Origin of the sequence: Pseudoduganella umbonata (assembly GCF_014192225.1) — a bacterium.
In the GTDB taxonomy this organism is placed as follows: domain Bacteria; phylum Pseudomonadota; class Gammaproteobacteria; order Burkholderiales; family Burkholderiaceae_D; genus Rugamonas; species Rugamonas umbonata.
On sequence record NZ_JACHXS010000001.1, the window covers coordinates 150,440 to 206,675 of the forward strand.

53 protein-coding genes and 1 tRNA gene (1 of these 54 only partly in view) are annotated in these 56,236 nt (G+C 66.8%); 34 read left to right on the forward strand and 20 right to left on the reverse strand.

Annotation, left to right across the window (positions count from 1 at the left end; genetic code table 11):
- Positions 1-17 precede the first annotated feature (17 nt).
- Positions 18-94: transfer RNA gene (locus FHS02_RS00625), tRNA-Arg, on the forward strand.
- Between the two features lie 152 nt (positions 95-246).
- On the opposite strand, the gene bla (FHS02_RS00630) is transcribed toward FHS02_RS00625, so the two are convergent.
- Positions 247-1,101: a class A beta-lactamase gene (gene bla / locus FHS02_RS00630; protein WP_137312325.1), complete on the reverse strand. Its 855-nt coding sequence runs from the start codon at positions 1,099-1,101 to the stop codon at positions 247-249.
- Positions 1,102-1,504: 403 nt separating this feature from the next.
- Here bla (FHS02_RS00630) and FHS02_RS31290 point away from each other — a divergent pair, with 403 nt between their 5' ends.
- Positions 1,505-2,863 carry a YihY/virulence factor BrkB family protein gene (locus tag FHS02_RS31290; RefSeq protein WP_229422488.1) on the forward strand — a complete coding sequence of 453 codons (1,359 nt, stop codon included), beginning with the start codon at positions 1,505-1,507 and terminating at the stop codon, positions 2,861-2,863.
- A gap of 97 nt (positions 2,864-2,960) precedes the next feature.
- On the opposite strand, the gene FHS02_RS00640 is transcribed toward FHS02_RS31290, so the two are convergent.
- The 3 genes from FHS02_RS00640 to FHS02_RS00650 form a co-directional block, all read right to left on the reverse strand.
- Positions 2,961-3,419 (reverse strand): hypothetical protein, encoded by a 459-nt coding sequence (locus FHS02_RS00640; protein WP_137312326.1) that lies wholly within the window; start codon positions 3,417-3,419, stop codon positions 2,961-2,963.
- Positions 3,420-3,656: 237 nt separating this feature from the next.
- Entirely contained in the window at positions 3,657-4,619 is a 963-nt protein-coding gene (locus FHS02_RS00645) for a D-2-hydroxyacid dehydrogenase (RefSeq protein WP_229422489.1), read from the reverse strand.
- Entirely contained in the window at positions 4,616-5,557 is a 942-nt protein-coding gene (locus FHS02_RS00650) for a LysR family transcriptional regulator (protein ID WP_217496887.1), read from the reverse strand. Before FHS02_RS00650 ends, FHS02_RS00645 begins: the two co-directional genes overlap by 4 nt.
- A 202-nt stretch (positions 5,558-5,759) precedes the next feature.
- Here FHS02_RS00650 and FHS02_RS00655 point away from each other — a divergent pair, with 202 nt between their 5' ends.
- The 8 genes from FHS02_RS00655 (at position 5,760) to bla (FHS02_RS00690) (ending at position 15,360) form a co-directional block, all read left to right on the forward strand.
- Entirely contained in the window at positions 5,760-5,969 is a 210-nt protein-coding gene (locus tag FHS02_RS00655) for a hypothetical protein (protein WP_137312328.1), read from the forward strand.
- The gene (locus FHS02_RS00660) at positions 5,966-6,835 is read left to right on the forward strand and encodes an alpha/beta hydrolase (RefSeq protein WP_137312329.1); all 870 of its coding nucleotides are present in this window, start codon (positions 5,966-5,968) and stop codon (positions 6,833-6,835) included. Before FHS02_RS00655 ends, FHS02_RS00660 begins: the two co-directional genes overlap by 4 nt.
- A 197-nt stretch (positions 6,836-7,032) precedes the next feature.
- Positions 7,033-8,241 (forward strand): efflux RND transporter periplasmic adaptor subunit, encoded by a 1,209-nt coding sequence (locus FHS02_RS00665; protein ID WP_137312330.1) that lies wholly within the window; start codon positions 7,033-7,035, stop codon positions 8,239-8,241.
- 31 nt (positions 8,242-8,272) lie between these two features.
- Entirely contained in the window at positions 8,273-11,464 is a 3,192-nt protein-coding gene (locus FHS02_RS00670; protein WP_137312331.1) for an efflux RND transporter permease subunit, read from the forward strand.
- A gap of 8 nt (positions 11,465-11,472) precedes the next feature.
- Complete coding sequence (locus FHS02_RS00675; protein WP_229422490.1) at positions 11,473-12,966, forward strand: efflux transporter outer membrane subunit; 1,494 nt, start codon at positions 11,473-11,475, stop codon at positions 12,964-12,966.
- Positions 12,967-13,253: 287 nt separating this feature from the next.
- Positions 13,254-13,910 (forward strand): purine nucleoside phosphorylase YfiH/LACC1 family protein, encoded by a 657-nt coding sequence (locus tag FHS02_RS00680; protein WP_175424685.1) that lies wholly within the window; start codon positions 13,254-13,256, stop codon positions 13,908-13,910.
- 263 nt (positions 13,911-14,173) lie between these two features.
- Positions 14,174-14,371, forward strand: coding sequence for a hypothetical protein (locus tag FHS02_RS00685; protein ID WP_175424686.1), 198 nt, complete (start codon positions 14,174-14,176; stop codon positions 14,369-14,371).
- Between the two features lie 137 nt (positions 14,372-14,508).
- Complete coding sequence (gene bla / locus FHS02_RS00690; RefSeq protein ID WP_175424687.1) at positions 14,509-15,360, forward strand: subclass B3 metallo-beta-lactamase; 852 nt, start codon at positions 14,509-14,511, stop codon at positions 15,358-15,360.
- A gap of 94 nt (positions 15,361-15,454) precedes the next feature.
- Here the strand turns inward: bla (FHS02_RS00690) and FHS02_RS00695 are convergent, their stop codons facing one another.
- On the reverse strand, positions 15,455-16,723 hold the full coding sequence (locus FHS02_RS00695; RefSeq protein WP_137312335.1) for an MFS family transporter: 1,269 nt from the start codon (positions 16,721-16,723) through the stop codon (positions 15,455-15,457).
- Positions 16,724-16,990: 267 nt separating this feature from the next.
- A complete protein-coding gene (locus FHS02_RS00700) occupies positions 16,991-17,389 on the reverse strand; it encodes a hypothetical protein (protein WP_229422491.1) in 399 nt (132 codons plus the stop codon).
- A 205-nt stretch (positions 17,390-17,594) separates the two neighbouring features.
- Between FHS02_RS00700 and ligD the strand changes: the two genes are divergently transcribed.
- Positions 17,595-20,393, forward strand: a complete 2,799-nt coding sequence (ligD, locus tag FHS02_RS00705; RefSeq protein WP_175424688.1) for a DNA ligase D — start codon at positions 17,595-17,597, stop codon at positions 20,391-20,393.
- Here ligD and FHS02_RS00710 read toward each other — a convergent pair.
- Positions 20,378-21,205, reverse strand: a complete 828-nt coding sequence (locus tag FHS02_RS00710) for an isocitrate lyase/PEP mutase family protein (protein ID WP_137312337.1) — start codon at positions 21,203-21,205, stop codon at positions 20,378-20,380. The genes ligD and FHS02_RS00710 overlap by 16 nt on opposite strands.
- A gap of 93 nt (positions 21,206-21,298) precedes the next feature.
- Between FHS02_RS00710 and FHS02_RS00715 the strand changes: the two genes are divergently transcribed.
- Positions 21,299-22,213: a LysR family transcriptional regulator gene (locus FHS02_RS00715; protein ID WP_137312338.1), complete on the forward strand. Its 915-nt coding sequence runs from the start codon at positions 21,299-21,301 to the stop codon at positions 22,211-22,213.
- Here FHS02_RS00715 and FHS02_RS00720 read toward each other — a convergent pair.
- Together FHS02_RS00720 and FHS02_RS00725 are read right to left on the reverse strand one after the other, a co-directional pair.
- Positions 22,197-23,639, reverse strand: a complete 1,443-nt coding sequence (locus FHS02_RS00720; protein ID WP_137312339.1) for an HD domain-containing phosphohydrolase — start codon at positions 23,637-23,639, stop codon at positions 22,197-22,199. The two genes, FHS02_RS00715 and FHS02_RS00720, sit on opposite strands and share 17 nt — an antisense overlap.
- Positions 23,640-23,689: 50 nt before the next feature.
- Complete coding sequence (locus FHS02_RS00725) at positions 23,690-24,151, reverse strand: carboxymuconolactone decarboxylase family protein (protein ID WP_175424689.1); 462 nt, start codon at positions 24,149-24,151, stop codon at positions 23,690-23,692.
- A gap of 363 nt (positions 24,152-24,514) precedes the next feature.
- On the opposite strand from FHS02_RS00725, the gene FHS02_RS00730 reads away from it, so the two are divergent.
- Complete coding sequence (locus FHS02_RS00730) at positions 24,515-25,201, forward strand: PA4824 family protein (RefSeq protein ID WP_503826884.1); 687 nt, start codon at positions 24,515-24,517, stop codon at positions 25,199-25,201.
- 120 nt (positions 25,202-25,321) lie between these two features.
- Here the strand turns inward: FHS02_RS00730 and ku are convergent, their stop codons facing one another.
- From ku to FHS02_RS00745, 3 genes are all read right to left on the reverse strand, one after another.
- A complete protein-coding gene (gene ku / locus FHS02_RS00735; RefSeq protein ID WP_137312341.1) occupies positions 25,322-26,398 on the reverse strand; it encodes a non-homologous end joining protein Ku in 1,077 nt (358 codons plus the stop codon).
- A gap of 10 nt (positions 26,399-26,408) precedes the next feature.
- A complete protein-coding gene (locus FHS02_RS00740; RefSeq protein ID WP_137312342.1) occupies positions 26,409-27,401 on the reverse strand; it encodes an SDR family oxidoreductase in 993 nt (330 codons plus the stop codon).
- A 325-nt stretch (positions 27,402-27,726) separates the two neighbouring features.
- Complete coding sequence (locus FHS02_RS00745) at positions 27,727-28,779, reverse strand: aldo/keto reductase (protein ID WP_137312343.1); 1,053 nt, start codon at positions 28,777-28,779, stop codon at positions 27,727-27,729.
- A gap of 95 nt (positions 28,780-28,874) precedes the next feature.
- Here FHS02_RS00745 and FHS02_RS00750 point away from each other — a divergent pair, with 95 nt between their 5' ends.
- From FHS02_RS00750 to FHS02_RS00805, 12 genes are all read left to right on the forward strand, one after another.
- On the forward strand, positions 28,875-29,450 hold the full coding sequence (locus FHS02_RS00750) for a TetR/AcrR family transcriptional regulator (protein ID WP_137312344.1): 576 nt from the start codon (positions 28,875-28,877) through the stop codon (positions 29,448-29,450).
- A gap of 100 nt (positions 29,451-29,550) precedes the next feature.
- The gene (locus FHS02_RS00755; protein ID WP_137312345.1) at positions 29,551-31,194 is read left to right on the forward strand and encodes a SulP family inorganic anion transporter; all 1,644 of its coding nucleotides are present in this window, start codon (positions 29,551-29,553) and stop codon (positions 31,192-31,194) included.
- Positions 31,191-32,972 carry a DUF885 domain-containing protein gene (locus tag FHS02_RS00760; protein WP_229422492.1) on the forward strand — a complete coding sequence of 594 codons (1,782 nt, stop codon included), beginning with the start codon at positions 31,191-31,193 and terminating at the stop codon, positions 32,970-32,972. The genes FHS02_RS00755 and FHS02_RS00760 overlap by 4 nt, the downstream gene beginning before the upstream one ends.
- A gap of 248 nt (positions 32,973-33,220) precedes the next feature.
- The gene (locus FHS02_RS00765; protein WP_137312346.1) at positions 33,221-33,451 is read left to right on the forward strand and encodes a hypothetical protein; all 231 of its coding nucleotides are present in this window, start codon (positions 33,221-33,223) and stop codon (positions 33,449-33,451) included.
- Positions 33,452-33,660: 209 nt separating this feature from the next.
- Positions 33,661-34,509 (forward strand): urease accessory protein UreD, encoded by an 849-nt coding sequence (locus FHS02_RS00770; RefSeq protein ID WP_371861473.1) that lies wholly within the window; start codon positions 33,661-33,663, stop codon positions 34,507-34,509.
- Positions 34,510-34,535: 26 nt separating this feature from the next.
- Positions 34,536-34,838: an urease subunit gamma gene (locus FHS02_RS00775; RefSeq protein ID WP_137312348.1), complete on the forward strand. Its 303-nt coding sequence runs from the start codon at positions 34,536-34,538 to the stop codon at positions 34,836-34,838.
- A gap of 8 nt (positions 34,839-34,846) precedes the next feature.
- Complete coding sequence (locus tag FHS02_RS00780; protein WP_137312349.1) at positions 34,847-35,185, forward strand: urease subunit beta; 339 nt, start codon at positions 34,847-34,849, stop codon at positions 35,183-35,185.
- Between the two features lie 16 nt (positions 35,186-35,201).
- A complete protein-coding gene (ureC, locus tag FHS02_RS00785; protein WP_137312350.1) occupies positions 35,202-36,902 on the forward strand; it encodes an urease subunit alpha in 1,701 nt (566 codons plus the stop codon).
- 14 nt (positions 36,903-36,916) lie between these two features.
- Positions 36,917-37,447, forward strand: a complete 531-nt coding sequence (gene ureE, locus FHS02_RS00790; protein ID WP_137312351.1) for an urease accessory protein UreE — start codon at positions 36,917-36,919, stop codon at positions 37,445-37,447.
- The gene (locus FHS02_RS00795) at positions 37,447-38,127 is read left to right on the forward strand and encodes an urease accessory protein UreF (protein ID WP_137317233.1); all 681 of its coding nucleotides are present in this window, start codon (positions 37,447-37,449) and stop codon (positions 38,125-38,127) included. The genes ureE and FHS02_RS00795 overlap by 1 nt, the downstream gene beginning before the upstream one ends.
- 30 nt (positions 38,128-38,157) lie before the next feature.
- Complete coding sequence (gene ureG, locus FHS02_RS00800) at positions 38,158-38,793, forward strand: urease accessory protein UreG (RefSeq protein WP_137312352.1); 636 nt, start codon at positions 38,158-38,160, stop codon at positions 38,791-38,793.
- Between the two features lie 16 nt (positions 38,794-38,809).
- Positions 38,810-39,469, forward strand: a complete 660-nt coding sequence (locus FHS02_RS00805; protein WP_137312353.1) for a HupE/UreJ family protein — start codon at positions 38,810-38,812, stop codon at positions 39,467-39,469.
- A 65-nt stretch (positions 39,470-39,534) separates the two neighbouring features.
- On the opposite strand, the gene FHS02_RS00810 is transcribed toward FHS02_RS00805, so the two are convergent.
- Positions 39,535-40,068, reverse strand: coding sequence for a 1-acyl-sn-glycerol-3-phosphate acyltransferase (locus FHS02_RS00810; protein WP_229422493.1), 534 nt, complete (start codon positions 40,066-40,068; stop codon positions 39,535-39,537).
- A gap of 411 nt (positions 40,069-40,479) precedes the next feature.
- On the opposite strand from FHS02_RS00810, the gene FHS02_RS00815 reads away from it, so the two are divergent.
- The 7 genes from FHS02_RS00815 to FHS02_RS00845 all read left to right on the forward strand — a co-directional run bounded on the left by FHS02_RS00815 (position 40,480) and on the right by FHS02_RS00845 (position 48,877).
- Complete coding sequence (locus FHS02_RS00815; RefSeq protein ID WP_137312355.1) at positions 40,480-41,826, forward strand: sigma-54 dependent transcriptional regulator; 1,347 nt, start codon at positions 40,480-40,482, stop codon at positions 41,824-41,826.
- Positions 41,827-42,227: 401 nt separating this feature from the next.
- Entirely contained in the window at positions 42,228-44,183 is a 1,956-nt protein-coding gene (locus FHS02_RS00820) for a hypothetical protein (RefSeq protein ID WP_137312356.1), read from the forward strand.
- Between the two features lie 237 nt (positions 44,184-44,420).
- Positions 44,421-45,035, forward strand: a complete 615-nt coding sequence (locus FHS02_RS31295; RefSeq protein ID WP_229422494.1) for a hypothetical protein — start codon at positions 44,421-44,423, stop codon at positions 45,033-45,035.
- A complete protein-coding gene (locus tag FHS02_RS00830; RefSeq protein WP_137312357.1) occupies positions 45,032-45,787 on the forward strand; it encodes a C39 family peptidase in 756 nt (251 codons plus the stop codon). The genes FHS02_RS31295 and FHS02_RS00830 overlap by 4 nt, the downstream gene beginning before the upstream one ends.
- A gap of 11 nt (positions 45,788-45,798) precedes the next feature.
- On the forward strand, positions 45,799-46,344 hold the full coding sequence (locus tag FHS02_RS00835; protein ID WP_137312358.1) for a hypothetical protein: 546 nt from the start codon (positions 45,799-45,801) through the stop codon (positions 46,342-46,344).
- A gap of 32 nt (positions 46,345-46,376) precedes the next feature.
- Entirely contained in the window at positions 46,377-47,831 is a 1,455-nt protein-coding gene (locus FHS02_RS00840; RefSeq protein WP_137312359.1) for an acetate kinase, read from the forward strand.
- Positions 47,832-47,914: 83 nt separating this feature from the next.
- Positions 47,915-48,877 carry an MBL fold metallo-hydrolase gene (locus tag FHS02_RS00845; RefSeq protein WP_137312360.1) on the forward strand — a complete coding sequence of 321 codons (963 nt, stop codon included), beginning with the start codon at positions 47,915-47,917 and terminating at the stop codon, positions 48,875-48,877.
- 15 nt (positions 48,878-48,892) lie between these two features.
- On the opposite strand, the gene FHS02_RS00850 is transcribed toward FHS02_RS00845, so the two are convergent.
- The 3 genes from FHS02_RS00850 to FHS02_RS00860 all read right to left on the reverse strand — a co-directional run bounded on the left by FHS02_RS00850 (position 48,893) and on the right by FHS02_RS00860 (position 51,398).
- A complete protein-coding gene (locus FHS02_RS00850) occupies positions 48,893-49,948 on the reverse strand; it encodes an alkene reductase (RefSeq protein WP_137312361.1) in 1,056 nt (351 codons plus the stop codon).
- Positions 49,949-50,017: 69 nt separating this feature from the next.
- Entirely contained in the window at positions 50,018-50,323 is a 306-nt protein-coding gene (locus FHS02_RS00855) for an ArsR/SmtB family transcription factor (RefSeq protein ID WP_137312362.1), read from the reverse strand.
- A gap of 121 nt (positions 50,324-50,444) precedes the next feature.
- Complete coding sequence (locus FHS02_RS00860) at positions 50,445-51,398, reverse strand: M14 family metallopeptidase (protein ID WP_137312363.1); 954 nt, start codon at positions 51,396-51,398, stop codon at positions 50,445-50,447.
- A gap of 70 nt (positions 51,399-51,468) precedes the next feature.
- Here FHS02_RS00860 and FHS02_RS00865 point away from each other — a divergent pair, with 70 nt between their 5' ends.
- Positions 51,469-52,617 carry an acyltransferase family protein gene (locus FHS02_RS00865; protein WP_137312364.1) on the forward strand — a complete coding sequence of 383 codons (1,149 nt, stop codon included), beginning with the start codon at positions 51,469-51,471 and terminating at the stop codon, positions 52,615-52,617.
- A gap of 62 nt (positions 52,618-52,679) precedes the next feature.
- Here the strand turns inward: FHS02_RS00865 and FHS02_RS00870 are convergent, their stop codons facing one another.
- The 3 genes from FHS02_RS00870 to FHS02_RS00880 are packed head-to-tail and all read right to left on the reverse strand — an operon-like array spanning position 52,680 to position 54,710.
- On the reverse strand, positions 52,680-53,144 hold the full coding sequence (locus tag FHS02_RS00870; protein WP_137312365.1) for a hypothetical protein: 465 nt from the start codon (positions 53,142-53,144) through the stop codon (positions 52,680-52,682).
- A gap of 32 nt (positions 53,145-53,176) precedes the next feature.
- Entirely contained in the window at positions 53,177-54,061 is an 885-nt protein-coding gene (locus FHS02_RS00875) for a pirin family protein (protein WP_137312366.1), read from the reverse strand.
- 52 nt (positions 54,062-54,113) lie between these two features.
- Positions 54,114-54,710 (reverse strand): FMN-dependent NADH-azoreductase, encoded by a 597-nt coding sequence (locus FHS02_RS00880; protein ID WP_137312367.1) that lies wholly within the window; start codon positions 54,708-54,710, stop codon positions 54,114-54,116.
- 135 nt (positions 54,711-54,845) lie between these two features.
- On the opposite strand from FHS02_RS00880, the gene FHS02_RS00885 reads away from it, so the two are divergent.
- The gene (locus FHS02_RS00885) at positions 54,846-55,751 is read left to right on the forward strand and encodes a LysR family transcriptional regulator (RefSeq protein ID WP_137312368.1); all 906 of its coding nucleotides are present in this window, start codon (positions 54,846-54,848) and stop codon (positions 55,749-55,751) included.
- Positions 55,752-55,958: 207 nt separating this feature from the next.
- On the opposite strand, the gene asd is transcribed toward FHS02_RS00885, so the two are convergent.
- Positions 55,959-56,236: the 3' portion of an archaetidylserine decarboxylase gene (gene asd, locus FHS02_RS00890; protein WP_137312369.1), read on the reverse strand. 571 nt of this gene lie beyond the right edge of the window; 278 of the gene's 849 nt are visible here — the last part of the coding sequence; the start codon falls outside the window, past its right edge; its stop codon occupies positions 55,959-55,961.

Sequence of the window (56,236 nt, forward strand, 5' to 3'; positions counted from 1 at the left end):
TTTTACCGAGAAGTTTTGCGGCTGTAGCTCAGCTGGATAGAGTACTTGGCTACGAACCAAGGGGTCGTGGGTTCGATTCCTGCCAGCCGCACCAGAATGTGTCGTAAAGAAAAAGGGACCGGAGCAATCCGGTCCCTTTTTTTCGTCGATTTGCGTCCGCTTCCCATCAAATCAGCGTTTGCTGCATCGGAAGAGTCTGTTCACCACTGCCGGGATGGTCCCGGCAGGGCGGTATGAATCAGCGCGTCAGGCGCCCGTACCCAATCCGAGGCGCGCACCGGCAACCACCACGTCTTCGCGCGAATCGGCATCCTTGTCCGGCTGGTGCGTGAACACCACGACGACCAGCGGTGCGCGGCCGGGCGGGAACACGATGCCGATATCGTTCGTGACGCCGTAGGCGCCGGTACCGGTCTTGTCGCCAACCTGCCAGTTTGCCGGCACGGCTGCGCGGATGCGCCGGTCGCCCGTGGTATTGCCCACCAGCCACTGCTTCAGGCGCTGGCGCTGCGGCGCCGGCAGCGCATCGCCCAACACCAGTTTCTGCAGCGTGCGCGCCATCGCCAGCGGCGTCGTCGTATCGCGCTCGTCGCCGGGGATCGCGGTATTGAGTTCGAGTTCCCAGCGGTCCAGCCGGAACGTCGTGTCGCCGATGCCGCGCATGAAGGCCGTCAGGCCGGCCGGTCCGCCCAGTTCCTTCATCAGCGTGTTCGCCGCGGCGTTGTCGCTGTACTGCACGGTGGCCGCGCACAGCTCCGCCACCGTCATGCCTGTATCCACATGCTTGCCGGTGACGGGAGAGTGGCCGACCAGGTCGGCTTTCGCATAGCGCAGCCGGCGTTCGGCAAAGCCGGGCTCGCGCGCATCGCGGGCCAGCGCCTGGGCCGCAAGGAGCGCCTTGAACGTGCTGCACATGGGGAAGCGTTCATCGAGGCGGTGCCCGCTGGCCGTGCCGGTGGCCGTATCGATGACCGCCACGCCGAGGCGGCCTTTCAGGTCGCGCTCGATGGCGGCGAAGCTGCCCGTGGCGTTCTTGGCAAAGGCGGGGGTGAAGGGCGCGGCGGCGGCCGCGAGCAGCAGGGTACGGCGGGTGATCGTCATGGTGTTCCCGTAGTGGATGGTTCGGGGACGATTGTAGGTGTCGTACCGGAACCGCACCATGGCCGGCGATCCCGCGGGGGCCGCATTTCATCCCAATTTTTCTTGCTGCTGCTTCGCCCGGCGTTACTGCAGCTTCGTCACGGGGCGATGACGATGCCCGGATCCAGGCTGACGGCTGCCGGGCGCACGTGAATGGCCGCTCGCTAAACAGTTTGAAGGTGAATCCGAACTCGAGTCGACGACGGTATCGCAATGATTCGCGCGTCCGGGGCAACTACGTTTAGTACCGCACAGAGCCCACTGCCTTTCTCTCTATAATCAATTGCCGTAATTGTAGGGCGTCAAGTCATTTTTTGCCGCCCACCAGGCTCTCCGGCATGGATACCTATCAGATGAGGAAAAGATGACCCATACCGCTGCAGGAATGCACGACGCCCAAACCGGCATCGCGACCACCGGGCGCCGGACGAATGAGGAATCCGGCACATTGAAATCCAGATCTTCGGACCTGCTCTCTTCCCGGTATGTGCTTGGCGGGGCAGCGCTGGGGCTCGCGGCGGCGGGCTATGCGCTCGTCAGGCGCAAGAAAGCCGCACCAGCCAAGAAAGCCGTACCAATCAAGAAAGCCGCACCAATCAAGAAGGCCCCACCAATCAAGAAAGCCGCACCACGTGATACGGCGCTGGAGCGCAGTGGGGACCATGGCGATATTCTGGCAGTGCTTGGTTCACTTGTTTCACTGGCGGCCTCTTTTGCGTCGGCTACCAGCAATACCAAGGTCAACGCGCCCGCCATCAAAAACGACACACAGGTTGTTCCGGTGCGTTCAGAGGACCACCTGCCTGATGTGAAGGATGCCGAGCCAGCCAAAACCACGACCCCGCGCCCGACGTTCGAACAAACCTCGGCAAGCTGGATTGGCCGGCAGTGGCAAATATGCCTGGCGGCGGGCAATGCATGGATCGATGATTATGCACCGAGCATGGGCGCGGCGCTTTCGTATTACATGCTGTTTTCCCTGGCACCCTTGCTGGTCATCGTCATCGCTATTGCCGGCATTGTATTTGGGCACGATGCGGCCCAAGGCGCAATTATCGCGCAGCTTGGAAGTATCATGGGGGAGGAAGGGGCGACTGCCGTGCAGGGCTTGCTGAATGCCGCACATGAATCGTCGACGGGGATCATTGCCAGCATTACTAGCGGTTTTCTGCTCCTGTTGGGTGCGACTGCGATTTTCAGCGAACTGCAAACTGATCTGGACCGCATCTGGCAGGTGCCGGAAAAAGATAAACCGTCGGGTATCTGGGGGTGGTTACGCAGCCGCGTTCTATCCTTTGGCCTGGTGCTGGGGCTTGCTTTCATGCTGATGATGTCGCTCGTCGTCAGCGCTGCGCTTGCAGCGTCCGGCGAATGGTTGAGCGGTGGTTCGGAAGCGGGAAGCGTTATCGCCAATATATTGAATTTCGCTGCCTCGCTAGGCATCTTCACCGTGCTGTTTGCGATGATTTACAAGATCATGCCAAGCGCGAAGATATCCTGGCACGACGTGTGGACGGGAGCCGCAGTAACTGCCTTGCTCTTCAACGTAGGCAAATCGCTGATTGCATTGTATCTGGCAAAATCCGACGTGGCCTCCGGTTTTGGTGCAGCCGGCTCCATTGTGATTCTCGTCGCGTGGTTCTACTATTCGGCCCAGATTTTCCTGTTTGGTGCTGAATACACGTGGGTGTATGCAAGCAGCAAAGTACGGAGCAAGGACTGATTTCCGAAGGACCGCTGTCGAAGTCCTTCGCTGCTTTCGGCTGCGCGGACCACGAAATACTGCAGACCCGCTCCGAACGCCCGGCTGATGCGGAGGATCAGTCGGCCTCTCGTTCCAGCCAATCGGCGACCAGCGCCGTGACGACGGCCTGCAGCACGTGTACCGCCCAGCGTTCGCCTGCCTTGCGCGGACCGGCCTGCACTTCGCCCTCCGTTATGCCGAGCACAGGCGCGATCCCGGCAATATTGACGGCGTACAGCGCGGTTCCATACAGCGTGCCCAGCGCCACGGGCGACAGGTTTGGCGCCCAGTCGCGCAGCGTTGGCAGGGCCGCCCCGAAGGCCGCCGATGCGCCCAGGTGGTTGGCGAATTCAACGACGCTGGTTCCGGCGTCGCCAATGACGTCGCGTGAGCCGGTCGTGCGGTCGATCCAGTCGACAGCGTCGCGGTCCAGCGTCTTGGTCAGTAGTCCGGTCTTGCGGCCCGCGACCATGAAAGCGGTCGTGACGACGCCGGCGACGAGGCCTCCCACTATGGCGGCTTGGTGCTTTTGCATGAGGATTCCTATCGAAAAGTGAGTAACGGAACGCCCGTCCGGGCGTCGTCCGGTTGCATCTTCACGATACGCGGGGTGCCGGGCGGGATCGGTGCGATGCTGCACCATGCCGAGCTGCGAGCCGCGATGGGACCTGATGCTTGGCCGCAGGATTCCTGGCGCGAGCGATACAGAAACGCAAGGATGTCAGCTGAGTGGTGTCATTCCCGATTGCCGGCGCATCGCACCCGATGCCGCTTACGCCACCCGGTTAACCGGCTCGCCCCGCACGAACGCCTCGATATTGCCGGTCAGCTGATCGGCCAGCCCCTGCATCGCCTCGTGGCTGGCCCACGCATTGTGCGGCGTGAGGATGAAGTTCGGCAGCCGCAATTGCAGCAGCGGATTGCCGGCCGCTGGCGGCTCTTGCGTCAGCACGTCGAAGCCGGCCCCGCCGATCACGCCGCGCGCCAGCGCATCGGCCAGCGCCGCTTCGTCGACCAGGCCGCCGCGCGCGGTATTGATCAACAGCGACGAAGGCTTCATGCGCGCCAGTTCGGCGGCGCCGATCAGGTTGCGCGTGGCATCGGTCAGCGGCGCGTGCAGCGACAGCACGTCGGATGTAGCGAGCAATTCCTCGAAGCCCACGTTGACCACGTCCGCATCCGGCACCGGGGTGCGCGTGTGCACGGCGATCTCCATGCCGAACGCGCGGCCGATCTGCGCCACTTTTCTTCCCAGCGCGCCGTAGCCGAACAGGCCGAGGCGGCTGCCGTGCAGGTCGCGGATTGGGTGATCGAACAGGCAGAAGCGGGGCGCCGCTTCCCATTTGCCCGCTTCCACGTCGGCCCGGTACGCCAGCAGGTTGCGGCGCAGCGCCAGGATCAGCGCGAACGTGTGTTCGGGTACCGCCGCATAGGCGTAGTCGCGGATGTTCGACACCACGATGCCCCGTTCGCGCGCGGCGGCCAGGTCGACGATGTCGGTACCGGTGGCCGCCACCGCGATCATCTTCAGGTTCGGCAACTGCGCCAGCGTGTCCGCGCGCAGCGGCACCTTGTTGGTGATGGCGATCGTCGCATCGGCCAGCCGCCCGGCGGCTTCGGCGGCACTACTGGCGGGGTACTCGGTCCATGCGTGATCGAACGCGGGGCGGCGCACATTGGCGATCACGCTGTCGCGGTCGAGGAAAACGATGGTATGGGGTGCGGTGGAACTCAAGCGGCCTCCGGTAAAGGGTGGGCCGGGCTGCGCAGGCGCATGCCCGGGTGATTGGCAAACAGTTCGGCGACCCATTCGACGAACACGCGCACCTTGGCGGACAAGTGGCGGTTCTGCGGGTAGACGATGTGGACCGGCAGCGGATCGGTAATCCAGTCGGGCAGCAGCTGCACCATGCGGCCGGCACGCACATGCTCCAGCAGCAGGTAATCGGTCATCTGGATCACGCCCAGTCCGGCCAGACCCGCCTGCACATAGGCGTTCGAGTCGTTCAGCGCGATCACGCCGGGCATCGGCACCTGGATACGCTCGCCATCCCTGGTGAAATCCCAGTCGTAGATCTTGCCGGTCTTGGCCGAGAAATAGTTCACGCAGCGGTGCCGCTCGAGATCGCGCGGATGCTGCGGCGCGCCGTACTTGGCCAGGTACGCCGGCGCGGCGCAGGTGACGAAGTGGATCACGCCGATGCGCCGCGCGATCAGCGTGGAGTCGCCCAGTGCGCCGCCGCGCACCGCGCAGTCGACGCCTTCCTCGATCAGGTCCACCGGCCGGTCGGAGCTGCCCAGTTCCAATTGGATGTCCGGATAGCGTTCGAAAAAGCCGGGCAGGGCGGGCACCAGGATTTCGCTGGCCAGGCCGGTCGGCGATTCCACCCGCAACCGGCCGCTGGGCGACAGGCGGGTGCGCGACAGCGACTCCTCGGCATCCTTCACGTCGGACAGGATGCGCAGGCAGCGCTCGTAATAGGCGGCGCCATCGGCCGTCACGCTGACCTGGCGCGTCGTCCGGTGCAGCAGTTTGACCGATAGTGACGTTTCCAGCTGCTGGATCAATGTCGACACGGTGGCCTTCGGCAGCTGCATCAGGTCGGCCGCGCGCGAAAAGCCGCCCGCATCGACAACCTGCACGAAGACTTCCATGGCCTGTAGTTTGTTCACTGCCCCTCCCGGCTTGTTACTTTATTCCAAGGCAATTATCGGAGTGCCGCCCCGTCACGAAGCTGTCATTGTTCGGATTCATGAACAATCAATTCGTCAATGCCGTATTTATCAGATTGTAGATCAAGCCTATGATTACTGCACTGCATCAAAGAAACACTTGCTTGGACAGCGCACTGGAAAGGTCAACGAAAGGCTCATCATGGAACTGCGGAACATTCTCATCATCGTGGCACTGGCGCTGTATGCGCTGGCCATGGCCGGCATCGTCAGCACGGACGCCTACTCGCAGGCGGCAGGCGCCGAAGCGCGCGGCGTGCACGCGCTGATGGCCGAGATGCGTTCCGGCGGCTCCGGCACGGCGATGCTGGCCGATGCGCCGCCTGAAGTTTCCCGCGGGGTGGCCCGGTGAACGGTGTCGAGGGCCTGGTGCCGCTGGCCGGCGACCTGGTGCTGCGCGACCTGGAAGTGGGCGGCGCGGAAGGGCCGTTGCCGGCGCGCCTGTACCTGGCCGGCGCGCCCGCCACGAAGCGCGATACGCTGGTCGTGTTCTTCCACGGCGGCGGCTTCGTTGGCGGTTCCATCGACGAGGCGGACGATTTCCTGTCCCGCATGGTCAGCGGCGACCGCGCCCAGGTTGCGCTGTCCGCCGGCTACACGCTGGCCTCCGTAAAACCGTTTCCGGCCGCGGTGGAGGATGCCCATGCGCTGCTGCTGTGGGCGAAGAAGAACAAATCGAAGCTGTCCTGGAACGGCCGGCGCCTGGTGGTGGCCGGCATCGAGGCCGGCGCCAACCTGGCTGCCGTGGTGGCGCTGATGTCGCGCGACCGTGGCGGGCCGCCGCTGGCCGGCCAGGTGCTGATCATGCCGATGCTCGATCCGGCGCTGTCCACCTGCTCGATGCGCGAAATGCCGGTGTGCCGCGACAAGGCGGCCATCGTCGACCGGGTGGCCGATACCTGCGCCGCCGGCTATCGCGGCTACCTGCCGAATGCCGCCGACCGCAGCCACCCCTATGCGTCGCCTTTGCAATCGTCGCGGCTGAAGAACCTGCCGCCGGCCCTGATCCTGTCCGCCGAGGACGATCCATTGCGCGACGAGGCTGAACAATACGGCGCAAAACTCATCCAATGCGGCATCACCACCACGGTGAAACGGCTGCCGCCGCCACCGCTCGAACAGCCGGGCGGGCGCAACGACTGTGCCTGTGTCTTTGCACTGACCGAGATTACCGCGTTCATCCGCGGCGCCGATGGGACGGAGACCCCACCAGCCTGAAGGATATATAAATAAAAACGTTTACTTATCGTCGGGCTGGCGATATAGTGAAACGATCCAATTCCAGTAACCAATAGTAACAACGCGCTGCGAAGAAACCCTTCCAGCCGTGGTGGGCCCGCTTTTGCTCCCGATTTCGGGAGTGGAGAATGGCAACGCAAAGTTATTAATATTTTTCATACAAAAAGGGGTTAAAAATGAAAAACACGAATAAATTGACAGCACTCGTGCGACCGATCGTCGGGGTATTGGCTGCTGCCGGCATCGCGATCACGCTGGCCGGCTGTGAAGACGCCACCGGCAAGACGGCGGACGCTCCTGCTGCCAGCGCTGCCGGCGGCCCGCCCATTTCCGCAGCACTGGTGATTGAAAAGCCGGTCGCGGAAACCCAGGAATTCTCCGGGCGCCTGGAAGCCATCGACCGGGTCGAGATCCGCTCGCGCGTCTCCGGCTTCATCACCGCGGTGAACTTCAAGCCGGGCGGCGAAGTCAAGAAGGGCGACGTGCTGTTCGTGATCGATCCCCGGCCATACCAGGCCGAAGCGGACCGTGCCGAAGCCGCCGCCGCATCGGCGCGTGCCCGCGCCGAACTGGCCCGGGTGGAACTGACCCGCGCCGAACGCCTGCTGGCCGACAAGGCTATCGCGCAGCGTGAATTCGACGAGCGCGCGGCAAGCCAGAAGGAACTGGAAGCCAGTGCCCGCGCCGCGCAGGCCCAGTCCGCGGCGGCGAAGCTGAACCTGTCGTACACCCGCGTCACGTCGCCGATCGACGGCCGCGTGTCGAAGGCCGAGATCACGCTGGGCAACCTGGTCGACGCTTCTGCCGTGCTGACCTCCGTCGTTTCGCTGGACAAGATCTACGCCAGCTTCGATGGCGACGAGGATACCTACCTGCGCGTGGGCGCCCAGAACCACAAGGGCGAACCGGTGCTGGTAAAAGTGGGCCTGGCCAACGAGGAAGGCTTTCCGCATGAAGGCAAGCTCGAATTCGTCGACAACCAGCTCGACACGCAGACCGGTTCCGTACGCATGCGCGCCACGTTCGACAACAAGGACCGCGCGCTGGTGCCTGGCCTGTTCGCCCGCGTGCAGCTGGGCGGCGGCAGCGCCATCCGCAATGCGGTGCTGATCAACGACCGCGCCGTGGGCACGGACCAGAACCGCAAGTTCGTCTTCGTGGTGGGCCCCGACAACAAGGCCGAGTACCGCGCCGTCAAGCTGGGTCCGACCGTCGATGGCCTGCGCGTCGTGAAAGAGGGCCTGAAGGTGAACGAGAAGATCGTCGTCAACGGCCTGCAGCGCGTTCGCCCCGGGGCACCCGTCACGCCGCAGATGGTGCCGATGGATGCCGAAGTGGCCAAGGCGCAGGACAACAAGAAGGATGCCAAGGTGGCCGCGCTGTAAGGCGCCGCCTGGCTAAAACCAAGGAACAACCATGAACTTCTCACGCTTTTTTGTCGATAAACCGATCTTCGCGGCCGTGCTGTCGATCCTCGTGTTCGTCGCGGGCCTGATCTCCATCTTCAAGCTGCCCATTTCCGAATATCCGGACGTGGTGCCGCCATCGGTCGTCGTGCGCGCCCAGTATCCGGGCGCGGATCCGAAGATCATCGCCGAAACGGTCGCCGCGCCGCTCGAGGAACAGATCAACGGCGTCGAAAACATGCTGTACATGTCGTCGCAGAATACCTCCGACGGCGCGCTGCAGCTGACGGTGACGTTCGCGATCGGCACCAACGTCGAGCAGGCCGAGACGGCCGTGCAGAACCGCGTGCAGCGTGCGCTGCCGCGCCTGCCGGAAGAGGTGCGCCAGATCGGCGTCACCACCGTGAAATCGTCGCCGAACCTGACGATGGTGGTCCACCTGAATTCGCCGGACGGCCGCTACGACGACCTGTACCTGCGCAATTACGCGGTCCTCAACATCAAGGACCAGCTGGCCCGCATCCATGGCATGGGCGAAGTCCAGCTGTTCGGTTCCGGCGACTACGCGATGCGCGTGTGGCTCGATCCGCAAAAGGTGGCGGCGCGCGGACTCACGTCCGGCGAAGTGGTCGATGCGATCCGCGAGCAGAACGTGCAGGTCGCGGCCGGTGTGATCGGCCAGGGTCCGTCCAAGGATGCCGACTTCCAGCTCACCGTCAAGACGCAGGGCCGCCTGTCGACGATCGAGGAATTCGGCGACATCGTCGTCAAGGCCGGCGCCGATGGCGCGGTCACGCGCCTGAAAGACCTGGCGCGCCTGGAAATGGGCTCGAACTCGTATGCGCTGCGCTCGCTGCTGAACAACAAGTCGGCGGTGGCGATTCCCATCTTCGAGGCGCCCAATGCCAACGCGCTGCAGCTGTCGACCGACGTGCGGGCGACGATGGAACGGCTGTCGAAGGATTTCCCGGAAGGCGTCGAATACAGCATCGTGTACGACCCGACCCAATTCGTGCGTGAATCGATCGATTCCGTGATCCACACGCTGATCGAAGCGGTGGTGCTGGTTGCCCTGGTGGTGATCATCTTCCTGCAGACCTGGCGCGCTTCGATCATCCCGCTGCTGGCCGTGCCGGTGTCGGTGGTGGGTACCTTTGCCGTGATGATGATGTTCGGCTTCTCGATCAACACGCTGTCGCTGTTCGGCCTCGTGCTGGCGATCGGTATCGTCGTCGACGATGCGATCGTGGTGGTGGAAAACGTCGAGCGCAACATCGAGAACGGCTTGAGCCCGCGCGACGCGACGATCCAGGCCATGAAGGAAGTGTCCGGCCCGATCATCGCCATTGCGCTGGTGCTGTGCGCCGTGTTCGTGCCGATCGCCTTCGTGTCCGGCCTGACGGGCCAGTTCTACCGCCAGTTCGCGCTGACCATCGCCATCTCGACTGTGATCTCGGCCTTCTCGTCGCTGACCCTGGCGCCGGCATTGTCCGCCGCGCTGCTGAAGGGCCACCACGAGCCGAAGGATGCGCTGACGCGCGGCATGGACAAGGTGTTCGGCGGCTTCTTCCGCGTGTTCAACAAGTTCTTCAACCGCTCGGCCCACAAGTACGAGAACGGCGTCAAGGGCGTGCTGCGTCACAAGGGTGCCTCGCTGGTCATGTACGCACTGCTGGGTGCCGCCGGCCTGTTCATGTTCAAGGCCGTGCCGCCGGGCTTCGTGCCGGCGCAGGACAAGCAGTACCTGATCGGCTTTGCGCAACTGCCCGATGCCGCTTCGCTGGACCGCACCGATGAAGTGATCCGCAAAATGTCGACCATCGCCGAAAGCATTCCCGGCGTGGAAAACTCGATCTCGTTCCCGGGGCTGTCGATCAACGGGTTCACCAATGCGCCGAACGCCGGCATCGTGTTCCTGGGCCTGGCGCCGTTCGACCAGCGCAAGGACAAGAGCAAGTCGGCCGAAGCGATTGCCGCCGAGATGAACAAGCGCATGGGCGCGGTGCAGGATGCCTTCGTGATGGTGCTGCCACCGCCGCCGGTCAACGGCCTGGGCACGACGGGCGGCTTCAAGCTGATGATCGAAGACCGCGGCAACCTGGGGTACGACGAACTGTACAAGGCGGTGCAGGCGGTGCAGGCCAAGGCCGGACAGGAACCGCGGCTGCAGGGCGTGTTCTCGGGCTACCAGATCAACGTGCCGCAGCTGTTCGCCGACGTGGACCGCGTGAAGGCGAAACAGCTGGGCGTGCCGCTGCAGACCATCTACCAGACCCTGCAGATCAACCTGGGCTCGCTGTACGTGAACGACTTCAACCAGTTCGGCCGTACCTACCAGGTGCGTGTGCAGGCCGATGCCCAGTTCCGTTCGCAGCCCGAGCAGATCGCGCAGCTGAAGGTGAAGAACGACAAGGGCGAGATGATTCCGCTGTCGTCGCTGATGCGCGTGAAGGACACGTATGGCCCCGACCGCGTGCAGCGCTACAACAACTACGTGGCGGCGGACCTGAACGGCGGCCCGGCACCCGGTATCTCGTCCGGCCAGGCGCAGGCGATCATGGACCAGATCCTGCGCGACACGCTGCCGAAGGGGATCACGTATGAATGGACCGACCTGACGTACCAGGACATCCTGGCCGGCAATACGATGATCTACGTGTTCCCGCTGTGCGTGCTGCTGGTGTTCCTGGTGCTGGCCGCGCAGTACGAAAGCTGGACGCTGCCGCTGGCCGTGATCCTGATCGTGCCGATGTCGATCCTGTGCGCGCTGATCGGCGTGAAGCTGACCGGTGGCGACAACAACATCTTTACCCAGATCGCGCTCTTTGTGCTGGTCGGTCTCGCGTCGAAGAACGCGATCCTGATCGTTGAATTTGCACGCGAGCTGGAAGATCACGGGCGCAGCGTCGTCGACGCCGCACTGGAGGCTTGCCGCCTGCGTCTGCGCCCCATCCTGATGACGTCGATCGCATTCATCATGGGCGTGCTGCCGCTGGTGTTCTCCAGTGGCGCGGGTGCCGAGATGCGCCATGCGATGGGCGTCGCCGTGTTTGCCGGCATGCTGGGCGTGACGTTCTTCGGCCTGTTCCTGACGCCGGTGTTCTACGTGCTGCTGCGCACGCTGGCCAAGCGCATGGAAAAGAAAAACGTGCCGGCGCACGACGAAGTGGCGCTGGTGAAAATGGAAGGGACCCACGGATGAACAAGCTCATGAACACGCTCACTGCGCGGGGTGTCGCACCCCTGGTTGCCGCGCTGGTGTTGACCGCCTGCGCCGCGCCTGAATTCAAGCAACCCGCCGTCGAGGTGCCGGCGGCCTTCAAGGAAACCCAGTCGGCCGCGCAGTCTGCCGATCCTGTAAAAGTGGCTGCCGACGGCACGCGCTGGAAAGAGGCGCAGCCGGCCGAACAGCAGCCGCGCGGCGAATGGTGGCTGGCGTTCAACGACCCGGCCCTGAACGAGCTGATGGCAGAGGCGATTCGCAATAACGCCAACCTGACCGTCGCCGCAGCGCGGGTGAAGCAGGCACGCGCCATCGCCGGCATCGCCGAAGCGGACCGCATTCCGCAGGTCGGCGTCGGCGTCGGTGCCAGCCGCTCGCAGCAGTCCCCGCAGGAAGCGGGCCTGCCGCAAGGCGCGCGGATGGCGCCGGGCACCAGCTACAACGCCCGGCTGACGGCCAGTTATGAAGTGGACCTGTTCGGCCGCGTGTCGTCGAACGTGGCGGCGGCACGCAACGACGCGGCGACGGTGGAAGCGAATTACCGCTCCGTGCTGCTGTCGCTGCAGGCCGACGTGGCCCAGACCTGGTTCCGCCTGCGGGCCACGGACGCCGAACTGGCGACCGTGGCGCAGACGGTCCGCCTGCGCGAGGAAAACGTCAAGGTCAACCAGCGGCGCTTCGACCTGGGCGACATCGGCGAATTCGACCTGTCGCGCGCAAAAACGGAACTGGCGACGTCGCGCGCCGAGGCGATCGGGCTGCAACGGCAGCGCACGAATGCCGAGCACTCGCTGGCGGTGCTGCTGGGGAAACCGGCGGCATCCTTCAGCGCCACCGAGAATCCGCTGACCGAAGGCGGCATGCTGCCGGCAATTCCGGGCGGCCTGCCATCGTCGCTGCTGGAGCGCCGGCCCGACATCGCCGCCGCCCAGCGCGCGATGGAGGCGTCGAACGCCCGCATCGGCGTGGCCCGTTCGGCGATGTTCCCGGCGCTGACGATCAGCGCCGACGGCGGCGGCGTGGGCCCGGCGTTCTCCGACGTATTCCGCTGGAGCAGCCGCTCCTGGCTGCTGGGCGCACTGCTGTCGATGCCCGTCATCGACGGCGGCCGCAACCGCGCCAACATCACGCGCAGCGAAGCGGTACTGGAAGAATCGGTGGGCACGTACCGGCAAACCGTCCTGAGCGCGTTCGCCGAGGTCGAGGACAACCTGGCCGGCTTGCGCATCCTGTCCGGCCAGACGGCGCAGATCGACGACGCCGTGGTCTCCGCCCGGCGCTCCGCCGACCTGGCGCAAAAGCTGTACGACGCCGGCCGCTCCAGCTACCTCGAGCTGCTGGACGCCCAGCGCAACCTGGCAATCGTCGAACGCACCGCCGTGCAGCTGCGCGGCGACCGGGCCATCACCACCGTCGCGCTGATCCGCGCCCTCGGCGGCGGCTGGGACGCCCCCGTCAACACCGCCCAGGCGCGCAACTGAGTAACCCCACGTAGTCCCTTGCGGCGGCTCCCCCCGGAGCCGCCGTTTTTTTTGGCGTCATAGCCCAGCTGGTCTCAAAACAACACCGGGGACAGTCCCCACAGGAGGGACAGTCCCCACAGGAGGGACAGTCCCCACAGGAGGGACAGTCCCCACAGGAGGGACAGTCCCCACGGGAGGGACAGTCCCCAGGTTTTTTACAACAATTTCGCAAAATCCCGGACTGCGCCCGAATTCCGGAAATATTTCTTCGCTATCATGCGGCGGTCGAAACCCGGGGGAAGCTCGTGATCACCAGCACATTACTCAGCAGTATTCCAGGCATTGTCCATGGTTTCGCTACCGACGCCCAACTCGTGCCGCACGTGCTGCAGCCGGTCTGGGAGCGGCGGCCGGACAAGAAGCAGGTGCACGGTACGCGTGCGGTGCGGATCGACAGCCAGCGCCATCGCGCGGGGGAGGCTGACGCGTTCCACACGCAGCGGCCGGGCATCCCTGTCTCGGTCATCACGGCCGATTGCGTGCCGCTGCTGCTGGCGCGGCGGGACGGCGGCCATGTGGCGGCCGTGCACGCGGGCTGGCGCGGGCTGTCCGACGGCATCATCCCGCATGTGCTGGCGGAGATTGGGGCAGGGGATGACTGGGTGGCGGCGGTCGGACCGACGATCTGCGCCAGCTGCTATGAAGTCAGCGAAGAGCTGGCGCAGCGCTTCGCCCGGCAGTTCCACGGCATTCCCGCAGCGGAGCTGCTGCCGCGCCACCGCCATCTGAACCTGCGGGTCATCGCAGACAGCCAGTTGCGGCAGGCTGGCGTGACGGAGATCGAGCACGTGGGTGGCTGCACCTGCTGCGCGCGCGACGGGGCAGGCACGCTGCTGTTCCGCAGCTATCGCCGGGGTGACCGCAACTCCCAGCAGCATGCGGGCCTGTTTATCAAAGAGTGACAACGCGAGCGATGACAGCGGTGCCGGCACGGCCATTGCCTTGGCATGTCGATCGCGTGCCTGCTGCGGCGCCTTCTCCAGACGCCGCGTTGCATGAATGATTCGCCAACCTGGCTGGTACTTGAAAAAGCCGATGTGCTCGTGCGACCATTCCTGCACAGGCAGCCGGTCCGTGGTGGCCTGGTCGACTTGCGCCGGCGGCGAGACTCCTGCCGCGCGCGGGATTCACCAACCGATAGGAGGATGCTTACATGATTCAGCAGATGAGATTCGCCGTCCCGGGCAGGCACGTCTGGTGGATCGTCGCCGGAGCGATGGGCGGCTGCACCGGCCTTGCGCTCGACTTGTCGGCCACGGGCGCACTGTCCGGCGAGGCCGCGAAATGGGGCTGCATCGGTGCGCTGTTCGGCGCCGCCGTCGGTGTTGCATCGCTATTGCGCAACGCGTTGAATCGACGGTAGGCTTGCCCGAAGGCGGCACGACGGCCGAAGCGATGTGCCGGCGATGGGATGAACGGTCCTTTCGACGGGGCCGCCGCCATGGCAATCGCACTGTCCGGTCCCTAGAATGGCGGCTCCATTCAACCCGACCGGAACACATGAAAAACACACTGATCGCCATCGCCTGCCTCGGCATCGCAGCCTTTGCGCACGGCGCCGACTGGGACGAGCCGCAAGAGCCGTTCGCCCTCTACGGCAATACGTACTACGTTGGCCCGAAAGGCGTCGCCGCGGTGCTGGTGACGTCGCCCGCCGGCCATATCCTGATCGATGCGGGCTCGCCGAAGTCGCCCGCCGCCATCGCCGCCAGCATCCGCAAGCTGGGCTTCAAGGTCGAAGACGTCAAGTACATCCTGACGTCGCACGAACATGGCGATCACGTGGGCGGCGCGGCTGCGCTGCAGGCGATGACGGGTGCCACGGTGATCGGCAGCGCGAAAAGCACGCCGGTGCTGGCGAGCGGCAAGCCGAATCCGGCCGATCCGCAATTCGGCAGCCTGTCCGACACGCTGCCCGTGGCGAAAACCCGCACGGTGCGCGATGGCGAAACGGTCACACTGGGACCGCTGTCAATCACGGCACACGCCACGCCCGGCCACACGCCGGGGGGCCTGTCGTGGACGTGGCAGTCGGCCGAGAATGGCCGCGCCGCGAACATGGTCTACGCGGACAGCCTGAACGCCTTCGGCCTGCACGGCTTCCGCTACGGCGGCGACGCGCGCTGGCCCGAAGCGCGCCAGCAGCTGGAAGCGTCGATCGCGAAGGTTGCCGCCTTCCCGTGCGACGTGCTGGTATCCAACCACCCCGACCTGGGCGGGTTATGGGAGCGCAAGGAGCAGGCCGCGCAGCGCGGCAGCGCGGCGTTCATCGATACCGGGGCATGCCGCAAGTATGCGGAACGGAGCCGGAAACGGCTGGCCAAGCAGCTGCAGGAAGAACAAAACCGGTGACAGACACCGGTTTTCGGGAAACATTTCCAGAAAACTGGTGTCTGTCACCGGTTTTTCTACCGGGTCCGCCAGCGATTCCGCAGCGCTGGTCGGCTCATGCCTTCAGGTAGCCATGCCGGCGCGAGTCGGGCATGATCCAGGAGGCGGCAAGGGCGATCGCGCAGATGATGGCCACGTACCAGAAGAACGCGCTTTCGTGGCCCTGCGACTTGAACAGCAGGGCGACGTATTCGGCGGTGCCGCCGAAGGCCGCGTTGCCGATCGCGTAGGACAGCCCGACGGCCAGCGCGCGGATCTCCGGCGGGAACATTTCGGCCTTGACGATGCCGCTGATCGACGTGTAGAAGCTCACGCCCACCAGCGCCGTCAGCACCAGGGCAAAGGCATGCGTCGGCGCCTGGACCTGGCCGATGGCCGTCATCAGCGGCACGGTGCCGACCATCGTCAGCACACCGAAGATGATCATCATCGTGCGCCGTCCGATGCGGTCCGACAGCGCGCCGAACAGCGGCTGGATCAGCATGAAGCAGAACAGCACGGCCGTCATCACCAGCGTCGCCGTCTCGGCATCCATGTGCGCGGTGTTGACGAGGTACTTCTGCATGTACGTCGTGTACGTGTAGAACGCCAGCGAACCGCCGGCCGTGTAGCCGAGCACCGTCAGCAGCGCGCGCGGATGTTCCAGCACGCCGCGGATCGTGCCGGCCTTTTCGCTCTTGCTCGCTTCGGTCGCGGTTTCCACCAGCGCGCGGCGCAGGAACAGCGCCACCAGCGCGGCCGCCGCGCCAATGAAGAAGGGGATGCGCCAGCCCCAGGCCCGCATCTCGTCGGGCGTCAGAAATTGCAGCAGTCCGACCAGCACCAGCGTGGCGAGCAACTGGCCGCCGATCAGCGTCACGTACTGGAACGACGCATAGAAACCCCGCTTGCCGGCCACGGCCACCTCGCTCATGTAGGTTGCGCTGGTGCCGTATTCGCCGCCCACCGACAGGCCCTGGATCAGCCGCGCCAGCAGCAGCAGGAACGGTGCCCAGAATCCGATGCTGGCATAGGTGGGCAGCAGGCCCACCATCAGCGAGCCAAAGCACATCAGCAGCACCGACGTCATCATCGACGTGCGCCGGCCCAGCCGGTCGGCAATCCGCCCGAACAGCCAGCCGCCGAGCGGCCGCATGAAGAAGCCCACGGCAAAGATGCCGGCCGTGTTGAGCAGCTGCGACGTGGGATCCCCTTTCGGGAAAAACGCCGCGGCGAAATACAGCGAGGTAAACGAGTACGCGTAAAAGTCGTACCACTCGACCAGGTTACCGGACGAGGCGCCGACGATGGAGAGGATGGGGCTGTGGATCTTGTGGTCGCTCATGATGAAGGCTGTTCCAAAAAACGGCTTTTATCATAGCGGCCCCGGCGGCGGGACGCGCGCCCGATTGGGATGGGCAACGGCCTGGCCGGAAGAGGTAAGGATCGGAAAAATCTCGCAGGAAACCCGCAGGCAATTTTGTGCGCCGATGTTGTGCGCCGATGCGGGCGCCAAAAAAAAGCCCGTGCGCAAGGCACGGGCAAGGGAGCCGTTGTTGTTCTGTGCTCTACATCGTTGATGCCGTTTTGTGCTCTGAGAGTAGCGACGGTTTTACTTTGTCTGCGGTGCGTGCGTCAGGTGCGCATGCGAATCTTCCTTGGCCTCGGCCTTCGCCTTGGCGGCCTTTTCAGTTGCCTTGGCCTTTTTTTCCTTGGCGTCCGCCTTGGCTTCGGCTACGTCCTTCTTCGCTTCAGCCTTTTCCTTGGCGAGCTTGGCATCGGCCTTGGCGGTTTCCCTGGCTTCCTTGGCATCCGCCTTGGCGACTTCCGTCTGTTCTTTCGCCGCTTCTTTCGCCGCTTCTTTCGCGTGTGCCGTTTCTGCATGCGCGGCTGCGGCCGGAGAGGTGGCAGGCGCGGTCGACTGGGCGAACGCGGCGCCGGCGAACAGGCCTGCAATCAGGGTGGCAGCTACTTTGGTGGCGATTGCATTTTTCATGATTGCTTTGTTCATGGCGAAGTCCTTGTCTGCTTGGTTGGTGATACTCGTCCTGGTACTCATCGGTATGACACGCCGCATCGGGTGTCACTGGGCAGAAAACGCCACCCGTCCGCACAACGTTGACCGGCTTTACATCTGTTACAAATCACGGTCTTCCGCGCTGCTTCTGTTACCTGACGAACGGATTCCCTTGCCTGCGCCGGCCTACAGTATGGCCATGACCGACGCCCTCAAACTCTACAAGGCCAAGCGCAACTTCGCGATCACTCCGGAACCCGCCGAAGGCGGACAGGAAGGGCAGGAAGCGCTGACGTTCGTGATCCAGAAGCACTGGGCATCACGGCTGCACTACGACTTCCGCCTCGAACTCGACGGCACGATGAAAAGCTGGGCCGTCCCCAAGGGCCCCAGCTACGACAGCCACGACAAGCGCATGGCCGTGCACGTGGAAGACCACCCGATCTCGTACAACGATTTCGAGGGCGTCATCCCGGAAAAACAGTACGGCGCCGGCAAGGTGATCATCTGGGACAAGGGTACCTGGCACCCGGTCGGCGATCCGCGCAAGGGCTACCGCGACGGCAACCTGAAGTTCGAGCTGCGCGGCCACAAGCTGCGTGGCCGCTGGGTGCTGGTACGCATGCGGCGTTCCGGCGAAAAGCAGGAGCCCTGGCTGCTGATCAAGGAAAACGACGAGTATGTACGGCCGGCCAGCGAATTCTCCGTCATCGACGAGATGCCCGACAGCGTGAAGGCGCTCGGCATGCCCACGGACGAGCAGCTGACGCCCGAAGCGGAAGAAGCGGAAAGCATCGCCGAGCAGCACCAGGGCAAGCCGGCGCGCAAGGCCGCGGCCAGGAAGGGGCCCGCGGCGAAATCGGCTGCAACGAAATCGGCGGCAGCGAAATCGGGCGCAACGAAAGCGGCGGCAACGAAAGCGGCGGCAACGAAGGCCACGGCAACGAAGGCCACGGCAACAACGCCGGCTGCCAGGAAGGCGCCGGCCAAAGGGAAGGGCAAGGCGACGGACACCGGCGACCCGCTCGCGAAGGTGCCGCTGCCGGCCACGCTGTCGCCCGAGCTGGCGACGCTGGTCGACAGTCCGCCGGGCGACCCTGAAAACTGGATCTTTGAACTGAAGTTCGATGGCTACCGGCTGCTGGCCCGCGTCGAGGGCAAGTCGATCGAACTGTGGACCCGCAACGGCAACGACTGGACCCATAAACTGGAACCGCTGCGCGCGGCGCTGGAAAAGCTGCAGCTGCCCGACGGCTGGTACGACGGCGAGATCGTCGTGCACGATGCGAACGGGCGCCCCAACTTCGGCCTGCTGCAACAGGCGTTCGACGGCGAGAAGACGAAAAAAATCGTGTACTTCGTCTTCGATGCGCCGTACCTGGACGGCCACGACCTGCGCGACGTGCCGCTGGCCCAGCGCCGCGAACTGCTGCGCACGGTGCTGGGCGACGACGAGACGGGCCAGGTGCGCTTCTCGGCCGAGCTGGCGGCGCCGCCGGAGGAAATCGTCGCCGCGGCGTGCCGGATGGGCCTTGAAGGCATCATCGGCAAGCGGCGCGACGCGCTGTACACGTCGCGCCGCTCGGGCGACTGGATCAAGCTGAAATGCGCGCAGCGCCAGGAATTCGTCATCGGCGGATACACCGATCCGAAAGGCTCGCGGGTCGGCATCGGCTCGCTGCTGCTGGGCTACTACGACGACGAGGGCAAGCTGCACTATGCCGGCAATGTCGGTGCCGGTTTCAACGACACGTCGCTGCGCGACATCATCGCCAGGCTGAAGAAGGTGGCCAGCGACACGAATCCGTTCGCGCCCACCAAGGCGATCGAAAAAAGGGCGCACTGGGTCAAGCCCACGCTCGTGGCCGAAGTGACGTTCGGCGAATGGACGGGCAGTGGCTCGATCCGCCATTCCGTGTTTCTCGGCCTGCGTACGGACAAGAAGGCGACCAGCATTCGCCGCGAGCGGGCCGCCCATGTGGAGGATGTGATGCAGACGCACACTGAAAGCAAGGCCGGCGCCGCCCGCAAGAGCGCCGCGGGATCGAAGGCGGATGCCAAGGCGGGATCCGTCGCCGGAACCGACGCCAAGGCGGTGGTGGACAGCAAGCTGCCCGCAACGCTGAAAGTCACCAACCCGGACCGGCTGATCGATCCGGTCAGCGGCATGACCAAGATCGGCCTGGTGCGCTACTACGCACTGGTGTCCGGACTGATGCTGGAACACCTGAAGGGCCGCCCGCTGGCGCTGGTGCGGGCCCCGGCCGGCGTCGGCGGCGAGCTGTTCTTCCAGAAGCATTCGGAAACCGGCAAGCTGCCCGGCGTGAAGCAGCTGCCGCAGGAACTGGACCCGGATCACCCGACGATGCTCGAGGTGGCCAGCGTGCAGGGCCTGCTGTCGTGCGCGCAATGGAACGTCGTCGAGTTCCATTCGCAGAACGCGTTCGCGAAGACCTATGAAAAGCCGAACCGGATGGTGTTCGACCTCGACCCCGGCCAGGGAGTGTCGTGGCAGCAGATCCAGGAAGCGGCGCAGCTGATGCGCGCCTTCCTCGAGCAACTGGGCTTGCCGTCGTTCCTGAAGACCAGCGGTGGCAAGGGCCTGCACGTGGTCGTGCCGTTGAAACCCCAGCATGGCTGGGATGCCGTGAAAGGCTTTTCCAGCTTCATCGTCGAGCACATGGCGCGCACGCTGCCGGACCGTTTCGCCTTCAAGAGCGGGCCGAAGAACCGGGTCGGCAAGATCTTCATCGATTACCTGCGCAACGGCCGCGGCGCCACCACGGCGGTCGCCTGGTCGGCCCGCGCGCGCCCCGGCATGGGCATCTCGGTGCCGGTCGCGTGGAACGAACTGGAACACCTGAAAGGCGGCGACCAGTGGACCGTGGCCACGGTGCACACCCGGCTCGATCACGGCAACGAGCCGTGGGCCGACTATGCCAAGAGCGCCGTCACGCTGACGAAGGCCATGAAGCAGATGGGCTACAAGCCCGGCTGACCGGCCGCCGGCAGCAAGCCGTTGATGGTGGCGTAGGCTTCCGCCTCGTCGACCAGCGCGGGTGAGCGGCCATGCGTCGTGAACTCCCGCACCAGCCGGGAAGCGTGCGCCCACAGCGCCTGCGGCAGCCATGACCCGGTGCTGACGCGTCGCACGCCCAGCGCGGCCAGCTCCGCCACCGGCGGCAGTCCGGGCCACGCAATCACGTTCAACAGCAGATCCGTCCCAGCGGCCAGTTCGGCGATGTCCGCCGGGTCGGTCACGGCCAGCGGGAACAGCCCGTTCGCACCCGCCTCGCGATACAGGTGCGCCCGCCGCAAGGTTTCGCCGACCTGCGCGCCGGCCGGCACGAGCTGTCGCGCGAACACGTCGCAGCGGATGTTGATGTACAGGTTCACCCCGGCGCGCCCGGCGGCGGCGCGGGCCGCGCCGATTTTCCGGCACAGCAGTTCGGGCGCCGCCGCGCCATCTTGCAGGTTGATGCCGACCGCGCCCGCATCGACAAAGCGCGCCACGGCGGCGCCCACGGCCGCCGGGTCGTCCGAGTAGCCGCTCTCGATGTCGACGGTGAGCGGCACGCCGGTCACGCGGCGGATGCGGCGCACGCACGCCACGTGTTCGTCCAGCGGCAGCACGTCCCCATCGCGGTAGCCGAGCGACCAGGCCACACCGGCGCTGGTGGTGGCGATGGCCGGGGCGCCAAGGCTGGCGATGAGCCGGGCACTGCCGGCATCCCACGCGTTGGTCAGGATCAGCGGTTGCGGCTGGCGATGCAGCGCGTGGAACGTGGCATCCATCGGCAGGGCATCCATCGGGTCTCCTTGGCAAAAAAAGCCTATTTTATGGATGGCTTCGCACGGCGATAATAGCGCCAGATCGCATTAATTCATTCCTGGGGAGACGCAATGCAACGGGTGCCGTTCAACCTCGTCGAGGCGTTCAGCGCCGTGGTGGAGCAGGGCGGCTTTGCCCGCGCGGCCGCCACCCTGAACATGACGCCGTCCTCGGTCAGCCGGCTGGTGAAGGCCCTCGAGCAGCAGCTCGGCGTGCGCCTGCTGAACCGCACCACGCGCGCCATGTCGCTGACCGAGGCAGGGCAGCGCTTCCATGCCGACAGTGCCGCCGCGCTGGCGCAATTGCACGGCGCCTGCGAACGCGCGGCGGAAGGCGCCGCCGAGCCGCAAGGCACGCTGCGCGTGAGTGCCCCGGTGGCGTTCGGGCGCACGCACCTGGTGCCGCACCTGGCGGCGTTCATGATGCGTTATCCGCAACTGCGGGTGGACCTGCTGATCACCGACCGGCTGGTGGACATCGTGGCCGAGCGCATCCACGTGGCGATCCGCATCGGCCGGCTGGACGATTCCACGCTGGTCGGCCGCAAGCTGCTGCCGAACCGGCGCATCCTGGCGGCTGCGCCGGCATACGTGGCGCGGCATGGCATGCCCGCCACCGTGGCGGAGCTGGAGCGGCATGAATGCCTGGTCTCCACCGCCAATCACGACGGCGAAGTGTGGAAGCTGCACGGCGACGAGGGCGAGCGGGCCGTGCGTCCGCGCGGGCGTGTGCGTTCGGACAACGGCGATGCCGTGCACCGGCTGGCCGTCGACGGCATGGGCATCTGCTTCCGGTCCGCCGTCAGCCTGGAGGAAGACCTGTGTGCCGGGCGCCTCGTGCAGGTGCTGCCCGCGTGGACCGGCAAGGAGAGCGGCGTGTATGCGATGGCGCCGTCGCGGCCGATGAGCCCGGCCGCACGGGCGCTGGCGGACTTCCTGGTCGAACGGTGGTCCGGCGCGGAAGCTGCCGTCAGCCAGGCTGGATGACGTTCTGGAATATCCCCAGCGCCAGCGCCTTCAGCATCGCGGCGGGCAGCGACGAGGATTCCAGTTTTTCGAGAATGCTGCCGACATGCGTGCGGACCGCGCCGGGGCTGATCCTCAGCGCGCGGGCGGCGTTCGCAGTGCCCGCGCCGCTGCCGATCCACCGCAGTACCTCCGCCTCGCGGTCCGACAGCGGCCCGGCGCAAGGCATGGCGGGATGCCTCGTGGCGGCGGCGGTCACCGCTTCGACGGCTTGCCGGTCGAAGCGGCCGGCCTGCGCCGCCAGCAGCGCGGTCGCTGCGGCCGGCTGGTACGGCGCGCGCCATGGCCGCGGCGAGCGCAGGGCGGTCCATGCTGCCGCGGCGGCCAGCAGCCGGTGCGCGGGCGACAGCGCTTCGGCCGTCACGCTGCGGAAGTAGCCGCTGCCGTCGAGGCGCTCATACGCATGCGCGGCCAGCAGGGCCTCGGCGGCAAGGCCCGGCACGTGGGTCGCCATGCGCGCGGTCCAGTACGGCGCGCGGCGTACCTGTTCCCGTTCGGCCTTGCGCAGCCGGCCGGGGTTGTTCCAGACCGGGTTGGGAATCGCCGCGCGGCCGGCGCCGTGGAGCAGGGCGGCGCGTTCCAGGCAACGCTGCTCCGTCGGCGGCAGGCCCGCCAGCGCGGCGGCATCGCGCGCGACGGCGGCCACGCGGCGCGCATGGCCGGCCAGCCATGGCAGCTTCAGCTCCATCACGTCCGCCACCAGCGCAAGCGGCACGTCGCCGCCGGCCGCAGGCGGTACCGCATCGTCGGGTGCATCGAGCGCATCGAGCCAGCTGCGCGCATGTGCTGACACCTGTTGCACGAGGTGTGCCGGGTACTTGCGGCCCGCCAGGCGCCCGATCACCCGCAATGCCGTGGGCAGGCCGTGCGCGCGTGCCAGCACCTCCAGGTCGCCGGCCAGCGCCACGTGGAAAACGGCGGCCGGAATCGCGTCGCCATGCAGCCGCGCCGGCAGGCCATTGCCGTTGGCGTGTTCGAACAGGTGCCGCAAGCCCGCCTCTTCGCCCGCGGGCAGGCCGAGCATGCGGGCGATATCGCCCGCCACCTCGCAATGCAGACGCGCGAGCGGCAGCGCGTTGGCGGCCGTCAGCCGGTGATTGGCCGGCAGCGTGCGGGCCAGCATGGCGTGGCGTCCGCCCACGTCGTCGCCCAGCAGCGCGGCGAAGCCGGCGGCGCTGGCGGTACTGCCGGACCAGCGCAGCAGCGCCACCACGCGCGCCGTTTCGCGGCTGCGGGTGCCGGCGCCTGCCGCTTCGGCCACGCGGCCGGCCAGCCGCGCCACGCGCGTCGAGTGTCCGGGCGGCTGGCCCATCGCCAGGTCGCCGGTCATGGCCAGCGCCGCCACGGCATCGGCCACGCCCACGGTGGCTGCTTCATAGTGCTTCATGGCCGGTACTGTAGCGGCGCCGGGCAACGCCGGCAAGGACGGCGCTGCGCTTACATGCCCGGCGGCGGGTTCACCGGGATCGGATTGCGCAGCGACAGGTTGATCACGTTCCAGCCGCGGATCACGGAAATCGCATAACCGAGTTCGGCGACCTGCGTTTCGGTGAAGTGCTCGCGCAGCTCGCCGTAGGCGGCGTCGGTGTCGTCGCGGTGCGGCAGGGCATTGACGGCGTCGGCCCAGCGCAGCGCGGCACGTTCGCGGGCATCGAAGAACGGCGACTCGCGCCACGCCGCCACGGTGTTCAAATGACGCGGATCGGCGCCCTGTCGTACTAGGTCGCGCCAGTGCATGTCGACGCAGACGCCGCAGCCGTTGACCTGCGAGACGCGCAGGTTGACCAGTTCGACGATGCGCTCGCCCAGCGAGCTGGCCCTGGCGGCCTGCGACAGGGCGATCATCGCCTGCAGGCCCTGCGGGGCGACGGAGAATAAGGGAATGCGTGCCTTGGACATGATGGTTTCCTTGGTTGTGGCGGCGCACAGTGCGTCGCCTTCCCTCGTTAGACGCGGTGGCACCGGCCGTTGTGACAGCACGATCGGCAATTTGTGAAAACGCCGAGTTGTTAACAAAAACTGTGGATAAGCTTGTTAATCAACGCTGGGCCCGGATGCTAAGTACCTGATATTTCGATGGAATCTTGAAGAGCCCGGATATCGGGCATTGTGCTTCCGTGGTTATATTTCCACAAGGAAAGCATCCGGCCGCGACGGCTGATAAAATTGCCGATCAGCACTATCACCGTGCAACCTTCGGCCCCCACCCCTGCCCGAATCGCGCGACCAGCCGGTCGCTGTCTTCTTCTTGTTGCCTGACCGATGCCAGAACAGAACCCTGCGCGATTCGCGCGGCTGTGTGCCGCCTTGTCCCTTTCCTTGTTGCCGTGGGCAGCGCATGCCGGACGGCCGCTCGTGACCGACGATGCTTCCGTGCTGGCCGCCGGCGATTGCCAGGTCGAGGCATCGGCCAGCCGCGGGCCAGGCCAGCGCTGGCTGGCGCCATCCTGCAACGTGGCGGAGAACTGGGAAGTGGCGACCGGCGCAGGCAACGTGCGCAGTGGCGGGGAATTCCGCCGCGCGATCGTGATCGGGGCAAAGACCGTATTCAGGCCGCTGTCGGAGGACGGCTTCGGCGTGGGCGCCGCAGTGTCGGAGCAGCGCATCTCCGGGCCTGAAAGGTCCATTGACCAGACCGTGAACCTGTTCGCCAGCGTGCCGCTGGCGCCGTGGGCGGTGGCGCACGTGAATGCCGGGGCAGTCCGGCACGGCATGTCGCACCAGCATGCTGGGACCTGGGCGGCGGCGCTTGAAACGACGCGAGGGCGCGGTGCCCTGACATTCGAGGCATTCGGGGAGCGTGGATCCAGCCGCGGCTGGCAGGCGGGGGCGCGCTGGACGCTGGTCGACGACGTGCTCGATCTCGATGCCGGCTATGGCGCGCTGCACGATAGCGATGGCCGCCGCCGCTTCGCGACGGTCGGCCTGACGTACGCGTACCAGCGCTGATCCGCGCGTCGTGCCGCGAGATTCGTGCCGCCAGATTCGTGCAGCCAGATTCTGGCTGCGAGTTTCAGGCGGCGAACATCACGCTGCAAACTTCACGCTGCGAACTTCAAGCTGCAAACTTCACGCTGCTTTTTTGCGGGTCGCGGCGGTGGATTTCGCCGCCGTCCTTTTCGGTGCCGCCGGTTTCGAAGCGGCCGCCTTGGCAGCCCCGGTCTTCGGCGCCGCCTCTATTGCCGCCGTCGTCTTCGCCGCGCGCGCCGTGCCGGAAGCACTGGCCGCCTTGCGTGGCGCCGCCTTCTTCGCCGGCTTCTTGTCTTCCTGCTCCGGCGCCGCATCCTCGTCGCCGGATTCGTCGTCCGCGTCGTCTACCTCTTCGGCCGCCGCCTTCTTCCCCTTGCCGGGCCGGTTGCCGAGCGATTGCTGCAGCAGCGCCACCAGGTCGATGACGTTGCTCGCAGGTTTCGCCTCGGTTTCCTTGGACGGCATCGTGATCGACTTGGTCTGCCCCGCCTTGACTTTTTTCTCGACCAGCGCCAGCACGTCTTCCTTGTAGGTGTCGTGGTACAGGCTGGGGTCCCATTCCTCGCTCATGCCTTCCACGAGCGACAGCGCCATCTTGAGTTCCTTGTCCGAGATACCGGCGCCCTTCAGGCCTTTTTCCGGCAGGTCGAGGCCTTCGGTATCGCGGATCTCGTCGGCATAGCGCAGCGTATTCATGATGATGCCGTCCTCGCTGGCCACCAGCGCGCACAGGTGCTGCTTGGTGCGGATCACCACCGTGGCGATGCCGATGCGCCCGGCGCGGCGCAGGGTCTCGCGCAGCAGCGCATACACCTTCGCCCCGCCGCGCCCCGGCGCCAGGTAGTACGGCGTTTCGTAGTAGGTCAGCGGCACGTCCTCGGCATTGACGAACGAGATGATGTCGATCGTCTGCGTGGCTTTCACGTTGGCCCGCTTGAGGTCCTCGTCGGACAGCACCACGTACTCGCCGGACGTGTACTCGTAGCCCTTGATGATGTTGTCCCAGGCGACTTCCTTGCCGTTGCCCTTGTTGTAGCGCTTGAAGCCGATCGGCGAGAAGTCGCGCTTGTCGAGCATGGTGAGATCCAGCTCGTTCTGCTTCACGGCCGAGTACAGGTCGACCGGGATGTGGACCAGGCCGAAGCTGATGGCGCCTTTCCAGAGCGAGCGGGCCATGGCGGCGCTCCTAGCCGACGCTGCCGGTGACCGGCAGCACGATGCCGCTGATGTAGCTGGCGGTGGCGGGCGATGCCAGGAACACGTAGGCCGGCGACAGTTCTTCCGGCTGGGCGGGCCGCTTCATGTCGGTGCTGGCGCCGAATTCCTTGATCTTGTCCGCCGTCTGGTCGGCCGGGTTCAGCGGCGTCCATACCGGGCCTGGCGCGACGGCGTTGACGCGGATGCCTTTCTCGATCAGGTTCGACGCCAGCGACATCGTGAACGCGTGGATCGCCCCCTTCGTCGACGAATAGTCGAGCAGCTTGGACGAGCCGCGCAGGCCGACCACCGAGCCCGTATTGATGATCGACGCGCCCTGCTTCAGGTGAGGGAGCGCCGCCTTGGCCATGTGGAAGTAGCCATAGATGTTGGTCTTCATCGTCAGGTCGAAGCGCTCTTCGGTGATGTCTTCCAGCGAGTCGGCATGCTCCTGGAAGGCGGCGTTGTTGACCAGGATATCGAGCTTGCCGAACGCTTTGACGGTCTCTTCCACGGCGCCGCGGCAGAACGCGAAATCGCGCACGTCGCCCGGAATCAGCAGCGCGCGCTTGCCTTCGGCCTCGATGTGGCGCTGCGTTTCCTCGGCGTCCTGCTGTTCGTCCGGCAGGTAGACCAGTGCCACGTCGGCGCCTTCGCGCGCGTACAGCACGGCCACCGCGCGGCCGATGCCCGAATCGCCGCCGGTGACGATCGCGCTCATGCCTTCCAGCTTGCCGCTGCCCTTGTAGCCGGGGGCCAGGAATTGCGGCTTCAGTTCCATCTCGGCTTCGATGCCGGGCTTGTCCAGGGTCTGGTCGGGCAGGGGATTGGTCGGGAACTCATGGGTGCCGGCCTGCACGCCTTGTTCTTCCTTCTGCTCGCTGCCGCCCTGCGCCTTCGCCGCATCCTTCTGGTCCTGCTGCTGCTGGATCTCGCGCTGCAGGTTGCCGACGTCCTGTGCCTTGTTTTCCGAATTGCTCATTTGACTGTTCTCCCAAAGATCGAGCGGACAGTATTGGCGTCCCCGGCGCCGGCCTCAGTGCGGTTGCGCACAGATGCGGGAACGCGCCTCCGGCGCGCCGGAGCAGCCAAAAGCAAAATCCGTCAAAACCGGTGACAGGCTCCAGTTTTCCGGAAACATTTCAAATTCAAAACCGGTGACAGGCACCAGTATTCCGGAAACATTTCAAATTAACTGGTGTCTGGAAGGAGAGATAGCTTGCAAGCTATCTCCGCTATGCAGGCGAGGAGCAAAGCTCCCCGAAACCCCTGCTGCGCCACCGGTTTTCTGGCGCCGGTTTTCGATGTCAGGCAACCGGCACCTTGCGCGGCAGCAGCAGTTCCGCCTGGCCGCCGGCGATGGCGCCGGCCGTCTGCGCGATCGTGTCGTACGGGGAACCGAGCTGGATGGCGCTGGCGGCGTCGAGGCGGGCCAGCTGGTCCGGCGACAGCTTCACGTTCAGCGCGCCCAGCGTGCCGTCGAGTTGCGCCAGCGTGCGCGGGCCGAGGATCGGCACCAGCGCCGTCGACGAGGCGGCGTCGCGGTGCAGCAGCCAGGCGATCGCCACCTGGGCGGGCGGCGCATCGACTTCGGCGGCGACGGCCAGCACGGCATCCAGCGTGGCGGTGGCGCGCTCCGAGTCTTCGCGGTGCACCAGCCGGCCGCCGAAGCCCTGCAGCCTGCCTTCCTCGTTGTTGCGGTACTTGCCTGTCAGCAGGCCGCCGCCGAGGGGTGACCACAGCGCGCCGCCCAGCCCGAGCCCTTCGATCATCGGCAGCAGTTCGCGGTCCGCGCTCCGTTCGGCCAGGCTGTATTCCATCTGTACGCCGACCAGCGGCGCCCAGCCGCGCAGTTCGGCGATCGCGTCCGCGCGGGCAATGCGCCAGGCGGGGAAGTTCGACAGGCCCGCATACAGGATCTTGCCGGCGCGGACCAAATCGTCGAAGGCGCGCAGCAGCTCTTCGACGGGCGTGTGGCTGTCGGCGAAGTGCGCCCAGTACAGGTCGATGCGGTCCGTCTTCAGCCGTTTCAGGCTGGCCTCGACCGACTGCACCATCGCCTTGCGGCTGTTGCCGGTGCCGCTGATGCCGCCGGGGCCGGACAGCGTGAACTTGGTGGCCAGCACGAAGTGATCGCGGTCGGCGGCGATGAAGTCGCCCGTCAGTTCTTCCGACTGGCCGCCCTGGTAGCCGTCCGCCGTGTCGATGAAGTTGCCGCCCGCTTCGACATAGCGGTCGAACACGGCCCTGGCCGCGTCGCGCTCGGCGCCATAGCCCCATCCGGTACCGAAGTTGCCGGTGCCCAGTGCCAGTTCCGATACGCGCAAGCCGCTGCGGCGGCCAAAGCTCTTGTATTGCATGGTGATTCTCCGGTTGGTTAAATGACGAACGTCATGTATGCGTTATATATTACGACCATCATGTATAATGTCAAGCACATTCCACGGAGGCGAACATGAAAGTATCGAGGGAACAGGCGGCGCAGAACCGGGAACGCATCGTCGAGACGGCGGCACGGGCGTTCCGCGAAAAAGGCTTCGACGGCATCGGCGTGGCCGACCTGATGAAGACGGCGGGCCTGACGCATGGCGGCTTCTATGGCCACTTCGCGTCGAAGGAGGCGCTGCTGGGCGAAGCGGTGGGGCGGGCGCTCGACGGCGCCGGCGACGGCTGGCAGGCGTCGATGGCGGCGCACCCGGACGATCCGCTGGGTGCGGTGGTGCGTTCCTATCTGTCGCCCAGGCACCGCGACAACCCCGGCGCCGGCTGCGCGATTTCCGCGCTGGGCGCCGACATTTCGCGGGCCGGGCCGGCCGTGCGCGACGCCGTGACGGAGCGCACGCGTGCCCAGCTCGACCTGCTGGCGCGCGCCGCGCCGGGCCAGACGGACGAGCAGCGGCGCAGCCATGCGATCGCGACGTATGCCGCGATGATCGGCGGCATGGTGCTGGCACGGGCCGTGTCGGATGCGGCGCTGTCTGACGAAATCCTGGCGGCGGTGGCCGGCGCGCTGGCATCGCCGCCGGCGTAAAGGGCGCGGGCCACGCGGCGCCAGGGCCCGGCCCCATGGTGGACACCAGCTCTGCCATGGTAGGCTTGCGCCTTCATACGTCATAACAGGTTTCATCGGCATGCTGGATTGGCTCAGACATTACCGCCGCGCGGCGCTGCCCGGCGATATCGGCGCGGGGATCGTCGTGGCCATGATGCTGGTGCCGCAGGGGATGGCGTATGCGCTGGTGGCCGGCCTGCCGCCGGTGGCCGGGCTGTACGCCAGCATCCTGCCGCCGCTCGTCTACGCGCTGTTCGGCAGCAGCATGACGCAGTCGGTCGGCCCGATGGCCATCGTGTCGCTGATGACCGGCGCGGCGATCGCACCGCTGGCGGGCGGCGCCCCCGGCCTGCACGGCGTATTGGCCGCGCAGCTGGCGCTGGTGGCGGGCGCCGTGCTGCTGCTGTGCGGCCTGCTGCGGCTGGGCTTTCTCGCCAATTTCTTCTCGCGGCCGGTGATGAGCGGCTTTACCGTCGGCTCGTCGCTGGTGATTGCCTGGGGCCAGGTGAAGCCGCTGCTGGGCGGGCCCCTGCAGCAGCCGCACGTGCCGAGCACGGTGCTGGGCCTGGCATCGCTGGCGTTGCTGCTGCTTGCGCGCAGCCACCTGGCCAGGCTGCTCAAGCGCCTCGGCATGGCCGGCACCGCGGCGGACGTGCTGTCGAAACTGGCGCCGATGGTGGTGGTGCTGGCCGCCACCGCGGCCGTTGCGGCCTACGGCGCCCATGGCATCCGCCTCACCGGACCGGTGCCTGCCGGCCTGCCGCAGCTGAACCTGGCCACCTCGCCGTCGCACTGGCGCGAGCTGCTGCAGCCGGGACTGCTGATCGGCTTCGTGGTCTTCCTGATGAGCATGAGCGCGGCGCAGACGCTGGCGCTGAAGCGGGGCGAGAAGCTGGTGTCGAACCGCGAGCTGGTCGGCCTGGGCGCCGCCAACGTGGCGGCCATGGCGTCCGGCGCGTTTCCCGTGACGGGCAGCCTGTCGCGCTCGGCCGTCAATTTCGCCGCCGGCGCCAATACGCCGCTGGCCAGCGTCATCTCGGCGGTGTTGCTGGCCGCCGCGCTGATGCTGCCCACCGGCTGGCTGGCACTGCTGCCGCTGCCGACGCTGGCCGCCACCATTATCGTCGCCGTGCTCGGCCTGCTGGAACTCGATACCTTGAAGACGGCCTGGCACTACGATCGCGGCGATGCGCTGGCCTGGCTGGTCACCTGCGTCGGCGTGCTGGCGCTGGGCGTGGAGGCGGGCGTCATCGTCGGTGTCGTGCTGTCGATGGGCACGCTGATCTGGCGCGCCAGCCGCCCCCACATCGCGGTGCTGGGGCGCATTCCCGGTACCGAGCACTTCCGCAATGTCGACCGCTACGCCGCCACCCGCTGCGAGGAGGTGCTGATCCTGCGCATCGATGCCAACCTGTTCTTCGGCAATGTCGAGGCGGTCAACGAAAGGATCGAGGACGAACTGCGCGCACACCCCGCCACCCGCCACCTGGTGCTGACGATGCTGGCCGTCAGCTCGATCGATACCACGGCGCTGTTCGCGCTGTCCGAACTCAATGCGGGCCTGCGCGCGCGCGGCATCGGCCTGCACCTGGCCGAAGTGAAGGGCCCGGTGATGGACCGCCTGCGCGCCAGCACGCTGCTCGACACCCTGAACGGCAAGCTGTTCCTCAGCACGGCCATGGCCAGCGAATACCTGAATTCACTTGACAAGGAAAAACGATGAAGAAGACCGGCCCGGCCCTTGCCGCCTGCCTGCTCGCCACCATGCTGACGACCTGCGCGGCGCTTGCCACACCGGCAGTCCCTGCAGCCCCGGCCACGCCAGGCGTCCAGGGCGGCGACGCCCGCCTGCGCGCCATCTATACGAGCGAATGGCAGTGGCGCCTCCAGCAGCGGCTGGAGAACGAGGAGGATGACACGAACGGCATCCGCGCCGACCTGCCGAAGGTCGACGAGGCAACCCAGCAGGCACGCCGGGCCCACTGGGAAGGCGTGCTGAAACAGCTCGATGGCGTGGCCGAGGACACCCTGTCGGCCGATGAACGCATCAACTATGCCGTCTACCGGGCGCAGGTCTCGGCACTGGCGGCCAATGTGCGCTTCCGGGAATACGAAAAACCGCTGAACGCGGATTCCTCGTTCTGGTTCAACATGACGTACGAGGCGCGCAAGCCGTTCCGCACGAAACAGGATTACGTCAACTACGTGGCCCAGCTGAACGACGTGCCGCGCTATTTCAACGAGCAGGTCGCCAACATGCGCGCCGGCCTGGCGCGCGGCTTCACGCCGCCGAAGGTCACGCTGGCCGGCCGCGACGCCACCATCGCCGGCGTCGCCGGTGCGAAGCCTGCCGACACGCCGTTCTACCTGCCGTTCAAGGAGATGCCGGCGACGATCCCGGCGGCCGAACAGGCCAGCCTGCGCGCCGCGGCCCTGAAGGCGATCGCCGACCGCGTGATTCCCGCGCATGCCGCATTGCTGAAGTTCATGCGCGACGACTACGTGCCGCGCGCCACCCCGACGCTGGCGGCCGAGAGCCTGCCGGACGGGAAGGCGTATTACCAGTCGAAGATCGTCGAGTACACCACCACGCAGTTGTCCGCCGACGAGATCCACCGCATCGGCCTGGCCGAGATGGCCAAGATCCGTGCCGAGATGGCCGACGTGATGAAGCAGGTGAATTTCACCGGCGGCCTGCCGGCCTTCCTGCAGTTCCTGCGCACCGATCCGCGCTTCTATGCGAAGACGCCGGAAGAGCTGCTGATGCGCGCCGCCTGGGTCGCCAAGAAGTTCGACGGCAATGCCGAACGCTACTTCGGCCGCCTGCCGCGCAGCCGCTTCGCCATCATTCCCGTGCCGCCGGACCAGGCGCCGTACTACACGTCCGGCCGCGGCGGTCCCGGCGTTTACCTCGTCAACACGTACGACCTGCCGTCGCGCGCCCTGTACAGCCTGCCGGCGCTGACGCTGCACGAATCCGCGCCCGGACACGCGTTCCAGATGCCGGTGGCGATGGAGCAGGCGGGCCGTCCGCCGTTCAGGAATGCTTACATCTCCGCCTACGGCGAGGGCTGGGCGCTGTACTCGGAACGGCTGGGCACTGAAATGGGCATCTACGACACGCCGTATGAAGTGTTCGGCATGCTCAGCTACCAGGCCTGGCGTGCGTCGCGGCTCGTCGTCGATACCGGCATCCACGCCAAAGGCTGGACGCGCGAGCAGGCGCTGCGCTACCTGATGGACAACACGGCGCTGTCGCAGCACGAGGTGGCGACGGAGGTGGACCGGTATATCTCGTGGCCGGGCCAGGCACTGTCGTATTACCTGGGCCAGATGGCGATCGTCGAGGCGCGGCGCAAGGCCGAGGCGGCGCTGGGCGAAAAGTTCGACATCCGCGCCTTCCACGATACGGTGCTGGAACTGGGCTCGGTGCCGCTGCCTGTGCTGAAGGCCAGGATCGACCGGTTCATCCGGGAGGGCGGCAAGGGGCCTTACGGGTGATGGCGCGGGCGCCGGTGGGCGGTATCGTCAGCAGATACCCGCGGCGCCTTGCCGGGGCCTCCCGGCGCAGTGGAGGATAGGCATTGGCTGAAACAGCGCGCACGGGAGCCTGCGCGAATCGGGCTTGCACCATGGCGTTGCATAATTGTTTTGTTAATGAATCTTTGTACGCAAGATTGCCGGAATGTCGTCATAATGGTGCAAACATTCTCAACAGCATTCTTTATAAACTTCACTGGAACTCCGCCATGCCGCTCTACCAGATCTGGTACAACGACGCCGACCAACCGCTGGTCGTCAACACGCCTTACCGCCTGCGCGACATCGAAATCGCCGGCGAGATCATTCGTAACGAGCAGCGCCAGAATCGCCAGAGCGCCGATCCGTCCGGCCTGACGGTGCGCGAACTGTTGCGCGTGAATGGCTTGCGCAACGTGCGCTATACGCTGGACGAAAGCGAGCCGGTCGAGCTGCGGTGAGAATTGCAGCTTGATTTGCACTACGGTGGTGCGCATGCTCCACCGTAGTGCATCGAGTGGCCGCCATGTCCCAAAAATGCTGGCACGAGACTTGCTCTAAGCACAGGGTTGTCATTTATTGATTGCTCATGCCCGACTGTCCGGATCGCCCGGCCCAGGATTCCCTGGCCTTTACGCCGCCCCTGGCCCCTGTGCCGGCCCACGCTCTTTTGCCGGCCCACGCTCTTTCGCCGGCGCACGCTGCCGTGCATCCCGCATGGCGGGCGCAGCTGACGCTGGCGTTTACCCGCGATAGCGATACCACCCGCCTGACCCGCCGCGAGCACAGCGGCCCGCTGCGCGTGCAGAAGCCGCTGTATCCGGAAGACCCGGCGATCTGCCATGCCATCGTGGTGCATCCTCCCGGCGGCGTGGTCGGCGGCGACGAACTGGCGGTCGATGCCCACCTGAACGCCGGCGCCCATGCGCTGCTGACGTCGCCCGGCGCCGCCAAGTGGTACCGCGCCAATGGCCGCGTCTCGCGCCAGCGCATCGCGCTGTCGGTCGATGCCGGCGCTGCGCTGGAATGGCTGCCGCAGGAAACCATCTTCTTCAACGATGCCCATGTCGAGCTCGACCACCATGTAACGCTGGCGGCCGACGCCAGCTATCTCGGCTGCGAGATCCTGTGCCTGGGGCGCCGCGCGTCCGGCGAAGCGTTTACAAAGGGCCGCATCAACCAGCGCACCTCGGTGCGCCGCGGCGGCCGGCTGCTGTGGTGGGAGCAAGGCACGCTGGCAGCCGATACGATCGCCAGCCCGCTCGGGCTGAATGGCCATACGGTGTCGGCGATGCTGCTTGCCGTCGGCAAGCCGGTGGCGGCCGACACGGTGGCCGCCTTGCGCGCGCTGGCCGACCACCCCTGTTATGGCGTGACGCAGATGAAACACGTGCTGTGCGTGCGCTGGCTCGGCCACGACAGCGAGGCCGCCCGCGAACTGATGCTGGCGGCCTGGCGCATCGTGCGCCCCGCGGTACTGGGCCGCGCCGCCATCGACTTGCGCAGCTGGCGCACCTGATTTGCGCATTCCCGAGAAAGAACCCCATGGACCTGACACCCCGCGAAAAAGACAAGCTGCTCATTTTTACCGCCGGCCTGCTGGCCGAACGCCGCCTGGCACGCGGCCTGAAACTCAATTACCCCGAAGCGGTGGCGCTGATCTCGGCAGCCATCATGGAAGGCGCGCGCGACGGCAAAACCGTCGCGCAGCTGATGTCCGAGGGCACACAAATACTGACCCGCGACCAGGTGATGGACGGCATCCCCGAAATGATTCCCGACATCCAGGTCGAAGCGACTTTCCCGGACGGCAGCAAGCTGGTGACCGTCCACAACCCGATACCGTGAGGTGAAACATGATCCCGGGCGAATACCAATTAGAGGACGGCGACCTGCCGATCAACGATGGCCGCGAAACCGTGACAATCGTCGTATCCAACGTGGGCGACCGCCCGATCCAGGTCGGCTCGCATTTCCACTTCTTCGAGGCGAACAATGCGCTGACGTTCGAGCGCTGGAAGGCCTACGGCAAGCGGCTCAACATCGCCGCCGGCACCGCCGTGCGCTTCGAGCCGGGCCAGCAGCGCACTGTCGAACTGGTGGCGGTGGAAGGTAACCGCGAGATATACGGCTTTGCCGGCCAGGTCATGGGCAAGCTGAAGGACAAGCCGGACGGCGAGCCTGAACCAACATAACTAAGAAGGAGATCAGATGGCAACAATTTCCCGCCGCGCGTACGCGGAGATGTACGGGCCCACCACGGGCGACCGCATCCGCCTCGCGGACACGGAGCTGTTCATCGAGATCGAGAAGGATTACGCCATCTATGGCGAGGAAGTGAAGTTTGGCGGCGGCAAGGTGATCCGCGACGGCATGGGCCAGTCGCAGCGCGTGCATGCCGACGTGATGGACACGGTGATCACGAATGCCGTGATCGTCGACCACTGGGGCATCGTGAAAGCCGACATCGGCCTGAAGAACGGCCGCATCGCCGGCATCGGCAAGGCCGGCAACCCGGACATCCAGCCGGGCGTGACGATGGCCATCGGCGCCGCCACCGAGATCATCGCCGGCGAAGGCATGATCGTCACGGCCGGCGGCATCGACAGCCACATCCACTTCATCTGCCCGCAGCAGATCGAGGAAGCGCTGATGAGCGGCGTGACGACGATGCTGGGCGGCGGCACCGGCCCGGCGGTCGGCACGGCGGCCACCACGTGCACGCCGGGGCCTTGGCACATCCATTCGATGCTGCAGGCGGCCGATGCGTTCCCGATGAACCTGGGCTTTCTCGGCAAGGGCAATGTCTCGCTGCCGCGTCCGCTCGAAGAGCAGGTCGAGGCGGGCGCCATCGGCATGAAGCTGCACGAGGACTGGGGCAGCACGCCGGCGGCGATCGACAACTGCCTGTCGGTGGCCGAGCGCATGGACGTGCAGGTGGCGCTCCACAGCGACACGCTGAACGAGGGCGGCTTCCTGGAGGAGACGCTGGCCGCGTTCAAGGACCGCACGATCCACACCTTCCACACGGAAGGCGCGGGCGGCGGCCATGCGCCGGACATCATCGCCGCCGTCGGCGAATCGAACGTGCTGCCGTCGTCGACCAATCCGACGCGGCCGTTCACCGTCAACACGCTGGACGAACACCTCGACATGCTGATGGTGTGCCATCACCTCGATCCGGCGATCGCGGAAGACGTGGCGTTCGCCGAATCGCGCATCCGGCGCGAGACCATCGCCGCCGAGGATATCCTGCACGACATCGGCGCGATCTCGATGATGTCGTCCGACTCGCAGGCCATGGGCCGGGTCGGCGAAGTGGTGCTGCGCACCTGGCAGACCGCGCACAAGATGAAGGTGCAGCGCGGCGCGCTGCCGGAGGATTCGTCGCGCAACGACAACTTCAGGGTCAAGCGCTACATCGCCAAGTACACGATCAACCCGGCCATCACGCATGGCGTGTCGCACGTGGTGGGCTCGCTGGAAGTGGGCAAGATCGCCGACATCGTGCTGTGGAAGCCGGCGTTCTTCGGCGTCAAGCCGTCGATGATCCTGAAGGGCGGCATGATCGCGGCGGCCCAGATGGGCGACCCGAACGCGTCGATCCCCACGCCGCAGCCGGTGCACTACCGGATGATGTTCGGCGCCTTCGGCGGCGGCCTGAAAAAATCGTTCACCTTCGTCTCGCAGGCCGGTTTCGATGCCGGTATCGGCGAGCGGCTGCAACTGAGCAAGACGCTGATCCCGGTGAAGAATACCCGCAACATCCGCAAGCGCGACATGATCCACAACGGCGCCACGCCGGTCATGGAAGTCGATCCCGAAACCTATGAAGTGCGCGCCGACGGGCGGCTGCTGGTGTGCGAACCGGCGGACATCCTGCCGATGGCGCAGCGCTATTTCCTTTTCTGAATCCTGCCGATCCCATGTTGACCCTGCATACCAAACTGACCCAGGCCGAGCGCGTCGATGCATCGCTCGTGCTGCCTTACGAACTGCGCGAGAAATGCCGCCTGCGCGCCGCGCTCGACACCGGCGAGGAAGTCGCCATCTTCACGGTGCGCGGCACGGTACTGCGCAATGGCGACCTGCTGACCGGCGAGGATGGCCGCGTCGTGAAGGTGGTGGCGGCCCATGAAGCCACCTACCGCGTGACCGCGCCCGATGCGCAGGCGCTGCTGCGCTGCGCATTCCACCTGGGGAACCGCCATACGCAGGCGCAGGTGGAAAGCGGCTACCTGCGCATCCGCGCGGACGCCGTGCTGCGCGAGATGCTGCATGGCCTGGGCGCCACGGTGATCGAGGAACAGGCGCCGTTCGAGCCGGAGTCGGGCGCGTACTCGGCTGGATTCGGTGGCGGCCACCACCACCACGAACACGGCCAGGGGCCGCTGGCGCCGATTCCGCTGCGCCAGAAGATCCACCGCCCGGGCGATCCGAAGGAGGCCGCGTCATGATCGCCGCCGCCCAGCTGCTGCACCTGCTGCAGTTCGCCAGCCCGCAACTGCCGATCGGCGCGTACAGCTATTCGCAGGGGCTGGAAGCGGCGCTGGAGCAGGGCATCGTCAAGGATGCCGCCAGCGCCCATGCGTGGATTGCGCGCCAGTTGCACGAAGTCGTCGCGCGCTGGGAAGCGCCGATGTGCTGGCGCCTGATGGAGGCGTTCACGCAGCGCGACGCGCTGCGCGTGGCGGAATTGACGGAACGGGCGATCGCTTCGCGCGATACGGCGGAATTTCGCGCCGAGACCGTGCAGATGGGGTATTCGCTGGCACGGCTGATCGAAGAGCTGGGCATTGCCGATGAAGGCGCGCTGGCGATGCTGAAGGAGGGCGGCGAAGTGCCGCTGGTGGCAGCCTATGCGTGCGCGGTGGCGGCACTGGGTATTCCGCACGAGGAGGCGCTGCTGGCGCTGCTGTTCTCGTGGGTGGAAAACCAGGTGCTGGTGTGCGTCAAGTCGGTGCCGCTGGGGCAGGTGGCCGGGCAACGCCTGCTGCTGTCGCTGCGCCCGGAAATCGAGGCCGCGGCGCTGTGCGCGCAATCGCTGGCCGAACACGAATTATCGAACTGGACCCCGGGGCTGTCGCTGCTGTCGATGCGCCATGAGGTGCAGTACAGCCGGGTCTATCGTTCCTGATACCCGGTCACGCATCTATTAGGAGAAGAAATGGTGGTTCAATCCAACCCGCTGCGCGTGGGCATCGGCGGGCCGGTCGGCTCGGGCAAGACCGCGCTGTGCGAAATGCTGTGCAAGGGCATGCGCGATTCGGTCGACATGGCCGTTATTACGAACGACATCTATACCCGCGAGGACATGGAAATCCTGCTGCGCGCCGAGGCGCTGCCGGCCGAGCGGCTGATGGGCGTGGAAACGGGCGGCTGCCCGCATACGGCCATTCGCGAGGATGCCTCGATCAACCTGGAAGCGATCGCGCGGATGCAGGCCGATTTCCCCGACCTGGAACTCATCCTGGTGGAATCGGGCGGGGACAACCTGGCCGCCACGTTCAGCCCCGAACTGTCGGACCTGACGATCTACGTGATCGACGTGGCCGGCGGCGAGAAGATCCCGCGCAAGGGCGGCCCCGGCATCACGCGCTCGGACCTCCTGATCATCAACAAGACCGACCTGGCACCGCACGTGGGCGCCAACCTGGACGTGATGGCGGCCGATGCGAAACGCATGCGCGGCACGCGCCCGTTCGTGTTCACCAACCTGCGCAGCGGCGATGGTGTGGAGAAGGTCATTCAGTTCATCCGCGAGCAGGGCCTGCTGGGGCAGGCACCGGCGTCCGTCAAGTAACTATCGAGGAAACCGCATGAAACAACGCTGCATCAAGAAGTTCGGCATCAAGAACTTCGGCATCAAAAACGCCGGCATCGGAAGGTTTGGCATCAAGAACGCCGGCATCGGGAAGTTGTTCGCCGGCGCCGTCCTGCTGGCCGCCAGCCTGCCTGCGCTGGCCCACCCCGGCCATGCCGAAATGGGTTTCGCCGACGGCCTGCTGCACCCGCTGACGGGCTTCGACCACCTGCTGGCGCTGCTCGCGGCCGGCATCTGGAGCGTGCGGCAGGGCCGCGACGAAGGCATTTTCCGGCGCTCCGGATCCGCCCACCCGCTGACGCTGCCGGCTGTCTTCGTGGCCATGATGGGCGCCGGCGCGGCGGCCGGCATGGCGGGACTGCAGATTCCCGGACTGGAAAGCGGCATCGCGCTGACCGTCATGCTGACCGGGGTGCTGGTCGCGGCCGCCGTCCGGTTGCCGGCCGTTGCGGGCGCCGCGCTGCTGGGCGGCTTTGCCGTCCTGCATGGCAACGCCCACGGGCTGGAATTGCCCCACGCTGTCAGCGCGGCCGGTTATCTCGGCATGAGCGCGCTGCTGCTGGGCGCGGGGCGCCTGGCCGGCAGGCTGCCGCTGGCCCGCCTTGCCGGTGGCGCGATCGCCGCCGCCGGCCTGGGCATGCTGGCACTGGGCTGATTGCCTCAAAAACAGGGTCCGCCCCGGATTTTGGTTTTTACAGCCGGAGCGGACGCTGGCTGTGATTATTTGCGGGGTTCCTTGCGCCGTTCGCCCAGCACGATCGGCGCGGCGTTCGCGGGGTGCTTGCCGCGGCATCCCGCATACGCGGCGCGGATCGCGGCCAGGTCCTGTTCCTGGTCGCCCGTCAGCCACAGGTGCCTGGTGAAATCCAGCGTCTTGTTCGGATAATCGAGGCACACCAGGACCAGGGGTACCCTGGCCTCCAGGGCCAGGTGGTAGAAGCCGCTCTTCCAGTTGGGCTGGTAGCCGCGCGTGCCTTCCGGCGTGATCACCAGCCAGTACCAGCTTTCGGCATGCATGCGCTCCGCCTGCGCGCGGATCATGCCCTGCGGCGCACTGCGATCGACAGGCTGGCCGCCCAGCCAGCGGAACCATTTGCCCAGTATCGGGATCTGGAACATCGAATCCTTCGCGAGCCAGCGAAACGGCAGGTCCATGGCCCATTTGCTGACCAGGCCGATCACAAAATCCCAGTTCGACGTGTGTGGATAGACCACCGCAATCCCGCGCGGCCCGGGCAGCGGGCGGAAAAGCATGCGCCATCCGAATAAATGCAGAACTCGCAAGGCACAGCGCTGTCTTAACGTTGGCAGGTGCGCCGGCTCCAGCTGATGCTCGTTCGCGACCCCGTGGCGCGATTGGTTGTGGTTCATGACATTTCCCGACGTTCGCACGCTTGCCGTCAGGGCCAGGCGCAGCGCATTTAGAACGAGTTATTACAGGCAGTTATCGATGGTTCCGCGCGCTTTCAAGCAAATGATCACTTGATCGAGCACTGCCCGGATTTTCACTTTGTGAAACAGCGGACGGCATTCTATCCGCGCCCAACCTGCGCGGCAAGGCATTGAACGCTTGTCTCGCCACCCGCCGGAAGCGCCTGCTATGGCCAGGCTCCCTTCAGGCATCCGGCCGGCATGCGATGTTGACAAGAAAAAGGTGATGAAAAAATGCTATTACGGCAATTGCTCTGCATTCCACCACCCGACGCGAACACCACGGCCGTGCTGGCCACTGCCGCCACCGGTTTCACCATCCGCCCGGCGCATGACCCGGCCGCCGCGCACATGCTGTTGCGTGCGCACCCGGTTCCGGTCGGTCTCGTCGTGCTCGATGGGGCTGCCGACACCGGAGCGCTCGACCGCCTGTTGCGCGAGCACAGCCGCACCCGGTGGATCGCGCTGTGCGCCGCCGCCGCGCTCGGCGACGCGGCCTGTCGAAAGCTGGTTGCCGACCACTGCCTGGATTTTCACACGATGCCGGTGGATGCGGTGCGGCTGCGGCAGACCCTGGGCCATGCGTACGGCATGGCGGGGCTGGACCCGCCGCCCGGCGAGGTGCCGCACGCGGCCGAACTGCACGCTTCGCGGCTCACCGGCAGCAGCGAGCCGATCTCGCGCCTGCGCCGGCAATTGCACAAGGTGGCGGCGGCCGATGCGCCCGTGTTGATCTGGGGCGAGAGCGGCACCGGCAAGGAACTGGCGGCCCGCGCCGTGCATGAAGGATCGGCACGGGCCGCCGGACCGTTCGTGCCCATCAACTGCGGCGCGATCCCGGCGAGCCTGGTGCAGTCCGAGCTGTTCGGCCACGAACGCGGCGCGTTCAGCGGCGCGGGCCGTGCACGTGCCGGCCTGATCGAATCGGCGGCCGGCGGCTCGGTATTCCTCGACGAGATCGGCGACCTGCCGCTCGACATGCAGGTCAACCTGCTGCGCTTCCTGCAGGAGAAGACGATCTACCGCCTGGGCGGGACGCGGCCGCTGCCCGTCGACGTGCGCGTCATCGCGGCCTCGCACGTCCGCCTCGACGACGCGGTGGCCCGCGGCACCTTCCGCGAAGACCTGTATTACCGGCTCAACGTGCTGACCCTGGAAATGCCTCCGCTGCGCGAGCGCCGCGAGGATGTACCGGCGCTGGCCGAAACTTTCTTCCGCGATCACGCGCGCGAACGTTCGGCGCACGTGCGCGGCTTTTCCCGCGGTGCGATGGAAGCGATGCACGCGCACCATTGGCCCGGCAACGTGCGCGAACTGCACAACCGCGTGCGCCGCGCGGCCGTGATGGCGGAAGGCCGGCTCATCATGCCGCACGACCTGGGCCTGGACGGTGCCCTGGTTCCGGCGCTGGCGCTGCACGGCGCCCGCGTGCAGGCCGAACGGCGCGCCATCGAGGCCGGTCTCGGTGCCGGCAAGAGCATCACGCACGTGGCGCGCGAACTGGGCGTGTCGCGCATGACGGTCTACCGGCTGATGGCCAAGCACAGCATCGTGCCGCCGGCACGCAAGCGCGAAGCCTGACGTGTCGACCCTTGTGCCGCCGCGTTCGCTGCACCTTCGGCTGTCACACGAATGTGACGGTCGCTGCGACGGGTTACTGCAGGGTGAGCCCGGCGGGAATCGCGGCTGGAGCGTCCCGCCCGCTTGTTGCACCCGGGTGACACCCGCCGTTCCCGGCCTGGGTTACCGCACAGCTTAATCCCAACGAATTCAAGCATTTAGCGCAGTCGCAGTCGCATGGCACCAAGCTTGCGATAAGTCGGTGACGCGGGAGTCGCACCTGCAACCCGCGCGGTTTCGTCGATTTCCCGTGCAGGGACTCCCGGTGAAACCTTGTCGCGAGCAATGACTCGCGGCGAATGACTCGCGGCCAACGGCTCGCGGCCAACTACTTCAGCAAACTACTTCAGTGAGGAAATGAAATGAAGAAAACAATGCTTGCCACGGCAATCGCGCTAGCTTGCAGCGGGGCGTTTGCCCAGACCACCGATCCCACGTCGGCGGTCACGCAGCGCGGCGCGGGAGCCCATGCCAACGATGCTTCCACCGCAACGGTCGACAACAGCTACAGCGATGCCAGCTCCAACCGTGACAACACCCAGGCCAACGACAATAACAACAGCACCGGTTACGCCGAGGCGCTGGCGACCGGCAGCGCGGCCGCCAACAACGGTGCCACCGCAACGTCGAACCTCGACAATGCATTCAATACCTCGACCGCCACGGCCACCAGCGCACTGACCGGTACCATCAGTGGCAACAACGTTCAGCACATCGGCAATACCGCCACCAATAACGGCGGCGCGAACGGCGGTGCCGGCGCCGGCGGCACCGGCGGCGCTGCCACGGGCGGCAACGCCGCAGCCACGGCAGGCGCGGGCGGCAGCGGTTCCGGCGCGGCCGGTGCGGCCGGTGGCATCGGCGGCGTGGCCACCAATGGGAACGCGACCGGTGGTGCGGGCGCGGGCGGAATGGCGACTGGCGGCAATGCTTCCAATGGCGCAATCAACGGTGGCGCGGGTGGTGCCGGCGGTCTTGCATCGGGTGCCACGACCGGGGCCGGTGGCGCGGGCGGCAGCGGCGGTAATGGCGGCGCGGGCGGCGGCAGCGCCGATGGCTATGGCGGTGCCGGTGGCGCCGGCGCGGCCGGCGGAGCCGGCACCGGCGGGGCTGGCGGCCTTGCCGGGGCGGCCAGTGGCGGTGCTGGCGGCACGAGCGGCAATGCCACCGGTGCGGCCGGTGGCAACGGCGGTGCGACGGGCGCGGCAACGGGTGGTGCCGGCGGTACCGCCGGCCTGGGCGGACTGGGCGGCGCCGGCGGCGCAGGCGGTGGTGGTGCCGCGGGCGGCAATGCCGACTCCGGCGGTGCCGACGTGACCACCTCGGCCTCGTCCGGCAACGGTACCGGTGGTACCGGCCCCGGCGGTACCGGCACCGCGACCGCGGGCTATGGCGGTGCGGGCACCTCCGGCGCCGGTACGGCCAGCAACACGAGCGGCACGCCGTCCGGCGAGCCGCCGCCAAGCACGGGTGACCAGACGGCCAGCACCACGTCGGGCGGCGCCGGTGGTGGTGCCGGCGGCGGTGCCGGTGGCACCGGTGGCACGGGCACAGGCGGCGCCGGCAGCGGTGGAGCGGCAACCACGGGTGCCGGCACGGCGAACGGGGGCACGCAAACCGCCGGTGCGGGCGGCGCGGGCTCGGCCGGCGGTGCGGGTGCCGCTGGCGGCAGCGGCGGCGCTGGCGGTGCGGGTGCCGCGGGCACCAACACGGCGGGGGCCGCTGCGGCAGGCGGCACCAACACCTCTGGTGCCGGCGGCGCGGGCGCGACGGCCAGCACGGCCGGCGGTGCGGGTGCGACGGGCACGGGCGGCGCGGGTGGTGCCGGCGCGACCGGTGGCAACGGCAGCAGTGTTGCCGGTGCCGGTGCGGCCGGCGCGGCGGGTGGCGCTGGTGCCGCCAGCGGTGGCGCATCGAACACGGCCGGCGCCGGTGCGGCAGGCGGCTCGGGTACGGGCGGCACGGCAACGGCGGGCGCCGGCACGGGTGGCGCGGGAACCGGGGGCAGTGCGACCAACGGCAGTGCCACGGCCGGTGACGGCGGCTCCGGCGGTAACGGCGGCGATGGCACGGGTGGAGCAGGTGGCGCCACCGGCGCCACCACTGCCGGTGCCGGCACGGGTGGTGCGGGTGCTGGCGGTACGGGTGGCGCGGGCGGTACCAATACCGTCAATGCCGGTACCTTCAACATGTCCAACACGATGAGCGGTGTGGCGCAGTCGGCGGCGGGCATTTCCGTGATCAGCCAGAACAGCGGCATCAGCTCGCTCGTGCAGCAAAGCGTCAACGTGCAGGCCAACCTGAACGTGGGCCGATAGCGGGGTACCTGTCAGCGGCGTGGTGGATGGGCGTGACAAGTTGCCCTGTCATGCCGGGCGCAGATGCGCGGGACTGCCGGCTATCCCGGTGCATCTGCGGCAAGGCATCGGCGCAGGAAAGAAGCGCTTGCGCTTTGCCGCCATGCCAGTTGACGACCGCAAGGCAGTGATACACGGGTGGATGGCTGGCGTGAGCCATGCGTCCGCGCGTCCTGATGCCAACATCGTGGAGGCAATATGTACTTTCGAATGACCCGTGCGGGGAGGGTATTCGCCCAATCCGCCGGCTGGATACGGTTGACGTTGCCGTTCGCGCGGTGGCAATGCCGCGCGCGCGTGGCCGGTGCGACGTTGTTGATGGCGGGCGTGCCTGCGGCGTTGGCAGGGGTGGCCGCCGCAGGGGTGGCGCCCTCAGCGTCGGCGCCCGCGGCGTTGGTACGAGCGGCGTTGGTACGTGCGGCGTGGTCAACCGCGGCATCTTCGAACATCGCCGAGGCGACCGCGTTGCCGGCATTCGCGATGGCGCCGTACCCGCTGCCGCTGCCAGCGGCGGTGAGCAGGCTGCCGGTCTTGCCGCCCCCGCTGCAGGCAGCTTCGCTGTCCGGGAGCGGCGCGGGGGCGCTTGGCGATGCCAGCCTGGCCGAACTGCGCGGCGGCACCGAAACGCCGTGGAGCGACATGCGCCTGAACGGAACCGTCGGCGGCAACAGCGCCGTGCATGTGGTCACGGGGTCGAACAGCATTACCGACGGCGCGTTCAGCAATGCATCGGGTCTGCCGATGGTGATCCAGAACTCGGGTGCCAATGTGCTGATCCAGAACGCAACCATCGTCAACGTGCAGATCCGATGAACGCGCCGGACGGAAGGCCGGCACGGCGCTGGCGGGCCAGGCTTAGGCAGCGGCTCGCGTTGCTGCCGGGCCTGGCTTTGCAGCTGGGCCTGGCTTTGCCGTTATCCCTCATCTCCGCCGCGCCCGCCGGGGCGGTCGAGCTGCCGTTTGCCGGCGGCGGCCCCGCGTCGATACGGATCACGAGCATGAAGGAGGCGCGCTACCGGTCCACCGTGCGCCAGCAATACGATTTCAGCTGTGGCTCGGCGGCGCTCGCCACGCTGCTGACGCACCACTACGGCTATCCCGTCAGCGAGCAGCAGGCGTTCGCGGAAATGTTCGCCGGCGGCGACCAGCGGCGCATCCGGAAAGAGGGTTTTTCGCTGCTCGACATGAAGCGCTTCCTTGCCGCGCACGGCTTCACGGCGGACGGTTTCCAGCAACCGCTGGACAGCCTCGCGAAGGCGCGCTTTCCCGCGATCGTGCTGGTGGCCGAGCGTGGCTACCGGCACTTCGTCGTCGTCAAGGGCGTGCAAGACGGGCGGGTGCTGTTCGGCGATCCGTCCGGCGGCACGCGTGCCCTGTCGCGCGCTGCGTTCGAAGCGATCTGGCTGAATCAACTCTTGTTCGTGATCCATGATCGCGCGGCCAAACCGCGGTTCAATGAACGATCCGACTGGGTGGCGGCGCCACGCATGCTGCCCGGCGATGCGCTCGGGCGCGAAGGCCTGGGCCGGGTGACGCTGCCCAAGCTCGATGCCGGCGACTTCTAAAGGAGAATCACATGACGACGCCATGGTTGCCGCTGCCCCGCGCCAGCATGCCCGCCAGTTTTAATTCCGCGCCGGCGCGCCGCATCGCCTGCCTGATGGCCGGCTTCGCGACCTGCCTCGGCGCGCCGGTACTGGCGGCCGATGCCGCCGGCGATCGTGGTCCGGCGGACTGGGCGCCTGTCGCGGAGCACGTGCTGGCCGAGGCGCGGGGCGGCTTCGATACCGGCGACGGCTTGCTCGTGTCGCTGTCCGTCGACCGGGTGCTGAGCCTGAACGGCGACGTCGTCGCCAGCGGCCAGTTGTCGATGGACGCGCCCGCACTGTCGGGCCAGGCCGCGCTGTCCGCATTGCAGATGGCACATATCGGCGAAGGGGGCGCGCTGCTGGGCACCGCGCAGCCGCTCGCCGGGCTGGTGCTGCAAAACAGCGCCAGCGACCAGCTGATCCGCAGCCAGACCACGATCGAGGCCACCGTCAACAGCCTGTCGATCCTGAAGGACATGCATTTCGGCGACAGCCTGCACCAGGCGCTGTCGACCGCCATCCTGCCGCGCTGAGCGGCGTCATCCACCTCTCGAAGGAGTCACGCATGCGGTTCGCCCAGACCCTGCGCGCCGGTTCGGCCGGCCTGTCCCTGTTCATGCTGAGCGCGCTGGCGCAAGGCGAGGCGCCGCCGGCGGCGCCGGGCGAGGTGCCCACGACGGCCGAGCTTTCGGCCGAGCTGCATCGCTTGCGGCTGGAGCTGGCGGAGCAGCGCGCGCTGCTGCGGCAATTGCGCGAGGCAATGGCGGATGGTGGCGTCGATGCTGGCGTCGACGGTGCCGGCGGTGCGCGCGCCGCACCGGATGTCGATGGCTGGGAAGCGGCATCCGCGCAAGGCGGTGGGCCGGCACCGCGCCCGCTGCCTCCTGCGGCGCTGGCCGCGCTGCGCGGCGCCGGGCCGGCCGCGCAGTCGCAACCGCTGCCCGCGCTGCCACTGCCAGGCATGCCGCAGCAACCGGGCACGCAGCCAGGCGCACAGGTGACGAAGGCACCGGCGGCCACGCGGGCGCCGGCCGTCGGCCAGCCGCCCGCGCGCGACATGCGCCCGCCCGAGGTGGCGCCGCTGTTCGAGGCGCCGGGTGTGCTGACGGCACGCGGCCGCACCGTGCTCGAGCCGTCGTTCCAGTTCGGCTACTCGTCCAGCAACCGCGTCGCGCTGGTCGGCTACACGATCATCCCGGCGCTGCTGATCGGCCTGATCGACGTGCGCGAAGTGAAGCGCAACACCTTCACGGCCGCGCTGGCCGCACGGCGCGGACTGACCAACCGAACGGAGGTCGAAGTGCGGGTGCCTTACGTGTACCGCTCGGATTCCACCGTCAGCCGCGAACTGTTTACCGGTACCGCCGTCGAACGCGTGTTCGATACGAGCGGGCGCGCCCTTGGCGACATCGAGCTGTCGCTGCGCCACCAGCTGAACGACGGCGGCGTCGACAAGCCGTATTACGTGGCGGGCCTGCGGGTCAAGACGCGCACGGGCCGCGACCCGTTCGAGGTCGTGACCGATTGCACCCGGCGCTGCGTGGGCGAGAATGCGACCGGCACCGGCCTGCCGCTCGGCCTGCCCACGGGTTCCGGCTTCTACGGGGTGCAGCCCAGCATTACCTGGCTGTTTCCCAGCGATCCGGCGATATTTTTCGGCAGCATCAGCTACCTGCACAATGTGAAGCGCAACGGCGTGTCGCGCCGCGTGCTGAACGGCGAAACCGAGCCGCTGGGCTCCGTGAAGCCCGGTGCGGTGATCGGGTTCAACTTCGGCATCGGCGTGGCGCTGAACGAGAAGGCATCGCTCAGCCTTGGCTACGACCACAGCTCGATGGGGCGCACCAGGCAAAACGGCGTCAACGTGCCGGGATCCGTGCGCACGCAGCTCGGTACCTTGCTGATGGGATTTTCCTACCGGCTCAATGACCGGCGCACCGTCAACGTGACGGTGGGGGCGGGGCTGACACGCGATACGCCGGACGTCTCGCTGTCGGTGCGCGTGCCCCTCGGTTTCTGACGGCCCGGACGTTGCGGGTTTTCTGCAGGGCAGGGGTGTTTCGGGTAATCTGGCAATCCCGCAACATACAAGAACATACCGCCATGACTAGTCTGATTCCCTCCGCAGTGACCCGTTCCGCGCTCGCCGCGGCCCTGCTGGCCGTCACCGGCGCGGCCTTTGCCGCCGCACCGATGGCGAAAACCCAGGCGCCGGGCTTTTACCGCATGATGGTCGGCGACTTCGAAGTGACGGCGCTGTCCGACGGGACCGTCGACCTGCCGATGGACAAGCTGCTGCACGAAAAGCCGGCGAAGCTGCAGGGCGCACTGTCGAAGCATTTCCTGAAAGCGCCGGTCGAAACGTCCGTCAATTCCTTCCTGGTCAATACCGGCAGCAAGCTGGTCCTGGTGGACACCGGCGCCGGCACCCTGTTCGGCCCGACGCTGGGCAAGCTGCTGGCGAGCCTGCAGGCGGCCGGCTACCAGCCGGAGCAGGTCGATGAGATCTACATCACGCACCTGCACCCCGACCACGTCGGCGGCCTGGGCAATGCCGAGAAAGCCGTGTTCCCGAATGCGGTGGTGCGCGCGGACAAGCACGATGCGGACTTCTGGCTGAGCAAGGCGAAGCAGGATGCGGCGCCGGAGCAGGCGAAAGGCTTCTTCCAGGGCGCCCAGGCATCGCTGGCCGCCTATGCCGGTGCCAGCCGCTTCAAGCCGTTCGACGGCAATACCGAACTGGTGCCCGGCATCCGGGCCACGTCCAGCTACGGCCACACGCCGGGGCATACCACCTATGTCGTCGAAAGCCGCGGCGAGAAACTGGTGCTGATCGGCGACCTGCTGCATGCCCACTTCATCCAGTTCGACGATCCGTCGGTCACGATCGAGTTCGACAGCGACACGAAAGCCGCCCTGGCAGCGCGCAAGGCGGCATTCGCGAGCGCGGCGAAAGGCGGCTACCTGATCGGCGCCGCCCACCTGCCGTTCCCGGGCGTGGGACATCTGCTCAGCAGCGGCAAGGGCTACCGGTTCGTGCCGGTGCCCTACAGCGTGCCGCGCTAAGGGCGTTCAGCCCCTTCAGGCCATCGCCGGATAGTCGATGTAACCTTCCGGGCCCGGCGCGTAGAACAGTTCCGGCCGCTGCGGATTGAGCGGTGCGCCGGTGCGCAGGCGCTCCGGCAGGTCCGGGTTGGCGATGAAGTCCTTGCCCCAGGCGATCGCGTCGGCGGTGCCGTCGTTCAGCGCTGCCTGCGCGGCTTCGAGGCTGAACTGCTCGTTGGCGATATACACGCCGCCGAATTCCTTCTTCAGCAGCGGGCCCAGGCTGTCTTCGCCGACGGCTTCGCGCGAGAAGACAAAGGCGATCTTGCGCTTGCCCAGTTCACGTGCCACGTAGCCGAACGTGGCGGCCGGGGTGGAGTCGCCCATGTCGTGCGAATCGCGGCGTGGCGCCAGGTGCACACCGACGCGGTCGGCTCCCCACACGTCGATCGCCGCATCGGTCGCCTCGAGCAGCAGGCGGGCGCGGTTTTCGATCGGGCCGCCATACGCATCGGTGCGCTGGTTGGTGCTGTCCTGCAGGAACTGGTCGAGCAGGTAGCCGTTGGCGCCGTGGATTTCCACGCCGTCGAAGCCGGCCCGTTTCGCATTTTCCGCACCGAGGCGGTACGCGGCGATGACGCCGGGGATTTCTTCCGTTTCCAGCGCACGCGGCACCGCGTAGGGGCGCATCGGGCGCAGCAGGCTGACATGGCCCTTTGCCGCGATCGGGCTCGGTGCCACCGGCGCTGCGCCGTCCAGCAGGCTCGGGTCGGAAATGCGGCCCACGTGCCACAGCTGCAGGAAGATCTTGCCGCCTTTGGCATGCACCGCCTCGGTCACCAGTTTCCAGCCTTCCACCTGCTCGTCCGACCAGATGCCCGGCGTGTTTTCGTAGCCGACACCCTGCGGCGTCACCGACGTGGCTTCCGACAGGATCAGCCCGGCGCCGGCGCGCTGGGCATAGTACTCGGCCATCAGCGCGTTCGGTACGCGGCCGGGGCCTACGGCACGGGCGCGGGTGAGGGGGGCCATGACGATGCGGTTTTTCAGTGTCAGGTCGCCGATGGTGATAGGGTCGAACAGAGTAGTCATATGTTTTCCTGTAGAGAGTGTGGCCCGCGCAGTGCTGTTAAAACAGCACTGCCACGCAGTGTGGTCATGTCACAGGCCGGTGTTGATGTGATCGAGGAAAGCCGCGATGACCTCTTCATTACGCTTGAACATGTTCCACTGTCCGAGGCGCGTCACCGACACCAGCCCGGCTTTTTGCAGGATCGCCAGGTGGCCCGACACCGTCGATTGCGACAGGCCGCAGCGTTCGTCGATCTTGCCCGCGCATACGCCCAGGCTGAGCGGGTGCAGCTGATCGGCGAAATGCGTTTCCGGCTCCTTCAGCCAGCCGAGGATGTCGCGGCGGACCGGGTTGGCCAGTGCCTTGTGGATGGCGTCGATGTCGAGTTCGTTCATGAGGTCATTTCGGTTGTTCTCGATGCGTCTATCGTCTTAAACCGATATGCATATCGGGATAATACGATACAAATTCAACCCCTGCAGGGAACGCTTCAAAAGTGTTTTATCAATAAGGCGATCAGAAGTCCGGATTTTCCCGCGCCAGGTAGTACCACTCACTGCCGGCCCTGGCCGCGCTGTCCGGAAACAGGATCACGGCATCGCTGCCGGCCACCACCGGGGTGCCGTCGGCACGTCGGCCGATTTCGTCACCGCCGCGCACGCGGTCGAAGCTGGTCCATGGCCGGCTGAACGTGTCGCCATCGGCGCGCTTGTCGTGCACTTCGCACATCGACAGCACTTCCATCCGGTCGCGCGCAACCGGCTCGGGCCGCGGCGCGTCGACCAGGCCCAGGTGCGCCAGCGTATTCAGGATGGCACGGGTGGCCACGTCCGGCGCCTGGGGATCGTCGTGCTGGCCGCATTCGAGCGTCAGCGCGTAGCCGCCCGTCGTGCGCATGAACTCGGTCGTGCCCACGCCGTAGCGCAACACCGTTTCCAGCTCCCTGTCGTCGCGCAGCCGCCGCTGCACGCCCGCGCCATAGGTGCGCAGCCAGCCGTCGACGAAGCGCCGCACGCCCAGCACCCTGGCCAGCGCGCGTTCTTCCCGTTCGCGGTGGAACGGTTCCAGCGGGCCGTCGTTGTCGCGCGGCCCCACCATGACGAACGGTTCGCCGGGCGAGTTGAAGGAATGCAGATCCAGCAGCACGTCATGCGCCGCCAGCAGGGGGCAAAGCCAGTTGGCGACGCGGTCCTCGAAATCCTGCGGGTCGGCCTTCGGGAACAGGTTGCGGTTCAGGTTGCGGTCACCGGCCCGTGCGCCGTTGGCATAGGCGAGGGGATTGACGACCGGCACGAAGGTAACGCTGCCGTTGACGATGGCCAGCTTGCCACTGTCGAGCTGGGCCATGACCCGCCCGATGCCCCGCGTGCCGGCCGTCTCGTTGCCGTGCACGGCGCCGGTGACGATCAGCCGGGGGCCGGGGCCCTGGCCCGCGTACTGGAGGGATCGAAAGTGCAATGTGCGGCTCATGCTGGGTCCTCGGGGTGGATGTGGCCGCCATTTTAGCGCCGCCATGGGGTGCGGCAGTACAATGCGCGCCATGCAACCATCGATCCGCCAGCCCGGCCTCGACACGCTGCGCGCCCTCGCTATCGTGCTCGTGTTCGCCAACCACTACATGAGCTTCGTGACGGACGAGCCCACGTTCGGCATCGTCAGCAAGCTCGGCTGGACCGGTGTCGACCTGTTTTTCGCCCTGTCCGGCTACCTGATCGGCAACCAGATCCTGGCCGGGCTCCGTGCCGGCAATTTCTCGATGGGCCGCTTCGCCGCGCGCCGGCTGCTGCGCACGCTGCCCAATTACTACGTGGTGCTGGCACTGTATGCGTTCTGGCCGCCGTTCATCGACGGCACACGCCACGCGCCCTGGTGGCAATACCTGACGTTCACGCTCAATCTCGGCCTGGTGCCAGGCACGCGGTTTTCCCATTCCTGGTCGCTGTGCGTGGAAGAGCAGTTTTATTTCGTGCTGCCGGTCGTGGCGCTGCTCATCGCGCGCTGCCGGGGCGCCGTCGCCCTGGGCTGGTTCGCGCTGGCCTGCGGCGTCGCGGCCGGCATGCTGTTTCGCGATATCGGGTGGCAGGCGGCGCGCCCGCCGCACTGGGGCAACGGCGCGTTCTACACGGAGGTGTACTACGCCACGCTGTGCCGGTTCGACGAACTGCTGGCCGGGGTCGCGCTGGCGATGATCCGGCAATGCCACGCGCCGCTGTGGGAACGCATCACGTCGTTCGGGAACTGGACGCTGGCGGCCGGCATCCTGGTCACATCGCTGGCCTTGACACTGTTCCTGGACGACCACTTCGGCCATGCGGTCACCGTGTTCGGCTATCCGCTGCTGGCGCTGGGCTTCGCGCTGCTGGTGCTGGCCGCGCTCAGCCCCGCGTCACTGCTGGCGCGGGTGCGCGTGCCGGGGGCGGGCAGCTTGGCCGTGTGGTCGTACGCGATCTACCTGACGCACAAGCAGCTGTGCGTGGTGCTGGCCAAGGCACTGCGGCCGGCGGGAATCGATCCGGGCGGGCCTGCCGGCATCGCGATCCTGGCCATCGCCAGCCTGGCCGCCGGCTGGCTGCTGTACAAGGTGGTGGAAACACCGTTCATGCTGCTGCGTGAAAAATACGTGCCGGCCGTGCGGCGGGCGCCATTGCCTGCTGCATCGGCCGGTCCGTCGGCCGGTGCGTCTGCCTGATTGCAGAGGAGAGGGCATGGGGCAGCCCGGACATGCGCCGGACCGTCCCCGTCTCCGTCATCTCACTGCATATCGATGATGTCGAACGGCGCATCCCGCTGCGCCATGAAGTCGAGCACGGCACGGATGCGTGCCGGTGCCTCGTCGTGCGCCGTGGCGGCGATGGCGGCCTTCAGTCCCGGCATCGCTTCGATGATCTGCGGGCTGCGGTATGCCTGGATCAGCAGCGCGGCGAGTTGCGCCGCTTCGCGTTCGTGACGCAGCCGCACGCGCTGCTCGAGCACGCCGAACAGCGCCCGTTGCATGCGCGGTGTGGGATTCGTGATATGGGCGAAGACGAGCGGCGTGTTGGCGATCGCCTCGCAGATGCGGCGCTCCATCTCGTCCGGCTTGACGTCGGAAGCGATGTCGAAGTAGGCCGCGTTCCAGCGCGTGCGCGCGTGCGCGTGGCCCGGCGGGAAGGAGTCGGCCGTGTCGAGCCCGAGGGCCCGGCTCAGCCGTTTAAGCAGGTCGATCAGCGTGGTCATGCGTGCATTCTAGCGCGACCACGCCGGTGCGGTCAGGTGCCGCGGTGGGCTTCCTCGCCCAGCAGCCCGGCGCGGAAGTCCTGTACCGCCTGGTGGATCTCCTGCTGCGTGTTCATCACGAATGGGCCGTACTGGGCGATCGGCTCGTTCAGCGGCCGCCCCGCAATGAGGATGAAGCGCGATGCAGCTGGCGACGAGACCGTGACGCCGTCCGCCTGCGCGTCGTTGGCCAGGATCGCCATGCTGCGCTCCGCCACCGCCTTGCCGGCCACCGTCACGCTGCCGCGGTACGGATACAGGAAGGCATTGTGGCCGGCCGGCAGCAACTGGCTGAACGTGGCGCCGGCGGGCAGCTCGACATCCAGGTACACCGGTTCCGTCACCTCGCGCGTCACGGCGCCCGTCACGCCATGGCTGCTGCCGGCGATGACGCGCACGGTGGCACCTTCGGCCGTCGTGAACACGGGAACCTCGGCCGCCTTGAAGTCCTTGTACCAGGGCTTCATCAGCTTGTCCTTCGCGGGCAGGTTCAGCCAGAGCTGGAAGCCTTCCATCAGGCCCGCTTCCTGCTCCGGCATCTCGGAGTGGATCACGCCGCGGCCGGCCGTCATCCACTGCACGCCGCCGTTTTCCAGCAAGCCTTCGTTACCGGCGCTGTCGCGGTGGCGCATGCGGCCCTCGAGCATGTACGTGACGGTCTCGAAACCGCGGTGAGGGTGGTCGGGGAAGCCGGCGAGGTAGTCGCTGGCTTCTTCCGAACCGAAATTGTCCAGCATCAGGAACGGGTCGAGGCGGCGCTGCAGCGGCTGGGTCAGCACGCGGTTGATCTTCACGCCTGCGCCATCCATCACGGCCTGGCCCTGGATCACGCGCTCGACACTGCGCGGACGGCTGACGGTTTCTGCGATCTTGCTCATGGCTGTTCTCCTGTTATTTGGGACGCTGTTGCATCTGGGCGGCTGTTGCGGTTTAGACGAGTACGGCGTTGATCTGTTCGTCCGCCTCGGCGCGGGCCCGGGCCACGGCGTCGGCGCCCAGGCCATGGCCTTCCGAGAACACGAACTGCACATCGGTCAGGCCGACGAACGACAGGAAGGCCTTCAGGTGCGGCAACTGTGTGTCGGTCGGCGCATCCTTGTGCAGGCCGCCGCGGGTCACTGCCACATACACTTTCTTGCCGGTCAGCAGACCCACCGGGCCGGTCGGGCCGTACTTGAACGTGACGCCGGCGCGGGCAATCGCGTCGAACCAGCTTTTCAGCTGCACGGTGATGCCGAAGTTGTACATCGGCGCGCCGATGACGATCACGTCCGCCGCTTGTGCCTGGCCGATCAGCGCATCGTCGAGCGCCACGCGGGCGGCCTGTTCCGGCGTGCGCGCATCCGCCGGCGTGAACAGGGCCTGCAGCGCGGCTTCGTCCAGCACCGGATGCGGGACGGCGGCCAGGTCGCGGCGCACGACGGTCGCATCGCCGCCCGCGGCCAGCTTCGCGACGATCGCGTCGGCCAGGCGGGTGGATTCGGAACCGTTGCTGCGGGCGCTGGAATTGATTTGCAGGATGTTCATGGTGTGCTCCTTTGAATTGGTGGATTGCTGCGATGGGTGTACTTTACTCGTTCCATTCGTATCCATTAAGCCGGTAAAATGGATAACATTCATCCACCAGTGGAATAATCATGAACCGCCATCGGAACGACAGGCATGGACATTGACCCGGGCGACCTGCTGCTGTTTGCCCGCATCGTTGAAACGGGCAGCTTCAGCCAGGCCGCCGAGCGCACCGGCTTGCCGAAGTCGACCGTGTCGCGGCGGCTGTCGCTGCTGGAAGCCCGGCTGGGCGAGCGGCTGCTGCAGCGGACCACGCGCCGCCTGGTACTGACCGAATTCGGCTCCAGCCTGCTCGAGCATGCGCGCAAGGTGGCCGAGGAAACGGCGGCCGCGGGCGCGCTGGCACAGCACCGGCAGGGTGCGCCGAATGGCTTGCTGAAAGTGTCGATGCCGGCCGATTTCGCCAATGAAGTGATGGGCAGCCTGCTGCCGGCATTCATGGCGAAGTACCCGGCGGTATCGCTGCAGTTCGACCTGTCGCCGCGGCGCGTCGACCTGGTGGCCGAAGGCTTCGATCTCGCCGTGCGGATGGGCGCGCTGCCGGACGACGCCACGCTGGCGGCCCGGCCCGTCGTGCTCAGCACGTGGTCACTGTACGCGTCGCCGTCGTACACGGTGCTGCGCGGGCTGCCGTCGCATCCGGACGAGCTGTTCAGGCACGATCTGCTGGGGCTGTCGCGCAGCGCCTCCGGCCTGGCGCAGTGGACGCTGTTGCGGGGCAAGGCCCAGTGGGAGCGCGAAGTACCGGTCCGCATGACCGGCAATTCCCCGGAATTGCTGGCCCGGCTCGCCGCCGCCGGCGCCGGCATCGCCAGCTGCACCGACCGCTACGCCGCACCATTGGTGGCCGCCGGCGCGCTGGTGAAGGTATTACCCGAGTGGAGTTTCCCGGCCGTGACCGGCTACGCGGTCTTCCCGGGCCGGCGGCTGATGCCGGCAAAGACGCGTGCCTTCCTCGACATGCTGGAAGCGCACCACGACACCACCCAGAAAAAATAGGGACGGACCCTGATGCTGTTCAGTTAACGAAATTTAATGCTTTCGGCAGCGCCTGCGTTTTAGTGTCGGACACCGGCCTCTTGGTGTCGGACACTGGTTTTTGGCGACAATCCATGATGTTCGCGCATGAAAACCGGTGTCCGACACGCAGAAACCCGTGTCCGACACCAGGACGCTGCCGCCGCTGGCCGCGTCGGAAAGATTCGATCAGGGAGCCAGCGCGGCCATCGGTTCGCCCAGCCGCACGGCGCCGGCCGGCTGCCAGCCGGTATTGAAGGCGAGGGTGTCTTTCGGGAACAGCATGACGACGGTGGAGCCGAGCAGGAAGCGGCCCAGTTCCGCGCCTTTGCGCAGCACGATGTGCTGGTCCAGGTACGACCATTCGCGGATGTCCGCCTGCCGCGGCGGGTTGACGACGCCATGCCACACGGTAGCCATGCTGCCGACGATCGTCGCGCCGACCAGCGTCATCACGAACGGCCCGT

What these genes read in the sequence shown, in the direction of transcription:
- bla (WP_137312325.1), bottom strand. Translation starts at nt 1,101, where the DNA reads ATGACGATCACCCGCCGTACCCTGCTGCTCGCGGCCGCCGCCGCGCCC.
- FHS02_RS31290 (WP_229422488.1), top strand. Translation starts at nt 1,505, where the DNA reads ATGACCCATACCGCTGCAGGAATGCACGACGCCCAAACCGGCATCGCG.
- FHS02_RS00640 (WP_137312326.1), bottom strand. Translation starts at nt 3,419, where the DNA reads ATGCAAAAGCACCAAGCCGCCATAGTGGGAGGCCTCGTCGCCGGCGTC.
- FHS02_RS00655 (WP_137312328.1), top strand. Translation starts at nt 5,760, where the DNA reads ATGGAACTGCGGAACATTCTCATCATCGTGGCACTGGCGCTGTATGCG.
- FHS02_RS00665 (WP_137312330.1), top strand. Translation starts at nt 7,033, where the DNA reads ATGAAAAACACGAATAAATTGACAGCACTCGTGCGACCGATCGTCGGG.
- FHS02_RS00670 (WP_137312331.1), top strand. Translation starts at nt 8,273, where the DNA reads ATGAACTTCTCACGCTTTTTTGTCGATAAACCGATCTTCGCGGCCGTG.
- FHS02_RS00675 (WP_229422490.1), top strand. Translation starts at nt 11,473, where the DNA reads ATGAACACGCTCACTGCGCGGGGTGTCGCACCCCTGGTTGCCGCGCTG.
- FHS02_RS00685 (WP_175424686.1), top strand. Translation starts at nt 14,174, where the DNA reads ATGAGATTCGCCGTCCCGGGCAGGCACGTCTGGTGGATCGTCGCCGGA.
- bla (WP_175424687.1), top strand. Translation starts at nt 14,509, where the DNA reads ATGAAAAACACACTGATCGCCATCGCCTGCCTCGGCATCGCAGCCTTT.
- FHS02_RS00695 (WP_137312335.1), bottom strand. Translation starts at nt 16,723, where the DNA reads ATGAGCGACCACAAGATCCACAGCCCCATCCTCTCCATCGTCGGCGCC.
- FHS02_RS00700 (WP_229422491.1), bottom strand. Translation starts at nt 17,389, where the DNA reads ATGAACAAAGCAATCATGAAAAATGCAATCGCCACCAAAGTAGCTGCC.
- ligD (WP_175424688.1), top strand. Translation starts at nt 17,595, where the DNA reads ATGACCGACGCCCTCAAACTCTACAAGGCCAAGCGCAACTTCGCGATC.
- FHS02_RS00710 (WP_137312337.1), bottom strand. Translation starts at nt 21,205, where the DNA reads ATGGATGCCCTGCCGATGGATGCCACGTTCCACGCGCTGCATCGCCAG.
- FHS02_RS00715 (WP_137312338.1), top strand. Translation starts at nt 21,299, where the DNA reads ATGCAACGGGTGCCGTTCAACCTCGTCGAGGCGTTCAGCGCCGTGGTG.
- FHS02_RS00720 (WP_137312339.1), bottom strand. Translation starts at nt 23,639, where the DNA reads ATGAAGCACTATGAAGCAGCCACCGTGGGCGTGGCCGATGCCGTGGCG.
- FHS02_RS00725 (WP_175424689.1), bottom strand. Translation starts at nt 24,151, where the DNA reads ATGTCCAAGGCACGCATTCCCTTATTCTCCGTCGCCCCGCAGGGCCTG.
- FHS02_RS00730 (WP_503826884.1), top strand. Translation starts at nt 24,515, where the DNA reads ATGCCAGAACAGAACCCTGCGCGATTCGCGCGGCTGTGTGCCGCCTTG.
- ku (WP_137312341.1), bottom strand. Translation starts at nt 26,398, where the DNA reads ATGGCCCGCTCGCTCTGGAAAGGCGCCATCAGCTTCGGCCTGGTCCAC.
- FHS02_RS00740 (WP_137312342.1), bottom strand. Translation starts at nt 27,401, where the DNA reads ATGAGCAATTCGGAAAACAAGGCACAGGACGTCGGCAACCTGCAGCGC.
- FHS02_RS00745 (WP_137312343.1), bottom strand. Translation starts at nt 28,779, where the DNA reads ATGCAATACAAGAGCTTTGGCCGCCGCAGCGGCTTGCGCGTATCGGAA.
- FHS02_RS00750 (WP_137312344.1), top strand. Translation starts at nt 28,875, where the DNA reads ATGAAAGTATCGAGGGAACAGGCGGCGCAGAACCGGGAACGCATCGTC.
- FHS02_RS00755 (WP_137312345.1), top strand. Translation starts at nt 29,551, where the DNA reads ATGCTGGATTGGCTCAGACATTACCGCCGCGCGGCGCTGCCCGGCGAT.
- FHS02_RS00760 (WP_229422492.1), top strand. Translation starts at nt 31,191, where the DNA reads ATGAAGAAGACCGGCCCGGCCCTTGCCGCCTGCCTGCTCGCCACCATG.
- FHS02_RS00765 (WP_137312346.1), top strand. Translation starts at nt 33,221, where the DNA reads ATGCCGCTCTACCAGATCTGGTACAACGACGCCGACCAACCGCTGGTC.
- FHS02_RS00775 (WP_137312348.1), top strand. Translation starts at nt 34,536, where the DNA reads ATGGACCTGACACCCCGCGAAAAAGACAAGCTGCTCATTTTTACCGCC.
- FHS02_RS00780 (WP_137312349.1), top strand. Translation starts at nt 34,847, where the DNA reads ATGATCCCGGGCGAATACCAATTAGAGGACGGCGACCTGCCGATCAAC.
- ureC (WP_137312350.1), top strand. Translation starts at nt 35,202, where the DNA reads ATGGCAACAATTTCCCGCCGCGCGTACGCGGAGATGTACGGGCCCACC.
- ureE (WP_137312351.1), top strand. Translation starts at nt 36,917, where the DNA reads ATGTTGACCCTGCATACCAAACTGACCCAGGCCGAGCGCGTCGATGCA.
- ureG (WP_137312352.1), top strand. Translation starts at nt 38,158, where the DNA reads ATGGTGGTTCAATCCAACCCGCTGCGCGTGGGCATCGGCGGGCCGGTC.
- FHS02_RS00805 (WP_137312353.1), top strand. Translation starts at nt 38,810, where the DNA reads ATGAAACAACGCTGCATCAAGAAGTTCGGCATCAAGAACTTCGGCATC.
- FHS02_RS00810 (WP_229422493.1), bottom strand. Translation starts at nt 40,068, where the DNA reads ATGCTTTTCCGCCCGCTGCCCGGGCCGCGCGGGATTGCGGTGGTCTAT.
- FHS02_RS00815 (WP_137312355.1), top strand. Translation starts at nt 40,480, where the DNA reads ATGCTATTACGGCAATTGCTCTGCATTCCACCACCCGACGCGAACACC.
- FHS02_RS00820 (WP_137312356.1), top strand. Translation starts at nt 42,228, where the DNA reads ATGAAGAAAACAATGCTTGCCACGGCAATCGCGCTAGCTTGCAGCGGG.
- FHS02_RS31295 (WP_229422494.1), top strand. Translation starts at nt 44,421, where the DNA reads ATGTACTTTCGAATGACCCGTGCGGGGAGGGTATTCGCCCAATCCGCC.
- FHS02_RS00830 (WP_137312357.1), top strand. Translation starts at nt 45,032, where the DNA reads ATGAACGCGCCGGACGGAAGGCCGGCACGGCGCTGGCGGGCCAGGCTT.
- FHS02_RS00835 (WP_137312358.1), top strand. Translation starts at nt 45,799, where the DNA reads ATGACGACGCCATGGTTGCCGCTGCCCCGCGCCAGCATGCCCGCCAGT.
- FHS02_RS00840 (WP_137312359.1), top strand. Translation starts at nt 46,377, where the DNA reads ATGCGGTTCGCCCAGACCCTGCGCGCCGGTTCGGCCGGCCTGTCCCTG.
- FHS02_RS00845 (WP_137312360.1), top strand. Translation starts at nt 47,915, where the DNA reads ATGACTAGTCTGATTCCCTCCGCAGTGACCCGTTCCGCGCTCGCCGCG.
- FHS02_RS00850 (WP_137312361.1), bottom strand. Translation starts at nt 49,948, where the DNA reads ATGACTACTCTGTTCGACCCTATCACCATCGGCGACCTGACACTGAAA.
- FHS02_RS00855 (WP_137312362.1), bottom strand. Translation starts at nt 50,323, where the DNA reads ATGAACGAACTCGACATCGACGCCATCCACAAGGCACTGGCCAACCCG.
- FHS02_RS00860 (WP_137312363.1), bottom strand. Translation starts at nt 51,398, where the DNA reads ATGAGCCGCACATTGCACTTTCGATCCCTCCAGTACGCGGGCCAGGGC.
- FHS02_RS00865 (WP_137312364.1), top strand. Translation starts at nt 51,469, where the DNA reads ATGCAACCATCGATCCGCCAGCCCGGCCTCGACACGCTGCGCGCCCTC.
- FHS02_RS00870 (WP_137312365.1), bottom strand. Translation starts at nt 53,144, where the DNA reads ATGACCACGCTGATCGACCTGCTTAAACGGCTGAGCCGGGCCCTCGGG.
- FHS02_RS00875 (WP_137312366.1), bottom strand. Translation starts at nt 54,061, where the DNA reads ATGAGCAAGATCGCAGAAACCGTCAGCCGTCCGCGCAGTGTCGAGCGC.
- FHS02_RS00880 (WP_137312367.1), bottom strand. Translation starts at nt 54,710, where the DNA reads ATGAACATCCTGCAAATCAATTCCAGCGCCCGCAGCAACGGTTCCGAA.
- FHS02_RS00885 (WP_137312368.1), top strand. Translation starts at nt 54,846, where the DNA reads ATGGACATTGACCCGGGCGACCTGCTGCTGTTTGCCCGCATCGTTGAA.